The sequence below is a fragment of the Paenibacillus polymyxa genome, assembly GCF_018614975.1.
Taxonomy (GTDB): Bacteria; Bacillota; Bacilli; order Paenibacillales; family Paenibacillaceae; genus Paenibacillus; species Paenibacillus polymyxa_E.
This window is the reverse complement of record NZ_JAGGNR010000057.1, coordinates 1-57,671: the sequence shown is the minus strand read 5'-3', so window position 1 is coordinate 57,671 and position 57,671 is coordinate 1. Positions and strand designations below refer to the sequence as shown.

55 protein-coding genes and 1 pseudogene (1 of these 56 running past the window's edge) are annotated in these 57,671 nt (G+C 47.5%); 45 read left to right on the top strand and 11 right to left on the bottom strand.

Annotated elements, in window-relative coordinates; translation table 11 throughout:
- The 4 genes from J7E78_RS28240 to J7E78_RS28225 all read left to right on the top strand — a co-directional run.
- On the top strand, positions 1–673 hold the 3' end of the coding sequence (locus J7E78_RS28240; RefSeq protein WP_215080051.1) for an arabinan endo-1,5-alpha-L-arabinosidase. It extends 749 nt beyond the left edge of the window; 673 of the gene's 1,422 nt are visible here — the last part of the coding sequence; its start codon lies off the left edge, out of view; its stop codon occupies positions 671–673.
- 618 nt (positions 674–1,291) lie between these two features.
- Positions 1,292–2,272 carry a glycoside hydrolase family 43 protein gene (locus J7E78_RS28235; RefSeq protein ID WP_215080049.1) on the top strand — a complete coding sequence of 327 codons (981 nt, stop codon included), beginning with the start codon at positions 1,292–1,294 and terminating at the stop codon, positions 2,270–2,272.
- A 195-nt stretch (positions 2,273–2,467) separates the two neighbouring features.
- Positions 2,468–3,313, top strand: coding sequence for an EcsC family protein (locus J7E78_RS28230; RefSeq protein ID WP_215080047.1), 846 nt, complete (start codon positions 2,468–2,470; stop codon positions 3,311–3,313).
- 58 nt (positions 3,314–3,371) lie between these two features.
- Positions 3,372–3,860 carry a YbaK/EbsC family protein gene (locus J7E78_RS28225; protein WP_215080044.1) on the top strand — a complete coding sequence of 163 codons (489 nt, stop codon included), beginning with the start codon at positions 3,372–3,374 and terminating at the stop codon, positions 3,858–3,860.
- Between the two features lie 124 nt (positions 3,861–3,984).
- Here the strand turns inward: J7E78_RS28225 and J7E78_RS28220 are convergent, their stop codons facing one another.
- The gene (locus J7E78_RS28220) at positions 3,985–5,259 is read right to left on the bottom strand and encodes an MFS transporter (protein ID WP_215080042.1); all 1,275 of its coding nucleotides are present in this window, start codon (positions 5,257–5,259) and stop codon (positions 3,985–3,987) included.
- A 252-nt stretch (positions 5,260–5,511) separates the two neighbouring features.
- Between J7E78_RS28220 and J7E78_RS28215 the strand changes: the two genes are divergently transcribed.
- Complete coding sequence (locus tag J7E78_RS28215; protein ID WP_215080040.1) at positions 5,512–5,724, top strand: hypothetical protein; 213 nt, start codon at positions 5,512–5,514, stop codon at positions 5,722–5,724.
- Positions 5,725–6,053: 329 nt separating this feature from the next.
- Here J7E78_RS28215 and queF read toward each other — a convergent pair whose 3' ends face one another.
- The 6 genes from queF to J7E78_RS28185 all read right to left on the bottom strand — a co-directional run bounded on the left by queF (position 6,054) and on the right by J7E78_RS28185 (position 10,306).
- Positions 6,054–6,545 (bottom strand): preQ(1) synthase, encoded by a 492-nt coding sequence (gene queF, locus J7E78_RS28210; RefSeq protein ID WP_036668798.1) that lies wholly within the window; start codon positions 6,543–6,545, stop codon positions 6,054–6,056.
- Between the two features lie 148 nt (positions 6,546–6,693).
- A complete protein-coding gene (gene queE, locus J7E78_RS28205) occupies positions 6,694–7,404 on the bottom strand; it encodes a 7-carboxy-7-deazaguanine synthase QueE (RefSeq protein WP_215080083.1) in 711 nt (236 codons plus the stop codon).
- 127 nt (positions 7,405–7,531) lie between these two features.
- Positions 7,532–8,023, bottom strand: a complete 492-nt coding sequence (queD, locus tag J7E78_RS28200) for a 6-carboxytetrahydropterin synthase QueD (RefSeq protein ID WP_215080038.1) — start codon at positions 8,021–8,023, stop codon at positions 7,532–7,534.
- Complete coding sequence (gene queC / locus J7E78_RS28195; RefSeq protein WP_215080081.1) at positions 8,020–8,700, bottom strand: 7-cyano-7-deazaguanine synthase QueC; 681 nt, start codon at positions 8,698–8,700, stop codon at positions 8,020–8,022. Before queC ends, queD begins: the two co-directional genes overlap by 4 nt.
- A gap of 427 nt (positions 8,701–9,127) precedes the next feature.
- On the bottom strand, positions 9,128–9,832 hold the full coding sequence (locus tag J7E78_RS28190; RefSeq protein WP_036668803.1) for an AIM24 family protein: 705 nt from the start codon (positions 9,830–9,832) through the stop codon (positions 9,128–9,130).
- An 18-nt stretch (positions 9,833–9,850) separates the two neighbouring features.
- Positions 9,851–10,306: a hypothetical protein gene (locus J7E78_RS28185; RefSeq protein ID WP_215080036.1), complete on the bottom strand. Its 456-nt coding sequence runs from the start codon at positions 10,304–10,306 to the stop codon at positions 9,851–9,853.
- Between the two features lie 333 nt (positions 10,307–10,639).
- Here J7E78_RS28185 and J7E78_RS28180 point away from each other — a divergent pair, with 333 nt between their 5' ends.
- The 3 genes from J7E78_RS28180 to J7E78_RS28170 all read left to right on the top strand — a co-directional run bounded on the left by J7E78_RS28180 (position 10,640) and on the right by J7E78_RS28170 (position 12,842).
- Positions 10,640–10,807 carry a hypothetical protein gene (locus J7E78_RS28180; RefSeq protein WP_215080034.1) on the top strand — a complete coding sequence of 56 codons (168 nt, stop codon included), beginning with the start codon at positions 10,640–10,642 and terminating at the stop codon, positions 10,805–10,807.
- 207 nt (positions 10,808–11,014) lie between these two features.
- On the top strand, positions 11,015–11,719 hold the full coding sequence (locus J7E78_RS28175; protein ID WP_215080033.1) for a hypothetical protein: 705 nt from the start codon (positions 11,015–11,017) through the stop codon (positions 11,717–11,719).
- 151 nt (positions 11,720–11,870) lie between these two features.
- The gene (locus J7E78_RS28170) at positions 11,871–12,842 is read left to right on the top strand and encodes a helix-turn-helix transcriptional regulator (RefSeq protein WP_215080031.1); all 972 of its coding nucleotides are present in this window, start codon (positions 11,871–11,873) and stop codon (positions 12,840–12,842) included.
- Between the two features lie 67 nt (positions 12,843–12,909).
- Here the strand turns inward: J7E78_RS28170 and J7E78_RS28165 are convergent, their stop codons facing one another.
- Positions 12,910–13,581 (bottom strand): 3'-5' exonuclease, encoded by a 672-nt coding sequence (locus tag J7E78_RS28165; RefSeq protein WP_017690193.1) that lies wholly within the window; start codon positions 13,579–13,581, stop codon positions 12,910–12,912.
- A gap of 485 nt (positions 13,582–14,066) precedes the next feature.
- On the opposite strand from J7E78_RS28165, the gene J7E78_RS28160 reads away from it, so the two are divergent.
- The gene (locus J7E78_RS28160; protein WP_215080029.1) at positions 14,067–15,851 is read left to right on the top strand and encodes a proline--tRNA ligase; all 1,785 of its coding nucleotides are present in this window, start codon (positions 14,067–14,069) and stop codon (positions 15,849–15,851) included.
- A 598-nt stretch (positions 15,852–16,449) separates the two neighbouring features.
- On the opposite strand, the gene J7E78_RS28155 is transcribed toward J7E78_RS28160, so the two are convergent.
- From J7E78_RS28155 to J7E78_RS28145, 3 genes are all read right to left on the bottom strand, one after another.
- Positions 16,450–18,249 carry a 5'-nucleotidase C-terminal domain-containing protein gene (locus tag J7E78_RS28155; protein WP_215080027.1) on the bottom strand — a complete coding sequence of 600 codons (1,800 nt, stop codon included), beginning with the start codon at positions 18,247–18,249 and terminating at the stop codon, positions 16,450–16,452.
- Between the two features lie 172 nt (positions 18,250–18,421).
- Positions 18,422–18,838 (bottom strand): ImmA/IrrE family metallo-endopeptidase, encoded by a 417-nt coding sequence (locus J7E78_RS28150; protein ID WP_215080025.1) that lies wholly within the window; start codon positions 18,836–18,838, stop codon positions 18,422–18,424.
- Between the two features lie 42 nt (positions 18,839–18,880).
- Entirely contained in the window at positions 18,881–19,321 is a 441-nt protein-coding gene (locus J7E78_RS28145; protein WP_311518169.1) for a helix-turn-helix domain-containing protein, read from the bottom strand.
- A gap of 752 nt (positions 19,322–20,073) precedes the next feature.
- Between J7E78_RS28145 and J7E78_RS28140 the strand changes: the two genes are divergently transcribed.
- From J7E78_RS28140 to J7E78_RS27965, 36 genes and pseudogenes are all read left to right on the top strand, one after another.
- The gene (locus J7E78_RS28140) at positions 20,074–20,556 is read left to right on the top strand and encodes an ArpU family phage packaging/lysis transcriptional regulator (protein ID WP_215080023.1); all 483 of its coding nucleotides are present in this window, start codon (positions 20,074–20,076) and stop codon (positions 20,554–20,556) included.
- Between the two features lie 55 nt (positions 20,557–20,611).
- Positions 20,612–22,324, top strand: a complete 1,713-nt coding sequence (locus J7E78_RS28135; RefSeq protein ID WP_251035315.1) for a GAF domain-containing sensor histidine kinase — start codon at positions 20,612–20,614, stop codon at positions 22,322–22,324.
- A gap of 18 nt (positions 22,325–22,342) precedes the next feature.
- The gene (locus J7E78_RS28130; protein ID WP_251035314.1) at positions 22,343–23,077 is read left to right on the top strand and encodes a response regulator; all 735 of its coding nucleotides are present in this window, start codon (positions 22,343–22,345) and stop codon (positions 23,075–23,077) included.
- Between the two features lie 188 nt (positions 23,078–23,265).
- On the top strand, positions 23,266–23,841 hold the full coding sequence (locus J7E78_RS28125) for an NADPH-dependent FMN reductase (protein ID WP_215080022.1): 576 nt from the start codon (positions 23,266–23,268) through the stop codon (positions 23,839–23,841).
- Positions 23,842–23,887: 46 nt separating this feature from the next.
- Positions 23,888–24,346, top strand: a complete 459-nt coding sequence (locus J7E78_RS28120; RefSeq protein ID WP_215080021.1) for a VOC family protein — start codon at positions 23,888–23,890, stop codon at positions 24,344–24,346.
- Positions 24,343–24,978, top strand: a complete 636-nt coding sequence (locus J7E78_RS28115) for a VOC family protein (protein WP_215080020.1) — start codon at positions 24,343–24,345, stop codon at positions 24,976–24,978. Before J7E78_RS28120 ends, J7E78_RS28115 begins: the two co-directional genes overlap by 4 nt.
- Before the next feature lie 121 nt (positions 24,979–25,099).
- A complete protein-coding gene (locus J7E78_RS28110) occupies positions 25,100–26,059 on the top strand; it encodes a hypothetical protein (protein WP_215080019.1) in 960 nt (319 codons plus the stop codon).
- Positions 26,060–26,687: 628 nt separating this feature from the next.
- Positions 26,688–28,538, top strand: a complete 1,851-nt coding sequence (locus J7E78_RS28105) for a DUF4127 family protein (protein ID WP_215080018.1) — start codon at positions 26,688–26,690, stop codon at positions 28,536–28,538.
- A gap of 329 nt (positions 28,539–28,867) precedes the next feature.
- Positions 28,868–29,791, top strand: a complete 924-nt coding sequence (locus J7E78_RS28100) for a hypothetical protein (protein ID WP_215080016.1) — start codon at positions 28,868–28,870, stop codon at positions 29,789–29,791.
- 189 nt (positions 29,792–29,980) lie between these two features.
- On the top strand, positions 29,981–30,181 hold the full coding sequence (locus tag J7E78_RS28095) for a hypothetical protein (RefSeq protein WP_215080014.1): 201 nt from the start codon (positions 29,981–29,983) through the stop codon (positions 30,179–30,181).
- On the top strand, positions 30,181–31,644 hold the full coding sequence (locus J7E78_RS28090; RefSeq protein ID WP_215080013.1) for a phage tail sheath subtilisin-like domain-containing protein: 1,464 nt from the start codon (positions 30,181–30,183) through the stop codon (positions 31,642–31,644). The genes J7E78_RS28095 and J7E78_RS28090 overlap by 1 nt, the downstream gene beginning before the upstream one ends.
- 244 nt (positions 31,645–31,888) lie before the next feature.
- Entirely contained in the window at positions 31,889–32,296 is a 408-nt protein-coding gene (locus tag J7E78_RS28085; protein WP_124117078.1) for a phage tail tube protein, read from the top strand.
- A 256-nt stretch (positions 32,297–32,552) separates the two neighbouring features.
- Positions 32,553–32,987, top strand: coding sequence for a phage tail assembly chaperone (locus tag J7E78_RS28080; protein ID WP_017690174.1), 435 nt, complete (start codon positions 32,553–32,555; stop codon positions 32,985–32,987).
- A 182-nt stretch (positions 32,988–33,169) separates the two neighbouring features.
- Positions 33,170–34,924 carry a hypothetical protein gene (locus J7E78_RS28075; protein ID WP_215080011.1) on the top strand — a complete coding sequence of 585 codons (1,755 nt, stop codon included), beginning with the start codon at positions 33,170–33,172 and terminating at the stop codon, positions 34,922–34,924.
- A gap of 54 nt (positions 34,925–34,978) precedes the next feature.
- A complete protein-coding gene (locus J7E78_RS28070; protein ID WP_215080072.1) occupies positions 34,979–35,611 on the top strand; it encodes a LysM peptidoglycan-binding domain-containing protein in 633 nt (210 codons plus the stop codon).
- Positions 35,608–36,594 (top strand): XkdQ/YqbQ family protein, encoded by a 987-nt coding sequence (locus J7E78_RS28065; protein ID WP_215080009.1) that lies wholly within the window; start codon positions 35,608–35,610, stop codon positions 36,592–36,594. The genes J7E78_RS28070 and J7E78_RS28065 overlap by 4 nt, the downstream gene beginning before the upstream one ends.
- On the top strand, positions 36,587–36,997 hold the full coding sequence (locus tag J7E78_RS28060) for a hypothetical protein (RefSeq protein WP_215080007.1): 411 nt from the start codon (positions 36,587–36,589) through the stop codon (positions 36,995–36,997). The genes J7E78_RS28065 and J7E78_RS28060 overlap by 8 nt, the downstream gene beginning before the upstream one ends.
- Positions 36,990–37,445: a DUF2634 domain-containing protein gene (locus J7E78_RS28055; RefSeq protein WP_215080005.1), complete on the top strand. Its 456-nt coding sequence runs from the start codon at positions 36,990–36,992 to the stop codon at positions 37,443–37,445. The genes J7E78_RS28060 and J7E78_RS28055 overlap by 8 nt, the downstream gene beginning before the upstream one ends.
- A 4-nt stretch (positions 37,446–37,449) precedes the next feature.
- Entirely contained in the window at positions 37,450–38,589 is a 1,140-nt protein-coding gene (locus tag J7E78_RS28050; RefSeq protein WP_215080003.1) for a baseplate J/gp47 family protein, read from the top strand.
- Between the two features lie 137 nt (positions 38,590–38,726).
- The gene (locus tag J7E78_RS28045) at positions 38,727–39,317 is read left to right on the top strand and encodes a YmfQ family protein (RefSeq protein WP_215080001.1); all 591 of its coding nucleotides are present in this window, start codon (positions 38,727–38,729) and stop codon (positions 39,315–39,317) included.
- Positions 39,317–40,162 carry a tail fiber protein gene (locus tag J7E78_RS28040; protein ID WP_215079999.1) on the top strand — a complete coding sequence of 282 codons (846 nt, stop codon included), beginning with the start codon at positions 39,317–39,319 and terminating at the stop codon, positions 40,160–40,162. Before J7E78_RS28045 ends, J7E78_RS28040 begins: the two co-directional genes overlap by 1 nt.
- On the top strand, positions 40,163–40,813 hold the full coding sequence (locus J7E78_RS28035; RefSeq protein WP_215079998.1) for a hypothetical protein: 651 nt from the start codon (positions 40,163–40,165) through the stop codon (positions 40,811–40,813).
- Positions 40,806–41,225 (top strand): hypothetical protein, encoded by a 420-nt coding sequence (locus J7E78_RS28030; RefSeq protein WP_215079996.1) that lies wholly within the window; start codon positions 40,806–40,808, stop codon positions 41,223–41,225. Before J7E78_RS28035 ends, J7E78_RS28030 begins: the two co-directional genes overlap by 8 nt.
- Positions 41,225–41,518: a hypothetical protein gene (locus J7E78_RS28025; RefSeq protein ID WP_215079994.1), complete on the top strand. Its 294-nt coding sequence runs from the start codon at positions 41,225–41,227 to the stop codon at positions 41,516–41,518. The genes J7E78_RS28030 and J7E78_RS28025 overlap by 1 nt, the downstream gene beginning before the upstream one ends.
- A complete protein-coding gene (locus tag J7E78_RS28020; protein ID WP_197521449.1) occupies positions 41,518–41,676 on the top strand; it encodes a hypothetical protein in 159 nt (52 codons plus the stop codon). Before J7E78_RS28025 ends, J7E78_RS28020 begins: the two co-directional genes overlap by 1 nt.
- A gap of 76 nt (positions 41,677–41,752) precedes the next feature.
- Positions 41,753–42,253 carry a phage holin family protein gene (locus tag J7E78_RS28015; RefSeq protein ID WP_215079992.1) on the top strand — a complete coding sequence of 167 codons (501 nt, stop codon included), beginning with the start codon at positions 41,753–41,755 and terminating at the stop codon, positions 42,251–42,253.
- Positions 42,254–42,757: 504 nt separating this feature from the next.
- Positions 42,758–43,705, top strand: a complete 948-nt coding sequence (locus J7E78_RS28010; protein ID WP_215079990.1) for a glycoside hydrolase family 25 protein — start codon at positions 42,758–42,760, stop codon at positions 43,703–43,705.
- A gap of 941 nt (positions 43,706–44,646) precedes the next feature.
- Entirely contained in the window at positions 44,647–46,299 is a 1,653-nt protein-coding gene (locus J7E78_RS28005) for an ABC transporter substrate-binding protein (protein ID WP_215080070.1), read from the top strand.
- Positions 46,300–46,508: 209 nt separating this feature from the next.
- Complete coding sequence (locus J7E78_RS28000) at positions 46,509–47,513, top strand: ABC transporter permease (protein ID WP_076209595.1); 1,005 nt, start codon at positions 46,509–46,511, stop codon at positions 47,511–47,513.
- Between the two features lie 41 nt (positions 47,514–47,554).
- Positions 47,555–48,454, top strand: coding sequence for a nickel transporter permease (nikC, locus tag J7E78_RS27995; RefSeq protein ID WP_215079988.1), 900 nt, complete (start codon positions 47,555–47,557; stop codon positions 48,452–48,454).
- A gap of 622 nt (positions 48,455–49,076) precedes the next feature.
- Entirely contained in the window at positions 49,077–50,957 is a 1,881-nt protein-coding gene (htpG, locus tag J7E78_RS27990; RefSeq protein ID WP_215079986.1) for a molecular chaperone HtpG, read from the top strand.
- 542 nt (positions 50,958–51,499) lie between these two features.
- Entirely contained in the window at positions 51,500–52,915 is a 1,416-nt protein-coding gene (locus J7E78_RS27985; protein ID WP_215079984.1) for a deoxyguanosinetriphosphate triphosphohydrolase family protein, read from the top strand.
- Positions 52,916–52,936: 21 nt separating this feature from the next.
- Entirely contained in the window at positions 52,937–53,971 is a 1,035-nt protein-coding gene (locus J7E78_RS27980; protein WP_251035312.1) for an MsnO8 family LLM class oxidoreductase, read from the top strand.
- Positions 53,972–54,259: 288 nt separating this feature from the next.
- Positions 54,260–55,972, top strand: a complete 1,713-nt coding sequence (locus tag J7E78_RS27975) for a methyl-accepting chemotaxis protein (RefSeq protein WP_215079982.1) — start codon at positions 54,260–54,262, stop codon at positions 55,970–55,972.
- A gap of 271 nt (positions 55,973–56,243) precedes the next feature.
- Positions 56,244–57,221, top strand: coding sequence for a TRM11 family SAM-dependent methyltransferase (locus J7E78_RS27970; RefSeq protein ID WP_215079980.1), 978 nt, complete (start codon positions 56,244–56,246; stop codon positions 57,219–57,221).
- 105 nt (positions 57,222–57,326) lie between these two features.
- Positions 57,327–57,671: pseudogene (locus tag J7E78_RS27965) on the top strand (helix-turn-helix domain-containing protein); the annotation flags it as partial.

Genomic DNA, 57,671 nt, shown 5'->3' with positions numbered 1-57,671 from the left:
CTATGATTCCTTATTCGAAGATTATAACGTGCGGGTTGCGCGTGCTGATTCAATCACAGGACCGTACACGGACATAAACGGCAATAACATGCTGGATACGGAGCATCTGCCGCAATATGAGATTGGCACCAAAATTCTCGGCGGTTATCGCTTCACAGAAGGTGAGGGCTGGGTTGCGCCTGGACATAACTCCGTTTTGAAGGACGGAGACGATTATTACATCGTGCATCATGCACGGGGTGAGACGGATAAAAACTGGCCATATCTGCATGTTCGCAAAATGTTATGGACGAAGGACGGCTGGCCTGTGGTTTCACCTGAACGTTACGCCGGTGAGACTGCCCAGGACATTCCGAAGTCCATGATTGCCGGGGCGTGGGAAGGCATGGCACTTGATCCGTCCGTGGACGGGCAGATTCAAGCCGTGCCTTATACCCTAACGGACAAAGGTAAAATTCAAAGCGAAAAAGGTTCAGGAACCTGGACATTTGATGACAAACAAACACTCACGTTGAAGTGGAAAGAAAGCCCCTGGGGCGGAGCTTCCACAGAAGAGCTGAAGCTGCTCCCGTCCTGGGACTGGGAGCGAAGCCAGCCCGCGCTGGTGGTGACAGGCCTCAATGACCACGGCGTGGCGGTCTGGGGCAAGCAGATCAGCGCTGCGGAGGAGTAAGGGGTCGACCAGCGAGCGCGGTAAAAGCAAGCTGCCGCTCCGAAGGTGCACAAGCAGTGAGGGTGAGGAAGGAGCCGCAGGAGCGAGTTTGTCCTCCGATTTCAACCGCCAGGAGCGGTGGGGAAAGAAATCGGAGACAAGAGAGCACCAAGGCCCTGCCACCCCCGAACGTCCGCTTTGTATGACAAAGCTGGTCTGTTAAGGTGCGCGCTAACACAGATAGACACTCAAGATTTATCTGTGCTGGCCTATGTCTGAGGCCAATCATGCTCTAAATACGGGGAGAGTCGACCCTGCGTAGCGGTCGACCCCATAAAACCGAGCCAACTAAAAGGCTCGAAGTGAGGTTGTAACCCAGCGAGCGCGGTAAGAGCGAGCTGCCGCTCCAAGGGTGCACAAGCAGTGAGGGGGAGGAAGGAGCAGCAGGAGCGAGTTTGGCATCCGATTTCAACCGCAGAGAGCGGTAGGGAAAAGAAATCGGAGGACAAGAGAGCACCAAGGCCCTGCCACCCCCCGAACGTCCGCTGTGCACCACCCCAAAAGGGTTTTCGCTTTTTTCGCAATTGGGTTACATTCCCCAACTTCGAGCCAAACAACATTTGAAAGGGGAGCATTCCCATGACAGATTCTATTACATTTACTAATCCCATTCTGGAGCAGCGAGCTGATCCATGGGTGTACCGTCATACTGACGGTTACTATTATTTCTCCGCTTCCGTGCCCGCCTTTGATCGGATTGAGATCCGGCGAGCAGAGACGTTGGAAGAGTTAAGAGATGCTGAGCCCGTAACGGCTTGGACGAAGCGTGACACGGGGCCGATGAGTGCAAACATCTGGGCACCGGAGATTCATTTTATCGATGGAAAATGGTACATACATTACGCTGCGGCTCACACCAGTGAGACCAACGAAGGCCTGTTCGATCACCGGATGTATGTTCTGGAGAACGATTCCGCGAATCCACTCGAAGGAGAGTGGGTAGAAAAGGGCCAGATACACACACGGTGGGAATCATTCGCGCTGGATGCAACAACCTTTGAACATAAGGGAATCCGCTATCTGGTCTGGGCACAGAAAGATCCCGATATTGTAGGCAACTCGAACCTGTACATTGCCGAGATGGAAAACCCGTGGACGCTACGCGGCGAACAGGTCATGATCTCTACACCAGAGTACGATTGGGAAATCATCGGCTTTAAGGTGAATGAAGGCCCTGCCGTGATGCATCGCAATGGACGGTTATTTATCGGCTACTCGGCAAGCGCGACCGATTACAATTATTGTATGGGTCTGCTCACCGCAGATGAAGATGACAACCTGCTTGATCCGGCGAGTTGGGTGAAGTCACCCAAGCCGGTGTTCCAGACCTGTGAAGCGAACGGACAATACGGTCCAGGCCATAACAGCTTTACGGTATCACCGGATGGCAAGACCGATATTCTGATTTATCATGCGCGTAATTACAAAGACATCGAGGGTGATCCCTTGTATGATCCGAACCGTCACGCCCGTGCTCAAGTGATTCATTGGCGTGAAGATGGCACACCTGATTTCGGTGTTCCGGCACCGGATGGCAGCGCAGTAGCTGAAGCAAAATAAGAGGTCGTGAAACCTTTCATACGAGAGCCCTTAGTTAGCGAGTGATGCTGATTAAGGGCTCTTCTGTATGTGAGCGATAAGATAGAGCGGTCTGAACATATGTGTCCTGGACACAAAACAAAGCAACCACAACGATGATTTCTGCGTATGAGAAAGATACAGATTACGATGCAGAACCTGTTAGGAGGATCACATATGGATTCACGGGAGACGTTGGACAAGGAACTTGAACAGATTTTGAAATGGGAGAAACAACAGAAAGACTTGTTTATTTGGGATAAAATCGGGCGTTTGCCCTTTGCGATGTTGGATAAAGTGATGCCTAAAGCGCTGAAACAGAAGATCGGAGATTCCCTGAACGACGTGGGTCAGTATGTGCAGAATGGAGGCAAGTTCCTCGTACAGAAGAAAAAAGTAGCCAGGCTGCTGCAAGAGGAAGCTGAGAAGTCCGGTTATTCCATGATGGATACGACCGATCGTCTGGAGCAGGATGCTGAAGCGGAGGGGACAGCGAAGGTTCATAGTGTAGAGAATCTGCCACTTCAGGTGCTGGACCAGGTGGCTGATAACATTACTGAGAGTCGAACGAAGTTTGCCGCGGCTCAGGGAGCAGCTACAGGGTTTGGTGGCATTGTAACCATTGCAGCAGATATTCCCATGGTGATGGGGCTTTCTCTGAAAGTACTGCAGGAGATGGCACTATGTTACGGCTATGATCCGGATGAACCGCTGGAGCGCATCTTTATTGTCAAATGTCTGCAATTCTCTTCCGCAGATATTGTAGGTAAGAAAGCGATTATCGAAGAACTGGCCGCATACGATGATCCGGACAAGCCCATTGAAGTGGTATCGCAGATGCAGGGGTGGCGGGAAGTGTTTAACTCCTACAGTGAATCTTTCGGCTGGAAGAAGCTGTTCCAACTCGTGCCGATTGCCGGCATGGTGTTTGGTTCGGTGAGCAACAAAAATACAATTCGAGATGTAGCTGAAGCAGGAAAAATGTTGTACAAAAAACGGCTGATCCTTCAGCGTTTGAAGTAATATTACAGAAGAAGTAATATTAGAGAAGAAAATTTATATTGAAAGAGATGAAGTTGATATGTTAAACAAACAGGGTTTCTATGATCTTTTGGATCGCAATAATATCGTTTACGAGAGTATTGAACATCCCGCAGTATATACGATGGAAGAAATATTCTCTTATCAAATTCCACATACAGAACGTATCGTTAAAAATCTGTTTCTGCGTGATGACAAGAAACGCAACTATTATCTGGTGACGATTGCTGGGACGAAGTCAGTTGATTTGAGAAGTTTAAGCGAAAAGATACCTAGCCGCAAATTAAGTTTTGCCAGTGAAAAGGATTTGTTGGAATTGCTCGGATTGGAAAAGGGCCATGTAAATCCAATGGGGGTTTTCAATAATATACAGAAAAACGTGACCGTAGTTTTTGACAAGGATTTAGTTGGTCAGAAAATCGGAATTCATCCCATGGAAAATACGGCGACGGTATTCCTTGGATTTGAAGATGTGAAGGAACTGATTACAGCTCATGGCAGCAGCGTTATCATGTGTGACGTTGAATAATACGTTTGAAGCTAAATACGAGAAAAACATATATAACAAAAAGGTTCCTGCTGTTCTGTATATACAGAGATGGCTGGAACCTTTTTGTTGTGGTTCAACTTTTTATTCAGGCTGCAAATGTAGGTTACTCTTCACTACCGTTTTCTTTGGCCCAGATATTCAGTAATTTGTCGGATGGAAGCAGGAACGTGAAGATCCCGAGCAATGGCAGGAAGCTGCACATCTGCATCACAGGTGATACTCCGAAAACGTCAATCCAGTTGCCCAGCACGAGTGCGCCCAGGCCTCCCATACCAAATGCCAGACCAGTAATTAGACCGGAAACTGTTCCGATTTTGCCCGGAATCAGCATTTGTGCATATACCACTGTAACTGAGAAGCTGGATAACATGATAAAACCAATAATGGTTAGTAGTACGCCTGTCCAGAACAGGTTCGCATAGGGCAGCAACAGAGCCAGCGGAGCAGCTCCAGCCATGGACAGGAAAATCAGATTACGTTTGCCGAATCGATCCGCAAGAGGTCCTCCGAAGAACGTGCCCAGTGCTCCGGCAGCCAGGAACAAGAAGATATAGATCTGCGCGTCCTCTGTGGACAATCCAAAAGTATCTTTCAGATTAAATGCATAAAAGCTGCCGATGGAAGCGATATACCATGAACGGACAAAGACAAGTAAGATTAATATCGTAATGGCGGCAGTAATCTTTTTACGCAAAGCAGGATTGGGTGCACGACGAGCAGCAGCCTGTCTACGCAGGTATCCTCCCGATTGCAACATGCGTCCATACCAACGGGCAATGTAGATCTGAACTGCAATCCCCATGGCAGCAATGCCTGTAAATCCAATGGCACCGAACAGTCCAAACGGGATGAAGATCCAGCGTGTAAGCAATGGGGCAAGGGATTGCCCAGCGTTACCACCAACCTGGAAGATGGACTGTGCCAGTCCACGGCGTTGACCAGCAGCCATATGGGATACCCGCGAACCTTCCGGATGGAAAGCTGCAGAACCCAGACCGACAAAGATAACCGAGATCAGGACAGCCATATAACTGTCGGCGAAGGCCAACAGCAACATGCCGGTAAATGTAAAACCCATACCGATGGGCAGAATGGACGGCGTCGGTTTTTTATCAGCAAACCAGCCTACGACAGGCTGCATAATGGATGCGGTAAAGTTAATAGCAAATGAGATCCATCCGATCTGAGTATACGTGAGATGCATAGAATCTTTCAAAATCGGAAAAATGGCGGGAATGACCGACTGGATCGAATCATTGAACAGATGAACCAAACTGATGGCAATGAGTATCCGGTAAACGGTGCTTTGGGCATCCAATCCGGGTGGGTTTTTCGAACGCACTGTGGCGTCCTTGGTTAATGAGGTTTGTGTAGACATGTACAATTCTCCTTTGGTCGCGGTCACGAGGGATCAGCGCCTGATGTTGTATTCTATGCGTGTAAGCATATTGTTACATAATAGGATAGATTGATTGGACCGACAAGGGGAACAAGGGAAAACTTGATGAATTGAACTCTATTTCTGAGGTGTTTGTTTCTAACATTACATTTACAAAAGAAACGTATTACTTTAGCATCTACTGTAAGAAGACCCATATTTATGTGTAAGAAGGATAGAGGAGGGATGGATATGAAATCCTTATCACCTTATGAATCCGCCAAACGTGAGTTGGTGATGACTATTTTGTATATGGCTGTAATAACGTTTCAGGCTATCTATGTAGCAACGAAATCTCTATCTGCTGCTATCGTCATATTTGCCATTTTTCAATCGATTGGTGTGCTTATGTTGAGACATTACGTCAAAAAAGTCAAAGAACTAAAGAATGATCAATCTACTTGAATGCACTGCGATCCCACTGCAACGAGACACTGAGTTTCTAAAGGTTTATACTAAAAAGCCGAACTTCTTAAGCTATATAAACTGAATTAATCATTTACACGATAACGGAGAGGACAGAAAAAACCTGAAAAAGCGAAGCGTTCGCCTAAAAGCTTTCTGAAAGAAAGCTGCATCGGAAGCATACGCCATCCCCGGATTTTCCCCTTAAGAAAAGGGAATGGAAAAAAATCTGGGGATAACAGCGATTGAAAGGTTGTTCTGTCATCGTAGTGTCAGTGTAAATAATCTTTAGTTCAACTTATATAGAAGAGTTCGGCTTTTGGCTCAGTTTAACGATTATCAATCGTCTCCGGATACATATCATGATTCATCATACGGTGGTCGGCCATTTGCTCGTACTTTGTTCCCGGCTTACCATAGTTCGTATACGGGTCAATGGAAATGCCGCCGCGCGGTGTGAATTTGCCCCATACTTCGATGTAGCGGGGGTCCATCAGCTTGATCAGGTCGTTCATGATAATATTCACACAATCCTCGTGGAAATCACCGTGGTTGCGGAAGCTGAACAGGTACAGCTTGAGTGATTTACTTTCGACCATTTTCACATCCGGAATATAACTGATATAGATTGTTGCAAAGTCCGGCTGACCCGTAATCGGGCACAGGCTGGTGAACTCCGGGCAGTTGAATTTCACAAAATAATCACGGTATGGATGCTTGTTATCGAAGTTCTCCAAGATCCCAGGATCATATTCAAACGTATATTTTACGTTCTGGTTGCCCAGCAACGTCACATCTTGCATCTCATCAGGTTGTCTCATCGGTTATTAAACGCTCCTTGTTTCCGTCAAAGCCCGAAGCCTCGCGGTATATATGAATAGGCAATTTCGCCTGTTAAATTCTCTTGTTTTCTGAGGACATTTCGTCCTCATCCTTACATTATGCCGCCCATTCCACCCATACTGTCCATCAAACGCCGCGTTTGTTGCCCCATACCAACGTATGAAGCTGTGGAAGCACACGAACATTGTTAAGCTCATCGGAAGCACTGACTTGGTCAATCAGCCACTCATAACGAGCAAGCAGCGAGGACGCTAAATCTGGCGTATCCGCGGAAGTCACATCCGGGTTCCCGGTTTGTAAAAATAAATCCGTGCCCGGATACCGTGCATGCACACGGCGGGCATAGTCCAAGTCTGTCTCATCGAAGATCACGATCTTCAGACTGTGACTTCGTTCTACCGGGCCAGCGGCGAGCCGTTCGATCAGATCATCCAGCACGGCCCAATCCGTGTCCATGCCGGAGCTGGGTGGCTTGGGCGAGACGGTGACTTCGTCAATGTCCGCCAGCCAAGGCTGCCAGCGGGAGCCCTGCGTCTCCACCGCGGTGCGGATGCCATTCTCCCGCAGCAGCGCAACCAACCCGCCCAGCGAAGCGAGCAGGGCGGGATTACCGCCGGAGATCGTGACATGGGAGAAACGCGTGCCGCCCACGCGGCGCAATTCTGCCCATACATCCTCCGGCGTAATCATCCGAATCTGGTCCTTGCCACTGCCGTCCCAGGTAAAGGCCGAGTCGCACCAGGAGCAGCGATAATCGCAGCCCGCGGTACGAACAAACATCGTTTTTTGTCCGATGACCATGCCTTCGCCTTGAACCGTCGGACCAAAAATCTCCATCACAGGGATACGAGCCTCTTTGCGAGATCCCGTCTCATTCACCTGCTGCTTCGCAATTGATGCATCGGATGAAGCTTTGACTTTGCGGCCGTCGTTACTTGACGAGGCAAGCTTCTGGTGTGTCACACTACTCATCAATCATCCACTCCCGTCTCGCTTCCGCGTAACTGGTGGGTGTCTCGAAGAGTCGGACAAACTCCGTCTGCCCACCATCGGTCAGCCCGGCATAGGGTTCCGTCTGGAGCGCATGTTCCATCTGTTCGAACAGCCAAACGACCATATTTTCAGCCGTTGTATTCATTAAAGGCAGTGTTTCGTTGAGGTACTGATGATCCAGATAACCTTCAATCTGAGTTTTCCATATATCCTTGATATGTCCAAAATCAACCGTCAGTCCGGTCTCACCCGGATAACCGCTGATGCCAAAGATCACTTTATACGTGTGACCGTGCAGGTTCTTGCACTTGCCTTCGTAACAATGCAGGTGATGTGCAGCGTCAAAGGTAAATTCTTTGCTTACAAGCACACGCTTGCGGTGATAGCGCAGCTGGGTGGGGAGAATATCTTCTCCGATGCGTTGCAGATGCTCTACAATACGGAATGTTCCCGGCTCTCTCATCGTACATCCACTCCCGCCGATTCAGCAGCAGAACGTTGCTGTACATAACGATCCAGTCCGGCTTTGCGCAGTTTGCAAGCAGGGCATTCTCCGCATCCATCGCCGATCACGCCGTTATAACAGGTCAGGGTACGCTCGCGGATATAATCAAAAGCACCGAGATCATCAGCCATCTTCCACGTTTGGGCTTTGTCCAGCCACATGAGCGGGGTATGAATGACAAATGGATAGTCCATCGACAGGTTAAGCGTCACATTCATCGATTTCACAAATGAATCCCGGCAATCCGGGTATCCGCTGAAATCCGTCTCACATACACCTGTAACCAGGTGACGTGCTCCTTTTTGCTTTGCCATAATGGCCGCAAAACTGAGGAACAGCAGATTCCGTCCATCTACAAATGTACTCGGCAGTTCGCCTTCTTCATGTGTAATCTCCACATCCGTGCGAGTGAGGGCATTGGGTGCAAGCTGATTTAACAGGCTCATATCGAGTACCGTTTGCTGTACGCCCAGATCACGTGCGATCTCCGCTGCACATTCAATCTCCAGCTTGTGGCGCTGACCGTAATCAAATGTAACAACCTCGACTTCGGCAAACTGTTGTTTGGCCCAGAACAGACACGTGGTGCTATCCTGACCGCCGCTGAATACAACGACTGCTTTTTCTTCGTTCAACATAAAAAAACCTCTCCATCTTCTTAAGATCAAACTATGCACATAGGCATAGCGTGTCGGAAGAACAGAGAAGTTCATGAACTGGCATCCATCAAAAAACACACCTTCTCGATAACCGTTTCAAAAAAGCAGGCAAGAGTAAGTGTCCTTAGTTTTTTACGTACATGATTGCATGGTGACCACAACGTGTACGCAAGACTTATACTGACCATTACATGGTCAGTATAAGTCTTATAGAGGGAGTTCGCGAACCTCTCCCATGCCGTAGGGCGTGTCTCAAAACTCGCTGACTTCGGAGTTCTCAGACACGTCCTAGGGCATGGATTTTCTTCTTCAATTGTCTGAACCATTATAACATGAAACCGCGTGGTGACCACCCCACTGGAGCATAGTGGCAACTAATCGGTCGGCTCCATCAACTAACAGCTTATTTGATCAATACATTGCCAAAAGGGATCACTTCTTTCAGAATTCGTTTGAACAGTCCCTCATCGTTAAGATCCTGTTCCAAGCGGTGGTTCTCACGTCCAGCCTGAAAGAGTACCGATCCATGTCCTGTCATCTTCCAATGATAATTCATATGCTGACTGGCAAGGTTGTTACCATATACGGTGAGTTCCAGATGTGCATTTTCGGGATAAGCAATGATGCTGCCGGCATCCACGTACAGCGGTGCTGTTGGGTGTAATTCCTGTTGGCAGACCTGACCTTGAGTGAGCAATCCGATTTTGCCTTTGCCGGAAAATTTCATTTTCACTGCATCACGGGTGATCAGCATGTTTTTGATTTTCTGAATTTTGGTATGCATGGTTACACCATCAGAGTAGAAGAACAGGTGGCGGAAGTCATAGAGCAGATCACTGTCCTCCGTGAGCTCCACTTCCTTCATCGTGAATCCGGGAGGCAGGGCGGCCACAAATTGGCAAGGTCCGGTAATTTCGGATTTAATCAGCTTTTTTTTGCGATATATGCCCGTGATATTCATGAATTTATCATTGCGACTCCCACTTGGACCGCGGAAGGCCACAATTTGCTGCGGATGCAAAATATGAAGGCGGTCATCTTTGATCAGCGAGAATGTGACGACTTGTCCAGCTCCGCCTGCTTCAGCATTGTTCAGGTGTATGTTCATGCAGTTGCTCCTGTTCTTTTATACTCGGCCGGAACGGCGACGCATTCCCCAGCGCATCACACGAATCAGAACAAAGTAACCCAATATGAGAGAAACGACAGTGATGATCATCGTCTGAATTCGTTTGGTGGCAGCTGCTTTGGCATTCTGGTCGTCCTGTAACTTACTTACCATTTCAGTGAGTTTCTGGTTCTGAGCCAGCAGTTGTTCGTTCTGGGTCTTAAATGCTTCGACATTGGCCTGGGCTTGTCCCAACTGAGCGGACGTTTGATTTAATTGCTCCATCGTTTGTTTATAACTTTCCTGCAGAGCGCTCACTTCTCCGGGCAGTTCGGAGACTCGCTCCCATCCGCTGTATATATCCGTAAAAATATTGGCACTGGCTGCACTTACTGTCGAAGCGATCGAAACGGTAAATAGAATGCATGTGGTGAATAACACTCGAATGAAATAACCCTGAATGGATTTTGGCATCGTTAACACCTCTTTTTTTCGGTTAGATAGATCAATCGCCGAATTCGTCGTCTATTGTTGAAATACGGCTCTTACATTATACGTCAAAACCGGGACGATGGGTTCAAGATGATATCGTTTTATTACCCGAAATATTTAAAAATTATTTAAGAACAGAGCTGTTTAGCATATAAATCTGTGGGGTAATAGAACGATAGGCAAGCACACCGGACCGTTTTAACAGATCTTTTACTTCAGCTCCGGGTGCATGCTATTCACAAATACGCAATTTAATGAACGATACCAATATATCCGATTGAATATAAGATCGTGAACATGAAGGAGTAGAAACATATGTACACAACAGATCAGAACACATCAACCAAAACGATCATGATCACTGTTAATGGAGAGCCAGTAGGGCGTAAGCTGGTCATTGACAGTGTCACCTATGCACCGGTAAACGAAGCAGATGGCGCACAACATTTACACAAAATGGGAATCGGTCGTCCTACTGTTTAATTTGGGACTTGTCATAGAGAAGTGATTGAAAAGCTTGGCATAGCGCCAGGCTTTTTCGTCGTTTATTGTCGTATTGAGACGGATTAAGGGATATAAAACTAATATATTGGAAAAATTTAATGAGAACATGTGTTCCGTGACAATATAGTGTCCATTCACCCTGATAACTTAGAAGATAATACATATAAATCGGGGGAGAGACTACCAGTGAACTCAGTCTTTGAAGTATCTTATTCGTGGAATAAAGAGGCCATACCGACAGGGGGAGCCGACCCCGTATATATGATGGTAGAGTGGCGTAACGGTGCCCCTGCCAAAAGACTTAGGAAAATAGCACCCAAAATTGTATCAAGAGATTTGGAACTTTTGCTCAAACCGGAATATGGAGTACAGCTAAAAGGCATCTATGGATGTCGTTCCAAAGAAACGGATATTGGCTGGTTATTGAGGCTTGGGGATATGTACAAGGGAGAGAGTAAACAAATTTTGCTTGAATTCGTCATGGGACCCCGTGCATCAGGAAAAGCTGCCGTATGTTCAGCCTACTGGAGCACAAGGAAGTTGAAGCAAAGTCAACGTGTATTGTTACGAAGAGAACAGTTGTATATTCAGTACACCAGTCATCTGGGCATGTTGCGACAGCCGGAAGATCCCAAGGTGGAGAAGACGATTAAATTAAGTGAAACCGTGCCCCTGATCAAACAAGCCCTGCGCGCCTACGAAAGAGGTCGGGTTCAGGAGGGAAGTAATATGTTGCGTCGCCATGCTGATGCATTGTTAATTGAAGCTGCGCGGAAGCGAGATCTGGACTATTACGCGGAAGCCGAGATCGTTGAAAAGCTGCGTTATCACTACGGGATCACCTTTACAACAGGATATCATGATCGTGAAAAAAAGATATTAGGGGAATAGGGTTGATTTCAGAAAATAACGGTATAGAGAGAGTCTACATATTTGAAGGTGAAGTTTAGGAGAAGGTCGAATGTATGTATCAATATCATATTAAACAATGGATGGAGTTGTATCAAATTTATTGAAACAACATCGTGGAGGGTCCGGCAAAATGACAGACCGACTAATCCGATTAATGCGCATTATCACGCTAGTGCAAGCCAAGCCGGGCATTCTGGCACGTGAGCTTGCCCAGCGATGCGAGACAACGGAAAGGACGATATATCGCGACATGGAGGCCCTCAGTGCAATGCATATCCCGATTGCCAATATGGGACACGGACAAGGGTACATGTTTATCAGCCATTTTGCCATGTATCCGCTAAACTGGTCTGATGAAGAAGCCCAAGCTTTCATGCATCTTGCTGAAGTTATGGAGAATATTCGTCCTTTGCTGAAACCTGCTTTTGAGAGCGCTTATGAGAAAGTGGTTGCTTCGAGTCAGAAAAACAAAACAGAACGAGTGGAATGGTCGGAGCAAATTAGTGGATTATTCAAAGCGGGATTGCCCGCATGGCAAAATGAAAACAACGATTCACAGAATCAATCCCTGATTGCCCTGCTTCAGGCTGGCATTTCACAGAACACCATTGAAGGGGAATATCTGTCTCAAGGTAAAAAAGGGATCGTACGCATAGACCCTTACTGTCTTATCCCTCGTGAATACAGATTTGAGCTGTTAGGGTATTGTCACCTGTCGGAGAAACTTCGAATATTTCAGATGAGCCGGCTGCAAAAGATACGGATATTGCCACGCACGTTTCGCAAAGAGGAATATCTGATACAATCGCACTTCCGCATTCCTTGGGCATACGAGGGAAATACGGAGTGGACTGCGTTCAAAATTCGATTTGCACCCCATGCTGTAGAGCGTGTGACGCAGGAGCAATTCTTTATAAGCCCCATCTTAACCATAGAACCGGAAGGCAGTCTGTTATTTGAAGCCATATTAAGTGATGTTGAGGAGATTCTCATATGGGTGTCTAAATATGGACCTGATGCGGAAATCCTCGAACCGGAGATCTGCCGCATCAAGATGAAAGAACGCCTGAATGATTGGCAACAAATGTACAATAAAAGTTGAGATAAGCATGCAATCTAAATCAAGAACAAAGATGCTCAAACACCCATAAGTACTGTGCTGTGGACGGTTACTCTTTGGTTTTGAAAAGGCTTGCCAGATTGCCAAATGGTGATTCTTTCTCTTCATCTTCTGTGGAGCTGGAATAGACAACCTTGGATGTAATGCCCTCATCATCGGCTGCACAGTTGTTTTCCAGAGTGAATCGGTCAAATTGATGCATAAACACCTTGGCTGTATTGATGGCATCATCCAAGGCACGGTGCTGGGTACCATCGAATTCAATGCCGCAAATTTCAAGAGCCTGAGCGAGTCCGAGTTGACGGAATTTACCTTCTTTGCGAACGGTGCGGGACCATTGTTGCTGGAGATCGTTATGATTGGTGATCCAGGCCACATCAAGTTGATGGGTGCGACAATGAGAGATCAGTTTGCTGCGGTCATCGGGTCCCCAGGAACACATGTAATAGGGGTCACTTCCCATCCAGGCGATGAATTGATTCAGTGCTGCCGGAAAAAGAGGGGCTGCATCAATATCTTTCTGCGTGATACCTGTAAACTGAATCGTGTCAGTGGACAGAACAGACTTATTGGAAGGACGAACATACGTATGGAACGTATCCGTTACGACCAATCCATCCGCACTTTCCGTAACTTTGACGGCACCGATATCAATAATTTCAGAAGAATAGCGAGTATTGCGGCTTACCGTGAATTCAAGATCATATATAATATATGGCATAGGACAAGCTCCTTTATCAATTCATACCAAGGGTATATTCTATTTCTCTATATTACAGGGAACGCGCTGTCGTGTCAGCCATCGTTGTGAAATTCATTGTACTGTATGTAACTCGGTGTGGTTGACAATTTCTTGTAAATGAACTAATGTGATCAAAAATGATAACAGCGTTATAACGAGGACATGATTGTGCAAGCCAGCTTCAACAGAGAGGGAACAGTGTGGTGCAAGGTTCCTGTAGCTGCTTCATAATTCCTACCTCGCGAGCTGCGGAAGAGAATGCCCATCCAGGGTTGCAACCTCCGCCGGCCAGGGCCCGTTATGCCCCGTAGGACTGCATGTCACAGATCGCATAGGTTGCGAACGGATTAATTTGCAGTTAAATAAGGGTGGTACCACGACACATTCGTCCCTTGACGGATGTGTCTTTTTGCTGTTTATACGCCGTATTTTGATAACAAAAAGGAAGATTGGAGTGTGTCCAGATGCGTCAAAGTGAAATGCTTGTTCCAACATTACGTGAAGCGCCAGCGGAGGCAGATGCTGCGGGACATCGCTGGTTATTACGTTCCGGCATGATTCGCCAACTGGCAGCAGGGATCTACAGTTACCTGCCTCTCGGAAGGCGTATCTTGTTAAACGTTGAACGGATCGTTCGAGAAGAGATGGACCGTGCAGGGTGTCAGGAAGTATTGCTGCCAATTATGCAGCCAGCCGAACTGTGGGAAGAGTCCGGAAGGTACACACAATATGGTCCTGAATTAATGCGTCTGAAGGATCGTCATGCACGGGAATTTGCTCTTGGACCAACACATGAAGAAGTTGTAACTGCGTTAGCGCGGGATGAGGTGAACTCGTATCGTAAGCTGCCATTCACTCTGTATCAGATCGGAACCAAGTTCCGGGATGAACGCCGTCCTCGATTTGGATTGCTGCGCGGTCGTGAATTTATCATGAAAGATGCGTACTCCTTTGCTTCGGATTGGGAAGAGCTTGATCGGACCTATCAGGCGATGAATACAGCTTATAGTCGCATTCTGAAGCGTTGTGGTCTGGACTATATCCGTGTTGAGGCTGACGCAGGAACGATTGGTGGTCAAGGAGAAACACACGAGTTCATGGCTCTAGCTGATGTAGGTGAGGACACAATTGTAACCTGCAAACATTGTGGATATGCTGCGAATCTGGAGAAAGCGGGTTATCAGATTTCGGGAGATATTGAGAAAAAAGAAGGAAGCTTGGAAGTTCCAGCCGTCTCCGCGAGTGCAGACTCCGCGCTTCAAACGGATCAACATTCAGGAGCGGAAAACGTAGTACGCATCTCGACACCAGGCGTTCGTACGATTGCAGAGTTAAGCACTTTTGTGGGTAAAGGTGCTGAACATATGATCAAAACACTGCTTTATCTGGCAGACGATCAGCTCGTCGCTGCCCTTGTACGTGGAGATCATGAACTGAATGACATCGCATTTAAGAAGGTGTTGGGTGCAGAGGAACTGACCCTTGCAGACGATGCAGCCATTGCGGCACATCCAAATCTCAAGGTAGGTTTTCTGGGTCCGATTGGACTAAATCTGCCGATGGTGGTGGACGCTGACGTGGCAGTGATGAAGAGTGCAATGACAGGAGCCAATGAAATGGATGTGCATGTTTCCGGCGTACGCCCAGGCATTGATTTTGCATTGGAGCGAGTAGAACGAATCCGCTTTGCTGCGGAAGGGGATGCTTGTCCAACATGTGCATCACCACTTGGTTTTACCAAAGGTATTGAGGTTGGCCATATTTTCAAATTGGGGACGAAATATAGTGATGCCATGGGCGCTTCATTCCTGGATCGTAATGGTCGGCAGTGCGCGCCAGTCATGGGGTGTTACGGTATTGGCGTATCCCGTCTGATGGCCGCTATAGCTGAGCAGTATGCAGGAGATGATGGCATAAGATGGCCTGCTGCTGTGGCGCCATATGATGTGCATCTGATTCCGGTTAGCTGGAAGGATGAGCAGCAGCGTCAGCTCACCCTCGAACTGGAGCAACAATTGATCGATGGCGGTTACACGGTATTGGTTGATGATCGGGATGAACGTCCGGGTGTGAAATTCAAGGATGCGGAGCTGATCGGATTGCCTGTGCAGATCGTTGTTGGCCGAGGAGCTGCAGAAGGGCAGGTCGAACTGGGATCACACGCACTTGCAGCATCAGGTGAATCGAAACGAATTGCTTTGACGGCACAGGAGGCTGTGCTTTATGTGAAGGAACAGCTCACTTCCTAAATTCAGGGATTGGCTGAATATATGAGTTCATATAATAGTACCGAATATGATGCGGTAGATGATTTTGATTGCTGAAATTCCAATGTGAGCATGAAAAAGAGGGCTATAGGCATGCAATTTGGTAGGATTTTATGAGTGATATCATACGAAATAACTATATGTGGACATATGTATTTAGTATACAAATGATTTTATGATTAAGGATTTGAGGATGATCTTACTCAGGCAGATTTATGTGCAAGTATGCAATGTTGAGTAGACAGAAATGTCGATATTAAATGTACAATAACTGCATGAACACGGTAATTCCGGAGACTTTTTATATAGTTCGGTTTCGAAGGCATATGATGAGGTTGGTCCATAAAGGCCTAGACGGGATTTATTTTTGCCTCAGGTGATTGTCAGGATCAGCAGGATATGTCCACAGGGAATGTTCATGCCTGATGTGGATTGAGGTGTAAGAACTGAGATACAAAAGGGTGTCCCCTTAACCAGTGATCTGGCTTGGGGGACACCCTTTATGTTGTGACAAGTTAGATTCGTTATGTTGTTGCGCCTTATAAGCGATCATGCCTATATGAACTTTGCTTTGCGGAGCTTAAGAAGCTGCTGGTAATTTCAATTGTTGACCTGGATAGATCCAGTGTGGATTTTTGATATTGTTCAGCTTTTGCAATGCCTGCCAAGTTGTGCCGTATTGTTTGGAGATGGAATACAGGGAATCTCCGGATTTAACAACGTGCAGTTTGGCTGGAGCTGGTTTGCTTGGCGTCGGCTTAGACGGTTTTTCCGGTTTTGGTGTTTCTGGTTTTGGCTTGGTTGGAGCTGGTGTTTCTGTTGCCGGAGTTTCTGGCTCTACTGCAGGTTTTTTCGCTTCACTGATCCGACCATCTGTTTTGATGTCTACAGCGCCAAGCTTTTGCATGTAGTTAATCAACGCTTCATCCAACGCGCCGTACATACCTGTTGTAGCATATTTGGTGAACATGGTGTACTCGTCACCGCCAACAGCAGTGAAATCATTGGTTGCCAGCGTGTATGTTGCTTCCAAATCAAGAGCTTTATCGCCAACGGTTACGGAATGTACACGGCTACCTTCTGCAGCGGAAGTGTCGATTTTGAACTTGATTCCAGATACTTGCGGGAATCCACCGCTTGGTTCCGGGTAGGAACCTACACCGACTTCAAGGGCTGCCAGAATATCGGCCCCTTTCACTTCAAGGGTTACCACTTGATTACCAAATGGAAGCACAGTGATAACATCACCTTTGGTTACGATACCTTTTTCAATGGAAGCACGGATACCACCACCGTTAGTCAGGGCGATATCGGCGTTGCTGACATCCCGAATCGCATCTGCAAGCAGGTCACCCAGATTGGTTTCACCTGCACGTACCTGTTCACGTTTACCATCCAGCAGAATGGCTGTATTGGCTACTTCTTCTTTCAAAATAGGCTCTTGTTCTTTTTGAATGGAGTTCACGAGAGCCGCGACTTTCTCATTGGGTTTGATGTCTTTTGCTTCAGTTTCATCAATCAATGTTGCTTGTTTCTTCGTTACTTTACCACCGTCTACCCACAGATCGATGACACCTACGTAGTTCGTGTATTCTCCTGCACTTGCGATCAATGTTCCGTTATCGGATACAAGACCGTCCTGCAGTATTGTGTGGCTGTGACCATCAATGAATATATCGATGCCAGGAACTTCTTTAACTACTTTTAAACTAGTATCCGTGCTGGACGCGTCTTGTCCAAGGTGTCCCAATACCACAACAACATCTACTTTGCTGCGGATCTCGTTCACCAGAACTTTAGCTTCCGCAGAGGGGTCTGTAATATCAAGACCTTCTACGTTTTTCGGATTCGTTTTGTACATCGTTTCAGGTGTAGATAGGGCAATGATTCCAACCTTTACACCATCAATTTCTTCAATCAGGTAAGGATCGAAGAGACGAGTTCCGTCTTTTTTCTTCACGTTGGCACTAATCATTGGGAAATTCATCATGTCCGCCAGCTCAAGCAGGCGATCCGAGCCATAGTTGAACTCATGATTACCCGGTACGATCGCTTGGTAGCCCATTTCATTCATGAGTTTCACGATACTCTCACCGTTCACGAGAGTGGCAAACGTTGTACCATGCACAGCATCTCCCGCATCAAGCAAGAGTGTGTTCGGGTTTTCGCTGCGATATTTGTCAGCGATTCCAGCTACTTTGGCAAAACCCATAGCAGGTGAAGATTCAACTGCGCGGGCATGCGTATCATTCGTATGTAGAATGGTAATGTGTTTGCCTGTGCCCGGAGTGGTGTCCGTTGCAGCCGCGGCAATACCTACACTGCCAAACAGCAAACAGACCGTTAGCAGAAGTGAAACGTAATTCTTCCAGATTTTCATATGAATCCGAAACCTCCCCAATTAATAATTTACTTGAGCGCTTACACAGCTCACGTAGTATTTTAACAGACTATTATTAGGAAATCTCGCGAATTAAGTAAAAATAGGTAACCTGAAAGTGACATGTAAATCTGTTGTTGGAAAATATAATCTCAATAAAGAACATATGTTCTTAAGTGGTGTAAAAAAAATGCTGCGCTTCACGCGGCAGTCCGGTTCGCAAACAGAATTTCTCCAGAGATTCATCCGGCTCAGGCATTACTCCGGAGGTTAACAGTTGAATGGCAAACCGGTTGGCCTGTCGTTCCAGCTTGCCTGGAGCAAAATAGGAATGCTCCTCCAAAAAGAATCGATTGATTCCTTTATGAAGTCGATCATGGCCAAGCTCATGGGCACATACGAACCGCTGCCATTCCGGCGGCAAATCATTGTGTATGACGATAAATCTGCGCCGGAGCTTGCGAAAGTACAGTCCCTTGGTGGACTTCCCCAAATTGGTGAAACGAATCTGTATTCCAACCGCGCGGGCAATGCTGAACGGGCAGTTGGTCCGGTGTTTTCGAATCAGCTTTGTTACAATGTCATCCATATGATCTCACCTGCTGCCTCATTAAATTCAGTTGGTCATGCCTCATGGGCGATTTTCCGGTTCGTCTGTCTTTTTGCGTTTGTTCATCTGTTTGGCTTCCCAGAACAGACCTGTCAGCACATCCTTAATTCGTTTCTTGTCTTCTTCATCGAGTGGAATGCCGTCAAACATCAGATCATCATCGTCCTCCAGCATCTTTTTGAAATCACGACGGTCTTTGTATGTCGCCCATTCCGGTACATCCTGAAGTTCAGCAGCACTCCCTGGTTCAATATAACCGGCCTGCTTCATCATCTCTGTATAGGGGACCGAGAGTGCATCTGAAATTTTGCGGATGGTCGCTGGTTTCGGTACACCCCGAACCCCATTCTCAATACGTGAAATCTGTGAGTTGCTTATTCCGGCTGCTTCGGCGAGCTGATTGATGCTGTATCCCTGTTGCTCGCGCAGTTGTTTCATATAAGGACCAAAAGCGTGCTCCACAGTTTATGCCAACTCCTTTGATTCGTACAAGTGCTTGAAATTAATATTAAGAAGAAAGTTGAATGCGTTAACTCCTAAACCTCTGCGGGTGCGCCGTTCCGGATTCGGATCGTTCTTTTGATCGCTGTTATCCCCGGATTTCCTGTTTCCCTTTTCTAAAGGGTGAATTCCGTTGATAAAGGCGAACGCTTTGCTTCTTCAGAATCGATTCCGTCTCCTCCACTACGTTCGCTCTTGGTAAGTACATTAACACATATTTCAAAGATCTCTCCTTAATATTAAAAAACAAATGACTTATACGGAAGTTCATTAATTAAACAGTACTATAACGTATATATACCATTAGGTAAAGAGATATGAAACAATTATGCCAAAAGGCATAGGAAATGAGAGCGAAGGTTTTATTTTATCGTCAAAACGAACGAAAATGAAGGTTTACTCCGATCTCCAGAAAGTGGTATCCTCAAATAGAAATACGAACAATATACGAACATAATGTAAAGTTAAGGCGGAGTGTATATTTTGAAATCAACTTCTGAAAGTGGAATTCCCCGCATTATCGCGGTTTGGAGTGATTCCAAAAGGCAACAGGGGGAAATTGAAGACATGTCGTTATTTATTTAGGAAACTGGACAATTCTATGAATAAGAGCGTTTTTCCATCGTGCAAAAAATGATGGCAAAACAACATGACGTGAACGATAGAGTGAGAGATATGAATGGAGTAAAAAATATTAGAGGAGGAAGATAAATATGGAATTGATGCTGCCCGAATTAGACCGACGCAAAACGCAAACGGCTGTTGAAGCTGCGCTGGAGAAATATCGAATCTATAAAACGATTGCATTTGAAGAACGAGAGGTTATGGTGACGGCAAGTTATGCCGAGCGTTTCCACGGTGCAACCAATGTGACGGGGGATACCACGGCGAGAACGGCGATCTACAATGTGGACGTGCAGCGCGCGCGTCAGGCATATTGCGATACGATTGATTTTGTTGTGTCCCGGCTGAGTGAAAAGGAACGTGTACTCGTATGTGAACGATATCTGAAAGATGATGATGTGTTTGACTATAAAGTGTATAACCATGTGTTTGATCCACCTGTCAGCAAGGATACGTATACGAAGATTCGTACACGTGCTTTCTACAAAATGGCGCTGGCTCTGTCAGATCGAGGTCTGATTAATATGGAGCCTTTGTCTGTGTCCCGCAAAGAGCGCCAGAAGCTGGGCTGAGTGAGCGATTGAAGAAGTTGATCCTTTAATATCCAAGGTGGATTGGTTACAATAGTTGAACAAACCACAGTTGGCATTAGCCAAAGGAGAGAAATCTGCCATGTCGGAAGAAGTCGGAATGCAGGAAATGGTCACGTTGAAGACAATCGCGGAAACGCTCAATACGTCAAATGATCTGAGCCTCATGCTGGATACTGTGGTCGGCAAATTACTGGAGTTGACCGGATTAACGGCAGGCTGGATGTTTCTGATTAATGAACGTGGAGACTATACTTGTGTTTCGGATTACAATCTGCCCCCGGCATTACTACGTAAAGATAAAGAGCCAATGCGAACGGGCACCTGCTGGTGTGTGAACCGTTTCAAGGACGGTCGACTCAATCATGCGGTCAACATCATTAACTGTAAACGCTTGGAGGATGCGGTGGAATTCCAATGGGGAGATACCCATGATATTACCCATCATGCAACCGTCCCGTTAAGGTCAGGGGAGAAGATGCTCGGCCTGCTCAACGTGGCTGCGCCAGCCAAGGAACATTTCAGCGACAGTGAACTGGCACTGTTGCAGGGTGTGGCGTACCAGATTGGTAGTGCGATAGAGCGGATGAGATTGTATCGTGCGGAGCAGCGACGAGCTGATCTGTATGCCAAGCTGGGGGAGTTCAGCACAGCCTTGGGTCTTGCAGTGAACGAATGCAGCAACTCTGATGCATTTTCTTTAAAAGTTGTACAGCTGCTTGGGCAGCATTATGATTGGCCTTTTGTTACAATCATTCATCAGAAAAACGGAATGTTTGTTGTGCAGGCAACCTATGCAGATGATAAGGTTCGAACGTTATCAAGTACTCCGTTATCTTCAGAAGTGACGAGCCATATGAACCTTGTAATCAATAATCATCGTGCTACATCTCTGTCTGGGACAGAGATCGCTGAGATATTTACCCTGTGCAAGCCTGACCAGGCTATGAATTCCGTTGCCTCGGGGATTGCTGCTCCCCTTCCGTACCATACGCCAGGGGAAACGGGAATTCTGGTGATCGGAATAGGAACATCAGGTCCTGCGCAGGCGGACCGTGAAGTGTTGGAGGCATTGGCCGAACATATTGCTGCCTCATGGGAGAGTCTGAAGCTGGCGGAGAATCGCCGCGAACTTGCACGACTGGAAGAGAGAAACCGGTTGGCACGTGATCTGCATGATTCGGTTAATCAGATTTTATTTTCACTATCGTTAACTGCTAAAGGCGCGGAAAGTATGTTATCCGGCTCCGAGCAGTTGCACCCGGCAGCGGAAGCGATGAAGGATATTCGGGCTTTGTCTCAGGAGGCGCTCAAGGAAATGCGTGTATTGATTATGCAGCTCCGTCCCGCGGGACTGGAAGCAGGGCTGCTCCATGCACTACAGGAATACGGCACCAGCCAGGGTCTTCAAGTGGTGTTGAATCGGACGGGAATGCGGTCTTTACCGCGTAATATAGAAGAAGCATTGTGGCGAATCGGTCAGGAAGCGCTGAATAATGTACGGAAACACGCTGATGTTCCTTCTGCTGAGGTCATCCTCAAGTTAAGTGATCATGAAGTGGTGTTCACCGTCACAGATCAGGGGAAAGGTGGTGCGGAAAGGCCAAAAGCATCGTCTGGAAGCTCCCTTGGCCTGTCCATTATGAAGGAACGGGCTCAATCGCTCGGGGGCAGCTTAGAAATAGTGAGTTCTTCCCGCAAGGGGACAACAGTAACGGCAGTCATTCCACTTCCGTTCGATTCTGTATAAAGTCAGGGGGAAGAAGAGATGCCGATTACGATTTTGCTCGCAGATGATCATGCGATGGTGAGACGAGGGTTGCACGTTTTTTTGAGCACACAGCAAGACATGGAGGTTGTTGGTGAAGCATCGAACGGGCAGGAAGCACTGGCACAGGCGGAAGCGTTAAAACCTGACGTGGTATTAATGGATCTGCATATGCCGGTCATGGATGGAATTGAAACAGCCAGACGGTTGCGTGCATTAATGCCAGCAACGCGAATTATTGTACTCACATCGTTTTCGGATCAGGATCATGTCGTTCCTGCTGTACGAGCGGGGGTGAAGGGGTATCTGCTCAAAGATATTGAACCGGAGGATCTGGCTGTGGCCATTCGCAATGTGTATGCAGGTCAGGTAGAATTGCATCCCGCCGCAGCGGGTCAATTGATGCATGTGATGGCTTCATCCGATTGGTCCATCAATGAACAGCAACCACAGCATATAACGGCAGATCAGTCAGCAGACAGTCAACTTCAAGAGCTGAAGCAGACGAGGAAATCCACTGAAGCGTCCCTAGGTGGTCTGGATATGCTCACTCGCCGTGAACAAGAGGTTTTGGGGCTGATTGCTCAAGGATTGAGCAACAAGGAGATTGCAGTCCAATTGGTCATCACCGAAAAAACGGTCAAAACCCATGTCAGTCATCTGCTCGACAAACTGGGGCTGGCGGATCGGACACAAGCGGCTCTTCATGCCGTAAGAAATGGCTGGGTCGTCTGACCAATTCCGACATATGTTCAACCTTAAGTCGTATAAACTCAACCTAAAGGTTGAGTTTTTTGGTATTTCAAGTTAAGTCTATCTGCTGACGATTTGGATGCAAAAAAAAGGTAAGATAAGAGTAGAAATAACAGATCGGTTGAAACATGAGAGTTTGAATTATAAAAAATCCAAGGAGAGTGACTTTGATGAATATCGTTATTTTGGCTGGCAGTAATCGGAACAATGCAACCAGTACACGTTTGGGAGAGTATGCGGTGGAGATTATTCGGGGTCAGGGACATCAGGCCAGCCTGTTTGATCTGTACCAGACACCACTTCCATTCTACGCACCAGATGAAAAGCAGGCGGATCATGAACATCTGGCAGACCTGAATACACGTATGCTCGCGGCTGATGCCATCATCTTGTCTACACCAGAGTATCACGGCAGTATTAGCGGTGTGCTCAAAAATGCACTGGATCACCTGAGTCAGGCTCATTTCAGTGGCAAGCCCGTCCTGTCCATCAGCTCCTCTGGCGGAGCGGTGGGAGTAAGTTCTCTTTTACAACTGCAAGCGATTGTTCGCAATCTGCATGGTATCAATGCCCAAGAGTGGATATCCATTGGGGGTGCACAACGCAGACGATTCGAAGCGACGTTTGACGGATACGAGGAGTACGAAGGCAGTCAGGATATAGAGGACCGGGTGCAGCGGGTTATTGGATCGTTTTTGAATCTGGCCCAGACGTTAACGAATGCGCGGAATTCATCCATGAGTTGAGAACAAACGAAGATGAAAATGGGAAAAGGAAAAGAGGTTGAGCATTATGATTACAGGCATATTTGAAACACATCTAAACGTGACAGATCTGGAGAGATCCCATCATTTCTATGAAACGGTCCTGGGTTTACCCCATGCCTATCGGCAGAAAGAACGCGGGAACTCCTTCTACTGGATCGGTGGGAAAGGCAATGCCATGCTGGGATTGTGGCAAAAGGAACCTTCTAAGGTGCAGCGTCAGCACTTTGCTTTTCATGTATCTCTGGAGGATATGAAACATGCGGTGGCTCACTTGGAGAACAAAGGGATCAAGACAAGCAACTTCCTGGATGATGATATTGGTGAACTGTACGTCTTCGGCTGGATGCCTGCGGTATCTGTATATTTTACCGATCCGGATGGTCATTCGCTTGAATTCATCGCCATGCTCCCGGATGAAGCGAAGCCTGAGCTAGGCATGGTGCCATGGAGTCAGTGGGAGGAGATGCGAGGGAGAAGCGTATGATGATCGAAGAATTACAGTTATATACAGCACGGCTGGAGGACCTCAAGCATTTTTATCGCGATACGTTGGGAATGGAGGTATCCAGTGAGACGGATCAGGCCTTCAACCTGCAGGTTGGAAGGACGAATATTATTTTCAAGCAGTGCGAAACAGATCAAGAGCCCTTCTATCATGTTGCCTGGTTGATTCCAACGAATCGGTTCAAGCAAGCGAAGAAGTGGGCTGCATCACGTGTTGTTTTGAGTAGAGAAGGCGATCGGGATGAGACGTACTTTGCTAATTGGAACTCTCATTCTCTCTATTTCGAAGATCCGGCAGGCAATATTATCGAGCTGATTGCTCATCATCGTATTCAGAACGAGAATGACCATAACTTCTCTGCTAACGACATATTACAGGTGTGCGAGATTGGACTGGTGACGGATGATGTTCTGTCTACGGTGAATGAACTTCAGCGGATTGGACTCGCGCGCTGGGGTGAGATTAGTGATACTTTTGCCCCTGTAGGGGATGTGCACGGTCTGTTTATTTTGGTGAAAAAGGATCGGACGTGGTATTTCTCCAAGCAAAAAGCACAGATCTATCCGCTGGAAGTATCTATCCGTGGTGTGGGCAAGCTTCGAATTGGCTAAACTTTGCATTCCAGGGCAAAACGGGCATATGTGGATCAATTCCATCATGTTATAGAAGTAAACGCTCTATTTATTAATTACAGGGTAGTTCCTGTGATGGGCTTACAGATGATGAAGGGTGGTGGCAGGCTTGGATCGACGTTTGTTGGAAGAAGGACTAGCGATTATCGTTTCCAGTCGGGAGCGTACAGGAGATCTGTGGCACGCCCATTATGGGGCGGGTGCGATTGCGGCATATTTTTGGGTGCGGGAAAATCGTCTCACTGCCCTTGCCGCCGGCAGTGTTACCGCCGAAGCAAAAGCCATGCTTCGCCAGCATGGGATCAGCCCTGGTCAGACCTATCCGATTGGTGAAATGATGCCCAGGGAAGATGCCGAAGCGCGTATTACGGACGCATTGGATCGAACGATTGGAGAGCTGCACTGGGTTGGACACCAGGCCATCTACGGGGCCATCAGTCTGAAAGCCATTCGCGAACTGGATGGATGGGGTACTGCGGAGGATATTCGTCGGCTGGTTGAACTGATCGATTCATTCGATCGAACCATCCCGGGAAGATCCTGGATGAATACAACGATGAAAGAAATTCGCAGTCTGAAGCCGAAAAAAAGCGATGGTTTCCCCGAGATCGAAGATCCAGTTCAATTGTCACGCCTGATTCTGGATGAGCTTGGTGCGTTCCAGACCATATATCACGCGGAAGCGCATCATGATCTAATCGGCCATATGCTGACATACGGACATGCGCTTAACATATTATATGAATTGGGTTATCCGGCATTATTCCACAAAGGCATCCCGCCTTTCCTTACCATGGTGAAGGCACTACGCTTAAGCCGAGATGTGGATATTGAACAGGAGATGCCGTCATTGCAATCACCTGTAGACCTGCTGCCACTAGAACGGGCGGAACGATCGGTTGCGCTCCCCCATGAGCTGGAATACTGGCTCACCGACAGACGTTCTCGTGACTGGAACGGAGGTCATGTATTCAAATTCCCGTTTAGCTTCTATCACCATGCCAAGAGCGGGGAGCCCGTACCGGAAACATGGGAGAATTTTCGTTATATCATCGCGTGAGATAAAACATACATTTCAGAAGGGGTGTCCGTCATAACGGACACCCCTTCTAGGCATTATTCTGGTCTACCGAATTGTGGGCCCTGCACCTTTTTAACGGGGCCAAATTTCAAGGATAAACAGGATACCAACGGATAAGAATGTTGCCGTGGTCCATCCAATGAGAGATGTCGTTATAACATCTGTTTCCTGATATAAGATATACATCGCCAACGCATACATAGCGGGGCCCGCCATATAACTGGTGACAGCAACCCAAAGATAGAAGAAATACCTCTTTTTCATGGTCATATCCATCCTTTATTGTTCGTAGGATTTGAAAGCTACTTATGTCATATAAACATCATCAGGATGGGTTTGGTTGGACTATCGATAGGAGTTTCTCGCGAGAAATCGGCATTTAACCGCCATAGAGACGACCACATTCATGCATAATTCATCCCGTTTACCGTCAGCGCGAGTGGGAAAAGGCGGTAAGATGGTATTATCGGATCAGCAGCAAGGAAGATACACCGACAGCTCATACGCTAAAGTACAGCCGGCCAGGGGGCCGGTTTTTTAATTCGGTGATTGCATCCTTGCCCTGATCGGGTAATAAGACTAATTAGATAACAGGAGGCTACGTGACATGAAAACAGTATTGTATGTTCCACTGGATGATCGTCCAGCGAATCTGGATGATGTGATTGTGCAAGGGAAAGCAGCCGGTATCCATATCGTTACACCAAACCTGAGTGATATTAAGAATCGTCTGGATTCGGAGAAAACCGTAGATGGCACAACGCTGCTGGGCACCTCCACGCCGGTTTATGGCAAACCGTCCAAGATTCACGGCTTTATTCTGAAACATGCTGCCAAGGTCGACGGATTCATTATCTCATCCGATATGCTCGCCTATGGCGGTCTGATTGGCAGTCGTCAGCTCCGCGAAGATGGAGGAGGCGCCTATCCTGAGTACGATGAGGAAACCACTCGTTTGCTGGATGTGATTCACGTGATTAAGCAGAAATACCCACGTAAACCCGTATTTGTAATGGACACCATCATGCGTTTGGCTACGACCTCGTTTGCAGATGGCTTGGCGCTTGATGCATATAATGAGTCTCGTGCGTTGATGCAACAGCCACGTCAGACATACACTGAGTTTGAGGATATTATCGAGGGTTATAACCTGTCCCCGGATGGAGTGGAATATGGGACAACGACCTATTTTGATAAAGAACAGTATTACAATACAAGACAGCATAAATTCAAAACAAATCTGTACATTTTGGATCAGCTGGTTCGAACAGGTTATATCGATTTCCTCGCAGTTGGAGTCGACGATGCCAACACGCAGGGTGTTCAGATCAATGAAATCAAATATGTAGAAGCGCGGATCAATGAATGGCTGGGTGGAACCAATGGGCAAAATCCGGATCGTGCTATCGTCTTGCCGGATGCAGATGGTTTGGGGCACGCTTTGGTCGCTCGCATGGCTAACCAGTTGTTCCGAGGCGGGGCGAGGACACGTTACGCAGTGAAATATTTTGGTCCTCACGGCAATTCCATCATTAACACGTATGAATACATGGATGTACACGAGAATGTGGTTCGTCATGTGGATATTGTAGGTGGTGTGCTTGTAGCGGATTCGGCATATCCTGAACCGGATGTGGTGACGGATGTGGGTGCTGGCTTGGAAAATGAACAGCTAGTGGCTGTAGCAGCCGATCAAGTTGTCCCGTTTGACATGACCTCCGAACTGGATCGTATGACGAAGGGTCACCCGGGAAATTCCGGGGAGAACACAAGTATCGATATCGAGATTATTGCCATTACGGCTCTGGATCAGGTGCAGGCTGCGTTGGAGCAGTTGACGCTGAATAGTGAGCAAGGTCTGCCTTCGGTTGTGATTGATTTTGTGGGTAAAGGACCAGCCAATGTAAATGTTGCTGAAGCGTTGCTCAACAGTCCGTATACCGGACGGGTTCTGGGTTATAGTGCATGGAATACACCAGGTAACAAGATCGGTATTGCCGTAGGTATGGGACAGTCGAGGTACGCGTTAATTACAACAGAGAAGCATGAGCATAAATTGCGGGATGCAATGAACGCGCACGGCTCGTTGTTATTTAAGCGTTTCCTGAAGGATTATTACTACAAAGCGGTAGCGATTGCTGAGATCCGCACATATTCCCGAGCCCATGCGCTGTATACCAACGTGGCTACCCTTTCGGATCAAAATATGTTGCTGTTCAACTCAGAGGAAGACTATGCCCATTTGCAAACATTGCTCCGTGATCTGATGCAGACTTATACCACGGCGCTTGCGAATAAAACAGCCTTCCAGACAGGCAATGTGGCGATTAAGCAGATCTGCGATGACGAATTGTCTTATGCGACGTATAGCGGTGCGCTGCTGGAATATGCGAATCCCGATTTCATCTGGGGCCGTGCATTTGAGATTACGTTGAACCCGCAAGTTACGCTGAACTAAGGCTTGGAGTAGCAAGACTCGGAGTCGTCTTTTTTCCACCCTAGATACTCCCTTAATCGCACCGAAGTCGTACGGAACACCATCCGCGCTAGGAATGAAAGGGTGTAAGATTGTATTATCGGATCAATAACAAGGGACGCACCGAAAGCACATACGCTAATGTACAGACCGGCCAGGTGGCCGGTCTTTTTGATGCGGTGAATGTAGTCCCGGTATTGGTTCGATAGCAATACAAACTCTGAGTTAAAAGGGGGAGTCCACTGCTGCTGCACTGTCGCTGCACCGTGTGGGCAGATCTCAAACATGCAGCCAAAGGGGGCGAAATGAATGTGTCTATGAGAAATGAGAGTAGCACTGCCATGAGCACCAGTAAATTGAGTACACTCATTAAAAAAACGTTGAAACAGAAACTCGCGGTACTTGTTCCAGATTGGGACGGTCGTGTACTGGATGTACCTACGTCAGGCGAAGTGTTGGCTGGGCCTTGTGCAGTCGTTGCGTTTGCCGAAGAAGTGCCGAAGTCTGCTTGGGCGGGATACCGACGGATTATTAAAATCTCACCGTATGCTCGTCTGGAAGATAGCGGGGCTGAAAAGGTAGAAGCTTGGTCAACTGATCTAATCGAAGGATTGCACCAGGCAAGATTGATTGACGAAGAAGGTGGAGCCTTCACCTGCATCTATCTGGGTTCTTCAGATAGTGACCGGTTGGATGGAGGGTCTGGTATGCTTACGCGCAGTCTACGATTTGGGGTGTATGTTCCCGAAGACTCGCGAGCTGCTCTCGCTGAAACGGGAGATGGATGGTTAGCTGCGCTTCAAGACTGGACACAGCACGAGCTTGGCTCGGACTGGTCGGTATATGGGGATGTCTGGCCCGGGGGATACGATACGCCGTCTGTGTTATGGCGATTGTCCGGATGCAGCACGTCTGTGGCGGGGACATCAGCATTAGAAGTTCGACAGCAGTGGATTGGGCATGTGCTCACCGATCATCCAGTGTTAACACGGCAGACCGTTACTCGGTTGGTCCGGCAACTTGCAGTGCAATCTCGTCTTGCCGTCACTGAAACGGGTGGCGAAGAGCGCGAAAGTAACACAAGGTATGTGACGGTAGATGAGGTCACGGCAGATCTGCAGACCGATGCGTATCTGAACGGCCAGATTCGCCTGACGTTGCAACAGCGGATTCGTCGTCCGGGTACGAATGTACCTTTCATTCGTGAGATTCACCATAGCAAAGGCATGGAATAAACGTTAGTCGAGAGGAACCTCTATTAAAAGTGGTTCCAGATTATAGCTTTAGAATGAGGATGTAGCTTTGAGAAGATTGATTTAGCTTCAAATTAGGTTCATAGGATCGAAAATTCATAGGTCATCAATGATAGCGATAAGATCAACGTTTCACGAAATTAGTAGTCCAACAAATGAGGTGAGATGGCAATGGCAAGCTCAGTGAAAAAAAGCAAACAGACAGCCCCGCGGTATACACGGGCAGAACTGATGAATCATGCAGAAGCCCTCTTTGCCATCAAGGCAGAGGTGCTGTATGGTGCGCTGTACGAAGCGGCGCAAGAGACGTTTTCCATTGAAGAAACGCAAGAACGAATTAACCAATTTATGAAAGCGAAGGTGAAGGGATAATGGCAGGCGGAACTTGGGAGCAAACGAATCGTCCGGTCCTTCCGGGCTTATATATGAATTTTCAGGCGGCAGCATCCTCGGCCATTCAAGCAGGTACACGGGGAACCGTCGTTGTGCCGATCAAGGCCAACTGGGGTCCGGTAGGGACTTTTGTTGAGGTAGGGAGCGAAGCGGCGATTGAACGGATCTATGCGGCGAATGTGCTGGATAACGGAACGGCCTATACGTCCTTGAAGCTGGCCCTGCTGGGTGGGCCGAAGAAGTTGCTCGCTTATCGGGTAGCAAGTGCTGCGGCCAAAGCAGCCACGCTTACTTTGAAGGACAGCAGTGATGCCAATGTGCTGGAACTGGATGCGAAGTATCCTGGGGATCGCGCAAACGGGTTCTATGTCACCATCCAGCCAGGTGTGATTGATAATACGAAACATGAAGTGCGCCTTTTTGAAGGCAACCGGATGTTGTATGCGCTCCTGACAGCGGATATTACAGCAGCGTCTCTGGCAAAAGAGATTAACGCGGATGAACAAAATGTCTGGGTAACGGCGCAGGTGATTGGCGATGGTACTGGCGTGATTGCTACCGTTGCAGGTGCGGCATTCAAAGGTGGCGTAAGTGGCAATGATGACCTGACCAATGCAGAGTACATCGCTGTACAGGGTGCGCTGGAAGGGGAGCAATTCGACGTCTTGGCTTTGGATCAGGCGGCAGATGCACCTCTGCTTGCGAGTTTTGCGGCATGGGTGAAACGTGTACGTAGTGAAGGTAAACCGGTGGTGGCTGTATTTGGCGGTTCCGCAGCAGACGACACCTCTGCTACAGCAGCCCAAAAAGCAGCAGCACGTTCGCTTGCGCTCAACCATGAAGGTGTGATTAATGTCGGTACAGGCGTTCGCCTTGGAGATGCATTCTACAGCTCGGCAGAAACGTCCGCTTATGTTGCAGGTCTGATCGCCGGACAACGTCTGAACCAATCCACAACCTATGCAGCTACTCCGTTTGATGATGTGACACGTCGCTGGACGCGTGCAGAACAGGAGCAGGCCGTACAGAATGGCGTATTTATTTTCTTCCATGATGGTCGTCAGGTGAAAGCACTTCGCGGTGTAAACACACTGGTAACGCCAACCGCTGGACAGAATAATGCGTGGAAAAAAATCCGTTCCATTCGTGTGTTGGACGCGATCAACACGGATCTGCAACGCTCCGCAGAAGATACGTACATCGGTAAAGTAAACAATACCGAAGAGGGTCGTCAAGCACTGATTAGTGCCATGAAGGCCTATTTGGCGTTGCTCGCACAGAGCAATGTGATTGAAGCTGACGGTTATGATGTCATTCTTGACCCGGCGTATTACGGCGCTGCACCAGTTCTCAAACCGGAAGCGGATCAGGTATTCCTGCAATGGAATGTGAAGCTGACGGATGTGATGGAGCAGTTGTTTGGTACATTTTACGTGCAATAAGGTTGTGTGAAAGGAAAGAACCGTTTTCTAGAATAATTACTATACGTTGAACTGATGCTTTACACGATAACGAAGAGGGCAGAAAAAATCTGAAGAAGCAAAGAGCTCGCCTTTATCCACGGATTTTCCCTTTATGATAAGGAAACAAAAAAATCTGGGGATAACAGCGATCGGAAGATTGTTCTGACTGCGGAGTTATACCGTGTAATATTTATTAGTTCAACCAACCCAAGGAGGAAAATATATGTTGGATGCTTCAAGAGTAATTCTCGGTACCCATGGTCAACTGCATATCGATGGTGTGTGGCAGACGAACATTAACAAGCTGGAAGCGAGTGTGGAGATTGAAAAGCGTGAGCTGAATCTAGTTGGTAACGACTGGAAGGTGCACAAAAATGGCGCAAAAAAAGGAACAGGCACGATGACCGGCTACAAAGTCACATCGGATATGATCCAGCGCGGCTTCACCAAATTCGAGATTATTTCCAAGCTGAACGACCCTGAATCATATGGACACGAGAGTGTCTTGCTGAAAGGTTGCATGGTGGACAAAATCCAGCTTGCCAACTGGACAGCTGGTGAGGAAGTACCGGAGGAAACGGGCTTTACGTTTGAAGGATTTGAGTTGCTGAATCCGATTGTGGCGAACTAAAAAGGACTTTAATGGAGGCCGAGATGATCTCGGTCTCTTTGTTGTCTACTTAAAGCAAATTTAGTATCTGCACGATAACGGAGAGGACAGAAATAACGTGAAGAAGCGGAGCGTTCGCCTTTATCCCCGGATTTTCCCTTGAAGAGGGGGAATCAAAAAATCTGGGGATAACAGCGATCGGAAGCTTATTCTGTCATCGGAGTGGCTAGTGTAACATTATGATTGCCAAATGTGAACAAGAAGGAGATAACGTCCAATGAGTATGAATGAAAATATGTCCGAAGAACAGATTTTGGATCAGTTGTTTGAAGCAGCAGAACGTTTGCCAGAGGAGAATGTGCGCATTCAGCGTCTGGATCTGTTGTTGACCTTGCGTGGACTGACGTCCTCCAAAGTGGATCACATTCGCGAACGCTGTACGATTCGAAAAACGACCAAAGGCCGCACCGAGGAAAAGGTGGATACCGAAACGTTTAACGCGTTGCTCATCTCTGAAGCAACCGTGAAATTGAAAGTCCGCAGCCTGGAATTGTCCGGCTGGGGTGACACACGTATTACCGGCCGTATGAAGCTGTCTGGTGGCGAACAGGCGGTACGTCGTATGCTGCTCGCTGGTGAATTGGATGCCGTAGGTGATAAAGTGCTGGAGCTGTCCGGCTTCGGTGTGGAGATTGAAGACCTAAAAAACTGATTCACTCCGGCGGGATGACCACGTTCCTGTATCACATGTGGGTGCGTCATCATCTCCGGCCCGGAGAGTTCTGGTCTTTGCCACGCGGGGAGCGTTCGCTGTTGATTGCGTTCTCGGAAGAGGAAATGTCAGCGATCACCTCGCAAATGAATCGATAACGATATAAGGCAGGAGGTGAAAAAATGGCAGAAATGATTGTAGGTCTATCCAAATCGAATGCAGAAATGCGGACAACCCTTCGATACCTGGATCAGATTCAACGCTCAACGGAACGATTGGGCAGAGTTCGTTATCAGAGTCTGATCAAGGTGAATAATGAGCTGAGAACGACCGGACGAAGGCTGGAGCATATTTATAGTATGGCTGTGCGAATCAGCAGGCTACGAATTACACCGACGATTGGGTTGATTGATAAGCTGAGTCCGGCACTGGATCGCGCTTGGGCGAAACTGAACAGTTTCAGGGACCAGATGGTTACGGCTTCGGGCACAGTATCGCTTGAGGTTCGGCAGAAGATCGAAGTGGCGATGGGTAAAGGAGGAGCTTCGGGTCCAACTATGGCTGTCGTGATTCAAAATAACAAAAATATCACTAATGCGACGAAGGAAGAAGAAACAAAAGGCTTTTGGGAAAAAGTTTCTGGTGTAGCTGAAATCATTAACAATATTAACGATGCAATTGATAACATCATTGATAAAGTTGGTAAATTTATCAATTTGTTCAAAAAGAAAAAAGAAGAGAGTCCTGCATCAGATCCAACCAGAAGTCCAGCATCCAAATGCTGCTGTTGCACAGGTGGAAAGATGGGCAAAAACCGTAGAGTTCGTTCACCGAATGCGGATGGTGGTGGATCAGATCGTGGAAGACGAAATTACCGAAGTGGTAGAAGGTCTAGTAATCGTTCGAACCGGGGCCCATCACCAGTACCCAATCCTGTACCTGATACTCCAAATCCTTCGGCCGATCGCAACCGTAATAGGGGAGGGGGTAGAAGAATACGAGGAGGCGGTAGATTAGGATTTGCGGATGGTGGATTGGGATCTTTAACCGACATGCTGGCTGGTAATGGATTGATGGATAATTTAAGTGGTGGCTTTGCCAAAGGTGCCAAAAGGCTTCTCGGACCCATCAGCATGCTTGCTGACGTGGCGAATGTAGCGACGGCACCACCTGAAGAACGTGGCCGAGCAGTGGGTTCCATGATTGGCGGCACAGCAGGTACTGCGATTGGTAGCGCCATCGGTAGCGTTCTTTTGCCTGGCATCGGGACATGGGTTGGTGGTGCAGTAGGTGGTTGGGCCGGAAGTGCAGCAGGCGGTTGGATTGGAGACAAAGCGAAGGATATTGGAAACTTTATGTCTAGCGCTACCGAGGGTGTAGGGGATGCATTGTCGGGTGCAGCGGATTACGTCTCTGAGAAAACAAAAAATATCACTGATGGCATATCCAGCTTCTTTGGCTTTGGTTCCAAAAAAGAAGAAAAGACGGTCTCGGCAGCAACAGTAGCTGCACCATCGCAAGTACCAACAGGGCCGCAGATGGCACCTGCCTATATTCCACCGGCACTGACCATGACAGGCCCAACTGCATATATGAACAGCAAGGTCGGTCAACCTACATCTGCTGGCTTCATGGGTACAAGCATGATGCAGAACCAAGCCATGGCGCTTGGTAACGGTGCCGCGCAGACGAATGGAAAATCGTCCACGATGACGGTACAAATATCCGAAGACCAGATGAGCAGTCTGTCCGGTTACTTGAAGGATTTCAAAACTGAAACTACCAATCAGATTGCGATCAATATTCCACCAGGCGCGGTGCAGGTGACCGTGCGCGAAAATGCGATTGATTACGATGCTGTCACCCAGCAGGTCGGACAACGGATTACGAGCGAGTTCCGCCGTGCGATGGAAAACCGAAAAACGATTATGGCCTAAGCAGAAAGGAGGCCGTGTATGTCTGTATTTGAAGATAACGTGGAAGGGATCAGAATGGAATTTACCCTGATCGATGGGAAAACGAAGTTTCAATTTCCGGTGAATCCAGAAGAGTTTACGATCTCACGTTCCAAAGGGTATGAAACGATTCATATGCTGGAGCATGGCGAGTTTGATTTTGCGCAGGGGGAGAAGGTGAAGGAGATCACCTTCTCTTCTTTTTTTCCCAAAGAGTATGATGCGTCCTATTGCATGTACGAAAAAGATTTTCCAGATCCCCGGGTAGCGATGAATATGCTGAATACGTTTCTGGTATCAAAAAAACCACTGCGCTTCATCATCACCAACACGGGGGTGAATGTACCGGTATATCTGATCTCGCACAATACGACCTTCCGGGGCGGCGAGAGCGGAGATATTTACTTCGACCTGACCCTGCGCACATGGCGGGATTCCAAGGTGGAGAAGGTGGGCTCTGCGGCATCCGCGAGCAAGTCAGGTTCGCGTACCGATCTGAAAAAGAGCAGCAAGACATATACCGTCAAATCTGGCGATTCTCTGTCCAAAATAGCAAAGCTTGAGCTGGGCAGCAGTTCCAAATGGAACGAGATCTACAAGCTCAACGCAAAGATCATCGGGAGTGATCCAAACCGGATCAAACCCGGGCAAAAGCTGGTGATGCCATGACCTACAAGGTCATTGTCGACGACAAATATGACATCACCAAGCTGGTGGAGACGATTACGCTGAAGGATTCGCTCGACCAGATTGCCTATCAGGCCAACATCCGGCTGGCAGTGTCTGCATCTTCCGGTCTGCCTTCGATCTCACCAGGCATGGCGGTGCGGATTAGCGGGGTTCCTTTTGGCGAAAAATCGATGGTTCACTTGCTGCATCCTGCGGTCATCTGGGAGGTGGAAAGCTCGAACAGCGGCACCAAGCGGCTGTCCCTCACGGTGTACGACCGGATGATTTATCTGGAAAAATCGGAGGACGAGTTCCTGCTGCCGAAGGATCAGACTGCCACACAGCGACTTAAAACCTACGCCAAAGAGTGGAAGATTCCATACGCTACATTGCCGGAAACCAAGACAAAGCTGGGAAAAGCCGTGTATCGGTCACAGACGATCTTTTCGATGATGTTTGCCGATCTGAAGGAAACGGCCAAGTCTGGCGGGGAAATGTACCATCCACGGATGACACCCGGCGGGTTGCAGCTCTTCCAGGTCGGAAGTAATGCAAAGGTGTATGAGCTGGATCGACTAATTGATCTGACCCAGATGCGTACGCTCGAAGGGGCGGTTACCAAAGTTAAAGTGATGGCAGCGTCTGAGTCTGGCAGTGGTAAAGAAGTTCCTTCCAAAGTGCTCGCGATGGAGCAGAATGGTGTGAAAGAACTGGGCACATTGCAAAAGCTGATCGAGGACGATCAGGTGAAAACGGCAACCGCCGCGAAGAAGCTGGCGAAAAGCCGTCTGACGGGTATTCAGGAGACCTTTACGATCTCTGCACCGGATGTGAATACGATTCGCGCCGGGGACGCAGTGTTGTTAAAAGGGTTGAAACTAATCGTCATGTCGGTCAGCCGTGATCTGTCTGCTGGCCCAGGAACGATGACGCTGGAGCTGGGCACGGCGGAGCTGGTAAAAAGGAGGTATTACCTTGAATAAAGATGATCCGTATGGGCATTTTGCCGACGTCATGCGGGGCGCGATGAGTACACAGACCCGTCAGGCCGTAAGCGGCATGGGCGCAGTGCTGGGTACGATGACCTCTTCCGGCGTGAAGCTAGATGATTTTAAGCACGAAGTGCAGGATTATCTCGTGGCCGAATTGCCGGGCACGCTTAGACTGCCGGAGCGCGAGGCTGCTGGCGCGATTTCCGGTATACCTGACGTGGCAAACGGCGCAGCGACGGGCACGGGACGGTTTCTTTTGCAAGAAGAGGAAGTGGAAGAAGCGGTGTGGTCTCTTGGTAAGGGATTGAAGGCGGGAGATCGCGTACTGGCGATGCGGGTGAATGGCGGTAACGACATTGTGGTGCTGTGTAAGGTGGTGAGTGCGCATGCCTAGTTTGTTCCCGGAAACGGGTGTGGTATGGGGAGATGAGGAGGATCTGTCGGGGGTGGCTTCGGAAGAGGTACGCTTTGGACGGAGCTGGCGATTCGATTACGATGCAGGGGATTTTGTGCTGACCCCAAGTGGCAAAGTCGCTGCGGCTGGTGGACATGAAGCTTGGGTGCAGTGGTGCATTAAGGCCGTCAAAACACCGCGGTATAGACATGTGATCTATTCTCGAAACTACGGGTCGGAGCTGGAGGAGCTGGTGGGGCAGGGTGACAGCCGGGGAGTGATCGAAAGTGAGATTGCCCGGATGGTGACAGAGACGTTGCTGGCTGATCCACGCACGGATTCGGTAGACCAGTTTACGTTTGATTGGAATCGGGAGCAGTGTATGTTCTCGTGCCGGGTGGCGAGTGTGCAGGAAGAGATGTTTATTCTGGAAAGTGAGGTGATCTGACGGGATGGCTGAGATTCCGCGTTATTTGGAGGACCAGACGGAGGAACAGATTATGCAGCGCATGCTGGATCGTCTGCCCGCGGATCTGGATAAGTCAGAGGGTTCGTTCTTGTGGGATGCGGAGGCTCCGGTTGCATTTATGCTGTCTGAGGCTGCATTGTGGGCGCAGGAATTACTTCGGCGGGGATTTGCAAGTACGGCTGCGAGTAGTGATCCGAATTTTCGTTCGGAAGAGCTGGATCTGCGAGCAGGAGAGCATGGGCTTACGCGGCGAGCTGCGGTGGCGGCACAGGGTTCGGTGAGGTTCATGGGTACGCCGGGGAAAGTGGTGCCTGCGGGAACGGTCGTGGCTACTTTGGCAGATGAGGTGTCCAGTGAAGCTTCGCTCGAATATGAGACGGTGGGACTTTTGGAACTGGATGCAGAGGGCTCCGGGATGGTAGGCGTGCGTGCGCTTGTTGCCGGAAAAGAGAGCAATGTGCCTGCGGGAACGGTAACTGTGCTGTCTACACCTGTGAGTGGCATAACTTCTGTCACGAATGTTGATGTGATCAAAGGCGGCGCAGATATTGAGGCCGATACGGCGCTGCTGGAACGTTTTTATGCCAAAGTCCGCAACCAAGGGACAAGCGGTAACAAATCGCAATATATGCAATGGGCCAGTGAGGTACCAGGTGTAGGTGCAACGCGAGTTATTCCATTGTGGCAGGGTCCGGGCACAGTGGGATTGTATCTGCTCGACACGGACAAGCGTGCTGCGGGCAGCGATTTGGTAGCGGCAGTTCAGAAGTACGTTGATCCAACGCAGGATGGACAGGGTGAAGGTGTTGCGCCGGCGGGGCCAGTGGTGTCCGTGATGCCAGCTGAGGAAGTTCCAATGAATATTCAGGTAAAGCTGACGCTGGCAAGTGATGCGACACTCGCTGATGTACGGGCATTGATCGAACGCGGGGTGACCGCCTATCTGAAACAGTTGGCTTTTGCAGATCCGCTCGTTCGTTACACCCGTATTGCCGCAATCCTGCTGGACATCCCGCCCATCATCGACTATTCGGAGCTTACCGTGAACGGTGTGAGTGACCAGAATATCGAGATGACCGCGAGTCAGGTCGCCGTGCTGGGGGCGGTGGATGTGCATGAGTAGTGTTGGGCAGATGGTGGATGAGGAAGTAGTTTTGGAGTGCGGAGACCAAGAAAGATTGGGAGAAGTACGCCGATCTGAGTTGAAGCTGGTGAGCGAGACGCTCCATATTGATGTGCAAGGAAGGGAGGGGACAGGGCATGAGTGCTCCTTCTACTGTAAATGTTGGACTGACGAGTGAGAAAGGGCGGGAGCTGTTCTCGTATTTGCCCAGGTATTATGAGACTTCTCGTGTAATGCAAGCCGATATGCAGGCCAAAGGCACAGAAATGGATCTGCTGTACCAGGCGCTGGATGAGACGCTGGAGCAGTTTTTTGTTCGTACAGCGACGTGGGGGCTGAACTTCTGGGAGCAGGAGCTTGGCATTGAGACGGATCGTCTCAAACCTGTGGAACAAAGGCGTGCCGTGGTGGAGTCGAAGCTGCGTGGTGCCGGAAAGTTTTCGGGGAGACAGGTTGCGAATGTGGCTGAGGCGTATGCCGGGGGCAAAGTGGATGTAAAGTTTCAGCCGGAAGCGTGGAGTTTTACGGTGAGCTTTGTGGATACGATGGGCATCCCGCCCAATATCGATGATCTGAAACGGGCGATTGAAGAACTGAAACCGGCCCATATGGCCGTGGAATATGAGTATCGCTATCTGGTCTGGAATGATCTGGACGACAAACAGATGACATGGGACGAACTCGATGCCGCGTCCTTGACGTGGAATGAACTGGAGGTGTGGGCGTAATGCCAAAAGAAACGGATCGACTGAAATTACCTCTTCCCTTGGGGAACGAGACCGTGACCCGGGAGAGTATTAACAGGATTTTTGAAAAGATTGACGCAGGAGTTGCAACACGTGAATCCATACTTATACCTGCGGAATCTGATCTTAATAGCTATATTACAGAAGGGGAATATTATTGCCCAACGAATGCGACAGTAGGAACTTTAGCTAATTCCCCAGTAGGAGTAGCCTTTCATTTGACGATAGAAAAACATGCTGGTGTTGTCCAGACTCTAACAACCTTTGAACCGAGTAACCTACAAGTTTTTCAAAGGAACTACTATGTCGGATGGGGGCCATGGATAAAAGTACCTACAAGGGACGAAATTCAACAGCTGCAGGAGGATCTCCAAAATGCAGACATCTCACCTGCATCATTGACTGAACCGGGGATAGTACAGCTTTCCAATACAGCGGACGGCACGTCCGAGACGCTGGCGGCAACGGAGAAGGCGGTTAACGATGCAAGACTGACCGCTCAACAATACGTGGATGATAAAGCGTGGCAAAAGTACCCGCTAACGCAAGATAATGGGTATTCAAGATTAAGTAGAGTGGATTTAAATACTTTGACTGATCCGGGAATGTATTACGCTGACGGTTCACAATCTCCGAATTTACCCACTATAAACGGAGCTGATTTTTACGTCGAAGTAATTAAAATTAGTGCAAACAATTTAATTCAACGAGTCACTCTTGCAAGCACAAGTACTGCGAAAGTGTACGTAAGGCAAAGATGGTCAACAACGACATGGACACCTTGGGTATTGCAAACACCACAAAGAAGAGTATGGGGGGCGTTATAGATGGCAGAAACGCCTATTAAAATATACGGGGACGCACTATCCACAACATCTGGGACAACTATTTACACTGGAAAAACGGGTAAGACATGCATTATAAAATCCATTATTATTTGTAATGTTAGCGGAGTAGACACGACAGTAAATATGAGGCTTAACACTGGGCCTTTGTATTTTTTATTGAACAACAAGTCTATTAAAGCAAATCAAACCTTGGTTATCCCGATCAGTGATATTGTTATCAGTCCAGGGGAAACCCTTCACATGTGGTGCGCAAATTCAATTGTTAACGCTAGAATAACAGGTGTTGAAAAAGATGGAATCCCCAGTTCATTAGGGCTTGCGCAGTACCGTGTGGGGTTAGGAACGGGAACGACGACCATTGTTCCAGCCGCCGGAAACGGTGTTAATAGATTGGTCAAGTCTATCGTTATTTGTAACGTAAGCAGCGGACCACAAACAGTAACTATTCGTTTCGGTTGGAGTGGTGATAACTGTAATTTGATAAACAAGTACACTATAGCTGGATATGATACAGTTTTGATTCCGTTCGCTGATATGTTTATTTCGCCAAGCGAATATATCGAAGGCTGGACTTCAACCGTCGGGAATGCTCAGGTCCATGTAGTCATGCAGGAGGCGACCAATGCCTAAAATCGATAATTTCTTATTGGATAACTACGGGTTGGATGGGCCAGATAAGGGGAGGAAGTTTGCTTCAGGGTTTGGATATAACTTAGGTGATAAAAGGTTTCTTTATTCAGATGGAACTGCATTTACCTGCGGATATATAAGTGTTACCAATCTGAATTTTTTACCATCGCAAATCATTATCACTTTTCATGATGATGAGGATTTTATATTGGGTTATAATTCCAAAAGAATAGATAACGGCTATCCTGTGTACAACGGGTATAGATGGACAAGCACAGGAACAATGTGGGTTGATTTCCGAGTAGAGGACAAAAGCGCTGGCAGAACTTATATCACAAACGGTGGATTTCAGGTACCGTTGCCATATTTTGAATTGACATCAAGTCCATTTTATTGGAGGGCATACGAATAATGAATATTGGGATTAGAATTATATACGATCAAGACGGTGAGATCATCTATCGAGCTGGTGAAATACAAGGTGATGTACTTCCGAGGAAGGAAATCACTGAACTACATTACATCGATTTGGAGTATGGGGCAATCGATTATCACACTCATCGAATTGTCAGTATCGATCCTGCTACGAAACAACCAGTTTTAGAGGAGCTTCCCATTGTCGAAACACCAGAACAGCAAAAAATAAAGGAATTGGAAGACCAAATTTTATTATTAGCCAATGAAAATACAGGAGGGATTTTGTGATGGTGAACGAAGTCGTGGTACGTATTGCAGCAGCAAGAATATTGAATAAAGGACTCAACCCAAAGACAAGTCAAGTGTACTTGCTTGATGACATTACCAATACTGATTATCGCCAGGCTATTGAGGATTACATTTTAGAAAAAACTGAAGGAATTTAACGAGCGTACCCAAGTGGTGCGCTTTTATTATGCCCTCTGGAGCAGCAGGTATTTAAAAACCAAAGGAGGTGAAACCATGGAACGATGGGACACCTTATGGAAATGGGGAATTGCACTCATGAGTAGTTCAGTAACCTACTTCTTCGGAGGTTGGTCAGGTGTACTCGGCGTACTACTCGTGTTCGTCATCCTCGACTATTTAACTGGTATCGTGGCGGCGGGTATGAGTGGCAAGTTAGCGAGTAATGTTGGCATGTTCGGCATCGCACGAAAGGTATTTATATTTGCAATGGTATCGGTGGCTCATCTGGTGGACGGTGTTCTGGGAGACGGACATTTGTTCAGGGATGCGGTCGCCTTTTTTTATATCGCAAATGAGCTATTGTCCATTATTGAAAACGGGGGCAAGTTGGGCGCTCCCATTCCGCCAGTGATTCGGCAGGCCATTGAAGTGCTCAAGGGCAAAGGGGGAACCGGGGAACTCCCCGGTAACTTCTCCCCGAGTACCAACGACTCTTTTTCACAGGCAGATCCGGACGACACAGAATCACCGACAACCAAAGATAACGTTAAGTAGCGATTAATATTGCGAGTGTATAGTTATATTAAACGTTTGTTGATTAGTACGAATGTCAGATTAAACAGAACTAATCTAAATAAGCAAAGCTATATTAGGCGGCTATACAGATTGAACGTAACATTTTCACACAATAACGGAGAGGACAGAAAAAACCTGAAAAAGCGAAGCGGTCGCCTTTATCCCCCGGATTTTCCCCTTTATAAAGAGAATCAAAAAAATCCGGGGATAACAGCGATTGGGTGGTTATTCTGTCATCGGAGTGTCCGTGTGAACGAGGCTCAGTTCATTTCCAACACATCAGGGACACGCACACAAGCAACCCCTGATCCAACCGCATTAACTATAGGAGCATTTTGCATCAATCCAGAGAGTGACATCCAATCAGCAATGTATAAATCAGAATGCTTTAGTCTGTCTATACTTGTACCCGGGAACGCTTGAATCGAATGATGTAAAATGCTGATACAAACGGCAATTTGCCGCATAAAGGGTGTGAGAAACATGCAAACAAGAAGTTCGGGCAACACACAGGGCATTGACGTCTCTCGATACCAGGGCAATATTGACTGGGCCAAAGTGAAGGCAACTGGCATGACATTTGTATTCATCAAGGCGACTGAGGGACAGACATATACCGATCCAAATTATCAGAAAAATGTAACAGGTGCACTTGCTGCGGGCATGCTGGTCGGAACATATCACTTCTTCCGCGCGACATCTACCGATGGTGCCAAAGCAGAAGCGGCACATTACGCCAATACGCTTAACAAAGTTGGAGGAGCCAAGGCGTTACAACTGCCACCCGTCATGGACTACGAGAACAACCCCGGCAACCTGAGCAAAGCGCAGATGAATACAGTTGCCAAAGCTTTTTTGACCGAATTACAACGTCTCACAGGTGTAAAACCGATCATATACACGGGCAATTCATTTGCCGGGAATTTTGACACATCACTCAGCTCATACGATCTGTGGATCGCACGTTACAGCAACACCCGTGTACCGGATGACCAGTCGGCATGGAAGCGTTGGACGTTCTGGCAGTATACGGATTCAGGCAAGGTGAATGGCATTAGTGGCAACGTGGATATGAATGAATTCGAGGGAACAGCGGCACAGCTTAGAGCAAGATACGCAGCAGCAACTCCGAAACCACCGGAGCCATCCAATCCAACGAATCCAAGTCATCCGAATCCACCAACTGAACCACCGAAAGGGGGCGAACCGATGACAGCCGAAGAGAAAGCAGCGTTTGATGCGCTCAAATCCCAGGTCGATAAACTGCAGGCGCGTCAGCAAATGGAAGTTCCAGTATGGGCGAAGGCAGCTGTGGATGCAGCACTGGCATATGACACCAACAATCCATTGTTCAGCATTGATCATGGGGCGAGTTATGATTTTTACCGTTTTATTACCGTGATGCATCGCAGAGGTTTGTTTAAAAAGTGAGCTGATTCTTAGCAAATTAAAATGTGGATTTTATCTGAATGTGGATGGAGTGGAGAAGGAACACGAGACGCTTTTTGTCGAACTGTGTTCCTTTTTTGTGTTTTGTGTAAGTAATATTAACGCATATAATAAAGTTGAAGACTTATGTCTGTAAATCTCTTGTCTAATTGATTAATGTGATGTAAAGTAAGTTACACGAAATTGTTTTTCACCACAGTTTATTTACACAATCCTCCTCATCATGACAAAACCATAACATACGAAGTTATTGTAATGTCTCCCTGTTATACAATCCAACATCTCAAGATGACTCGTTCATATATTTTACACATCAAATCTGCAAGAGAAAACCACCCTAATAAACAACTCACACATCTAGACAACCTAGCCTATGTTGAGTTTCTTTCATCCGTAATGCAAACAAACGATGCCTAGTCTGGCTCCACACTCCACACTCTATGCTCAAGACGACACGCTCAAGGAACAGACTTTATTGCGTAGCCAGCAGCGTAGTATCCATATGCCCATCTGTATTTTTAATCTACTGACTTGAACATGCTCTTACCGGTCTGTAACCGTTTGCTGTTGCTTATTGACCTAAGTTCAAATAAAACGCAACCATCATAAGCAGCGATCTCATTCAATTTCATAGATTCATCTCAGATGATGCTTTGTTGAACCTTTTTTAACCTGTTCTTGTCCTATAAAAGTAATCAATCGACGTATTCAATCCTGTGCACGATCTGATATTTACCTGCGTCCCATGCTGTTTTTACATTTCATATACATGCCGTACTTTTCTCAGAACTTTAATTCAGGTATCGCAGGCATCTTAAGCCTTTTATATGATACATAGCACCAAACCGATTGCCAACATTGGAGATCTTTCATGCCAGCATCACACACATTATGAGACAGGGAAGGATGTTGTACGTATGCGAATGAGAAAAAAATGGTTATCTGGTGTCATGGTAATGGCGATGAGTACAGTGCTGATTCTATCGGGCTGCTCCAGCGCAAGTAACGAGGGTACGGGTAACTCCCCTGCTCCGGCGGAAGGAAACGATCCTCCAACCGAAACGGTAGCACAGGATACGATGATTATGGGGCGTGGTGGGGATTCCGTAGCACTCGACCCGGCGATTGTAACCGATGGGGAGTCGCTGAAGATTGGACATCAGGTGTTTGATTCGTTGCTGGACTACAAGGAAGGTGGAACAGAGGTCGTTCCTGGACTAGCAGAGAGCTGGGAAATTTCGGCGGATGGACTCAAGTATATATTCAAGCTGAAGTCCGGTGTGAAATTCCATGATGGGACTGACTTCAACGCGGAAGCTGTTGTGTTTAACTTCAACCGCTGGGGTGATCCAGCGAGTGAATATAAATTCGAGGGAGATTCGTTCGATTATTACGATTCCATGTTTGGTCCAGAGGACGGACGTGTGATCAAGGAAGTGAAGGCGACGGACGAGACTACGGTGGAGTTCACACTGAACCAGCCACAAGCACCTTTCCTGCAAAATATTGCGATGACGCCATTTGGCATTGCCAGCCCAACCGCGATTCAGGAGAAAAAAGAAAACTTCAAGAGCGAGCCTGTGGGCACGGGCCCATTTGTATTCAAAGAGTGGAAGCGTAACGACTCCATCACCCTGGAGAAAAACGCGGATTATTGGAAAGAAGGACTACCGAAGCTGAACAAAGTAATCGTGCGTTCCATTCCGGATAATACCGCTCGCTTCAATGCACTGCAAAACGGCGAGATTGATGTCATGGAAGACCTGAACCCGGACGATCTGTCCATCCTTGAAGGCAACAGCGAGTTGCAGAAGATCGAGCGTCCACCGTTCAACGTGGCGTATATCGGCTTTAACTTCAAGAAGAAACCATTTGATAATGTCAAAGTCAGACAAGCTCTCAATCATGCGGTGAACAAGCAGGCCCTTATTGATGCGTTCTTTGCTGGACAAGCCGAGCCTGCTGTTAACCCGATGCCGCCAACGCTGTGGGGGTACAACGATACCATTGAGGATTACCCGTATGATCTGGAAAAGGCAAAAGCTTTGCTGGCCGAAGCTGGCTTCCCTGACGGGTTGCCTGATCCGATAACCTTCTATGCGATGCCGGTATCCCGTCCGTATATGCCTGATGGCAAGAAGGTTGCGGAAGCGATCCAGGCCGATTTTGAGAAAATCGGAGTGACCGTCACCATCGAATCACCGGAGTGGGCAACGTATCTCGAAGATACAAAGGCCGGGGAGAAGGACGACATTTACATGCTCGGCTGGACAGGTGACAATGGTGACCCGGATAACTTCCTGTATACACTGCTGGATAAAGATGCCATTCCAAGCAACAACCGCAGTTATTATGTAAACGAAGAATTACACACATTGCTGACGGGTGCACAGAAAGAAACCGATCAGGACAAGCGTGCTGAACTGTACAAACAAGCGCAGGAGATGATCAAGGAAGACGCACCATGGATTCCTCTGGTACACACGACGCCAATTCTGGCAGGTAAAGCCAACCTGAAAGGTTTCGTCCCTTCTCCACTGGGCACCGAATCCTATGCCGGTGCTTATTTTGAGTAAGCTGTAAGCTGAACTTATCCATTTCAGGATAACTGCGATCTGAAGATGGCACTACAGTTCGGAGTGATTACGTTTTAATTCTTTTTATCAAAGCGCTGGTGAGATGCAATGCTTGGCAGAACCCACATCCGGACGTAACTATCCAAAGCATTACGTGTCTGCCAGCGCTTTTTATTTTTGCACGATATGTCGAAGGCAGGTGAACAGGATTGAACAGCTATATTGTCAAACGTGTGCTTGTGTTGCTGCCCGTGCTGCTGGGCATGACTCTGATTGTCTTTTCCATCATCCACGCGATTCCGGGTGACCCGGCCGAGACCATACTTGGGCAAAAGGCAACCGAACAATCCAAGCAGGCCCTTCGTGACCAGCTCGGTCTGGATAAACCCTGGTTCCAGCAGTATTTCGCCTACTTGGGCGATTTGCTCAAAGGAGATCTGGGAACGTCCATCCGCACCAAAGTGCCTATTGCCCAGGAAATTGTGCCTTATCTGACAGCAACCCTTGAATTAACGATGGCAAGCATGTTGTTTGCTGTCATTATTGGGGTGAATGCCGGGATTGTCAGTGCATGGAAGCACAACTCCTGGTTTGATTATTGCTGTATGGTCATTGCTTTGGTGGGTGTATCCATGCCGATCTTCTGGCTCGGTCTCATGGAACAATGGTTGTTTGCGAACAAGTTGCAGTGGTTGCCATCCATTGGACGCATGAATGCGCGTGATCCGGTGGAAGCCATTACGGGCTTGTACGTGCTGGATACGATGATCGCTGGGCAATGGAATCAGTTGTGGACCGTAACCAAACATTTGTTGCTCCCGAGTATTGCGCTTGGTACGATCCCGATGGCCGTTATTGCCCGGATGACCCGTTCCAGCATGCTGGAAGTGATGAGTTCTGATTACATTCGTACAGCGAAGGCGAAGGGACTGGGTCCGTTTTTTGTCGTATATGGGCATGCACTTAAAAATGCGTTTATACCCGTGCTTACGGTTATCGGCATCCAGACCGGGTCGTTGCTCGGGGGTGCGGTGTTGACCGAAACGATCTTTGCTTGGCCTGGCGTGGGACGTTATATATATGAAGCGATTAGTTCGCGGGATTATCCGGTGATCCAGAGTGGCATTCTGATCGTGGCATTCTTTTTCGTGGTGATCAACCTTATTGTGGATCTGCTCTACGCCGTGTTCGATCCTCGTATTAGTTATAAGTAGGGAATTCATCATTCATTCATATCCAAGAAGGGAGACGCCGTATGGCCAAATTATCGACCAATACCGGACCATCCATTAATGCCGCGTCGGCGAGCACATCCGGTCCATGGCGGGAAGCGTGGAGAACGTTTCGGAGGAATCGGCTTGCGCTTGCGGGCTTGATCATAATCGTATTTTTCATTCTCTTGGCCTTCCTCGCTCCATACATTGCTCCTTATGACTACAAGGAACAAGTGTTAGCAGATCGGCTTCAGGCCCCTTCGGCAGAGCATTGGTTTGGTACCGATGATCTGGGGCGTGACGTGTTTTCCAGAGTGCTGCATGGGGCGCGTATTTCCTTGTGGGTGGGCTTCTTCTCCGTCATTGGTTCCATTATCGCGGGTACATTGTTGGGTCTGATTGCCGGATTTTATGGAAAATGGGCGGACATGCTTATATCGCGTTTATTTGATATCTTGCTCGCATTTCCCGGGATTTTGCTGGCTATCGCCATTGTGGCGATATTGGGCCCGTCTTTGCAAAATGCACTGCTCGCCATCGCCATCGTAAATATCCCGACCTACGGAAGATTGGTGCGCTCACGGGTACTCAGCTTGAGACAGGAGGAATTCATTACGTCGGCACGGACACTCGGAGCGGGCAATGGGCGAATCTTGTTTCGTCACATCTTGCCCAACAGCCTTACTCCACTGATCGTGCAAGGTACACTCGGAATTGGAACGGCAATCATCGAGGCTGCTGCGCTCGGATTTCTAGGCATGGGCGCGCAACCACCCGACCCGGAGTGGGGTAAAATGCTGTCAGACTCCCGTCAATTTATACAAAAAGCACCGTGGACACTGATCTTCCCCGGCGTTTCCATTATGTTGACCGTGCTCGGCTTCAACCTCATGGGCGATGGCCTGCGCGACACCCTTGATCCAAAAATGGCAAAAAAGTAAAATTTTCAAACTCTAGCCACTATACCAACGGACACATTACTATATTTCCCCATGCCGTTTCGAACTTTGGTTCGAGGCGGCTTTTGTTTTACCTGCGGGATTACGTTAAAATGATTGGTGATGTGTTAAAATAGAAGGGTTATTCGATCTTTTTGTTAAAATAACCGCCTGCGTATTGACACCCAATTTTCCCATATGTTATATAAAAGGAAGGGTTTAGCACTCCGATCATTAGAGTGCTAACAAATGATGTTTTTACGATACGACTACATATGGAATGATTCTGTTTTTGAAAATAGGTAAAGTTCACCTTGGGTTTACATGCGAGTGAAGTTGCTAGAAAAGATTTGCTGAAATCGAAATATACCTCATACCCATGGATTTTCCCATTTTATAATGTCTCAGCGCTATCAAGTTGTTTGTCAGAACACCTCGGTAGTGCAGGGTACGGAATCGATTCTGTAGAAGCGTTAGCGTTGTTTGAAAAGGGAATCATAATTAGAGGAACAAGCGATTTGAATGTTTTCTAACAGCGTAGCATTTTGCATGAAATACTCAAGGATTTACTTCTATTTTCGATCAAATCATTCGATATCCAAATTTGAAAGGAGTCCAACCACTCATGGCTAAAAAAGAATTCCAGGCAGAATCCAAACGTTTGCTGGATATGATGATCAACTCCATTTACACCCAAAGAGAAATCTTTTTGAGAGAATTGATCTCCAACTCCAGTGACGCCATTGACAAGATATATTACAGAGCACTGACGGACGATTCGCTCGTTTTCAACAAAGAGGACTACTTCATCAAGCTCACGATTGACAAAGAAAACCGCACGCTCACACTGACAGATACCGGAATCGGGATGACGCAGGAAGAGCTGGAGAATAATCTGGGGGTTATCGCGAAGAGTGGTTCCCTGGCGTTCAAGAAGGAAAATGAGGCCAAAGACGGCCATAACATCATCGGACAATTCGGGGTTGGTTTCTACTCGGCATTTATGGTGGCGGACAAGCTGACCGTAACAAGTAAAACGCTGGGCAGCGACGAGGCCTGGAAGTGGGAGTCCGAAGGCGCGGATGGTTACACGATTACGCCAGCTGAGAAAGATTCCGTAGGTACAGAGATCGTCCTGACAATCAAAGAAAATACCGAAGAAGATTCGTATGACGAATTTTTGGAAGAGTACCGCCTGAGATCCATCATCAAGAAATACTCCGACTTCATTCGCTACCCGATCAAGATGGATGTAACGGGTCAACGTCCGAAAGAGGGCACGGAGAATGAGTTCGAGGAATACCAAGAAGAACAAACCGTGAACAGCATGGTGCCGATCTGGCGTAAAAATAAAAGCGAATTGACCGAAGAAGACTACAATAACTTCTATATGGAAAAACGCTACGGTTTTGACAAACCGCTCAAACATGTACACATTAGCGCGGATGGCGCTGTGGTATACAATGCAATCCTGTTTATCCCGGAGAATACGCCGTTTGACTACTATACGAAAGAGTATGAAAAAGGCCTTGAGCTCTACTCCAACGGTGTATTGATCATGGATAAATGTGGAGATCTGTTGCCGGATTACTTCGGATTTGTCAAAGGTATGGTGGATTCCGAAGACCTGTCCCTGAACATCTCCCGTGAGATGTTGCAACATGACCGTCAGCTTAGCCTGATCGCGAAGAACATTAAGAACAAAATCAAGAGCCAACTGCAAAGCCTGTTGAAGGACGAGCGTGAGAACTACGAGAAGTTCTACCAAGCGTTTGGTCGTCAATTGAAATATGGTGTATACAGCGACTATGGTGTGAATAAGGATACATTGCAGGATCTGCTGTTGTTCACGTCTTCCAAAGAGAGCAAACTCGTGAGTCTGGACGAGTACGTCTCCAGAATGCCGGAAGATCAGAAGTATATCTACTATGCATCTGGTGAATCGATTAGCCGTATTGAGAAGCTGCCACAGATCGAGGGTGTTCTTGAGAAAGGGTACGAAGTATTGTACTTTACCGATGACATCGACGAGTTTGCAATCAAAATGATCACGAACTATAAGGAGAAAGAATTCAAATCCATCTCCAGTGGTGACCTGGGTATCGAAGATAGCGCGGACAAAGAAGAAACGGACGCTCAGGACAACGACAACAAAGAGCTGTTTGAAGCGATGCAAGCTCAATTGGCGGGTAAAGTCAAAGCCGTTAAAGCTTCCAAACGTCTCAGAAGCCACCCGGTATGTTTGTCCACCGAAGGTGAATTGACGATTGAAATGGAGAAAATCCTGAAAGCTATGCCGAACAGCGAAAACGTACAAGCCGACAAAGTGCTGGAAATCAACGTGAATCACGATGTCTTTAAATCGTTGAAAGACGCTTTCGCGCAGGATCAGGAAAAACTGAACCTTTACACAAGCCTGCTGTACCATCAGGCATTGTTAATCGAAGGACTGCCAATTCAAGATCCAGTAGAGTTCACCAACGATATCTGTAAGGTTATGGTGTAAACTTCCGGCGTACAAGGGTGCGATAATACATCCTTGATGCAAAAATTCACGTAGCTTCAAGAGTATACTGTGTGAATATTAAGTTTAGTAGCTAAATCGCAACGCTGCATCCACCATATTCATCCGACAGGGCATTTCCGTCCTGTCGGTTTTTGTTTTTTTTTACCCACAACGGGGAGGGGACGGAATCAATTCTGAAGAAGCGAAGCGTTCGCCTTTATTCCCGAATTTCTCCCTTTTTAATGGGAATCAAAGAAATTTGGGAATAACAGCGATCATAAGAACGATCCGTAACCGGAACGGCCACGCAAACTGTATTAGGCACTTTTTTGGTCATAAGTCACGATAGTGTGAGTTCAATATGAATCATTGTCATTTAGATGCACGGATGATAGTCTGGCAGGGTATAATAAGAGAAGATGACTGTTCATCACAAGTTGATGTAAGAAGAGATGACAATCGCAGACAGGTTTTACTTTTCGAAACCACAGATGTTGTGTATAATCACTCAAAATAGAGACAGTCGGCTAGGAGTGATCCCCATGCAATGGAACGATCTGAGAGAACATAGACAATATCCTGAATTAACCAAATTGGATGGATCTCGTGCAGCGTATGAACGGGACTATTCGAGACTCATTCATTCACCGACCTTCCGTCGGTTACAGGGCAAATCGCAGGTGTTTGGCGCAGGAACGGGGGATTATTATCGTACTCGCTTGACCCATTCCCTGGAGGTGGCACAGATTGCACGAGAGGCTGCCCGAAGTTTGATTCGCCGTTTTCCTGAGGTAGACTGGGACCGCGCGGACAACCCCGGCCTGATCATTGATTCAGAAGTGGTGGAGTGCGCTGCGATCGCACATGATTTTGGTCATCCGCCGTTTGGACATAAAGGTGAAGAAGTATTAGATGGTATTCTGGATGACCTCATTAACACCGAGGCTAAGAAAATCATGAAGAAAAGCCGCAGCGCCAAAGTTCCCAAGGTCGAGTCTGAAGTCCGTGCCGAGCTAAAACGGAAATACGAGCATTTTGAAGGCAATGCGCACAACTTCCGTCTCATTATGCACTTGGAGAAGCGTGAAGATATCGACGGATTGAACCTGTCTGATGCGGTATTACTAGGAATCAACAAGTATCCGTACCCTGGGACAGAGAGCAAAAAAGGCATGTATCATCATGAGTGGCAATATATTCGGGAGATCCGTGATCGCTGGAACGTGCCGGCAGGCAAGAAGACACTGGAAGCACAGTTGATGGACCTCTGCGACGATATTGCGTACTCCTCGCATGACCTGGAGGATGGCATCAAAGCAGGAAAAATTGAAGTACATGAGCATTTCCTGCAAGATCCGCATGTGAATCGACTGATTGTGGATAAGATTACAACGCTGGAGGATCTGTTCTGGAACGGATGGACCCGAGAAGCGATTGGGCAAAAGGTAGAAGAGGTCCTCACTTCGTTCCTGCGCATCTGGAATGAGAAGATGCCGTTCTGCGAGCATGATTACTCGCGTACTCGCCGTGAAGTGAAGGCCTACTGGGTGAGCTTTTTTGTAGGCAGCCTGGGCGTTATTAACGACGGCGACTGGAAGAAGGTAACTTTTGTCCGTGAAGGGGCTGAAGACCTCGATATGCTGCGTACGGTGAGTGTGCTCAAGAGTTTTGCCTGGGTGACCATGATTCGTGACCTGCGTGTACAGCGGCTACAGAAACGCAGTGAGTGGATGATTAAGCGATTATGGGATGCATTTCTCGATCCGGAAACGTCCAAATCCATTATTCCATCCGACTGGCTGCAGCGGTATGAGAAAGATCAAGCCAAAGCCCAGCCGATCTGGACTTGGGAACACATGGTGATCGATTATATCGCAGGAATGACGGATGCATTTGCCGAGAAAATATACAATGAACTCTACGGTCTGAAGGTGGGTTCGATCTACGATCTGGATTAAAATTAACCGATATAAAGGGAGATGAGACGCGTGGCTAAGCGAATGAGTGAGACGTTGAGTCTGGGCGTACTTGACCTTGTGCCAAGGTTAAACGATGCCACGGCGGAACAGGCACTTCAACAATCGGTGACACTTGCGCAACATGCCGAGGCTTGGGGATACGCCCGATACTGGACATCAGAGCATCATGATATGGCTGAACTGGCATCGGCCTCTCCCGAAGTACTGTTATCGCACATCGGAGCAAGGACAACAACGATCCAACTTGGCTCTGGTGCGGTCTTGTTGCCGCATTATAGCCCGCTCAAGGTTGCGGAGTCGTTCCGCCTGCTGGCTGCGCTCTATCCGGGGCGCATTGAGCTTGGGCTCGGACGTGCTCCTGGCGGTGGACCTCATGCCACGATGGCACTCAGTGGAAATTATTTGCAGCATGTGTCCAAGCTGTCTGAATCACTCGCAGCACTCACAGAACTGCTCGAAGACCGCTACATGTACGAGGATCATCCCGTGACAGCTCGTCCGATTCCCAAGCTTCCGTTATCACTCTGGATGTTGGGAACTAACGTGAAGAGTGCCGAATTTGCGGCACGGTTTGGCATGGGTTATGTCTTTGGTCAATTCATGAGTGATGCCGATGGTACAGAGGCTGTAAGGCGATACCGAGAAGGATTTATTCCCAGTGCAACTATGAAGGAGCCTGAAGTTATGGTGGCAGTCAGCGTATTGTGTGCCGAGTCAGAGACAGATGCTATGGCCTGGAGTCGTGACATGGCGGAGAGACGCAAGGCAGATGGAAAAGAACATTCAACCGAGCCGAATCCCGGCACGGACTCGGTCTCGGTCTCACGCACAAATGATTCTGCTATTACTGATGATCATAACGAAGCGGCGCGGCACTATGCAGGTACACCTGAGCAGGTATGGAGTCAATTGCAACAAGTGAGTCTAAGACTGGATGCGGAGCGGTTGCTTCTCGTTACGGCGGGACCAGATTATGAGCGCAGGCTGGATTCTTATCGATTGCTGGCTGAGCATGAGACAGCGATTGTGCAGTAGCTTATTACGTTAGGATGCCAATGCCTGCCTGCTGAAACCTAAACAAACCGAAGAGCTGTAAAACGGGATTTTGCCGTATGCTGCAGCTCTTTTTGTACTTTGTTAAAATTCAACAATCTTTTACAAAATCAAGCATCTTAATAACAAAATAATGTTATAATACTTTACGTCTATTTTCCTATCGATATAATATAGATAAGTTCTTTTGGCAAGAGTTCAAAAGAAGGGTAAAACAATGACAAAAGCACCTGAATTCGGGATGACCGAAGAGGTCAAGGGGGAAATCATATGTTCAGCAGATTTAAGATCAAAAGTATCGGTCTGCGTATCAGCATCGCGTTCTACTTGTTAATCCTCTGTTTAATTGTTTTGAGTGTCACGATTGTCACCCGGATGAATTCAATTGAATCCAGCACCAATGAAATCACGAACAATTGGATGCCATCAATCCAGCAAATTAACCGGTTAAACTATACCACAGAGCATGTCCTGTCACTAAGTTATCGACACTTTGATGCGGATGAAACAGACAAGGCATTTTTGTCAGAAGAGCGTACCAAGTATATTCGTGAAACGACGCAGGCGATTAAAATCTATGATCAGCAGGAGAAGTCTGCGGATGAGCTCGAACACTGGACTGCGTTCAAGAACAAATGGGAAGCGTACCTCAAGATTAATATGCAATCGATCAAGCTGAGTGATGAGGGTCAGACACAACTGGCGAAGGAAGTATCTGATAAAGGTGCTGATTCCTTTGACAACATGCAAATTGATCTCGATTATCTCGTGGAATACAATCAGGAACAGTCCAATCTTGCGGCGGCTCAAACAATCAGATCGGTGCAGGATGGTAGATTAATCATCATTATCGGTGTTCTTGTCATGATTGTTATTACAGCGATCAGCATTCCGATTATTCGTTCACAGGTCGTAAAACCACTGCTACGTGTCATTAGTGCGGTGAAACTGATTGCAGAAGGCCAATTGAATGTTCAGGACATACATACCAAACATGAGGATGAAGTCGGTGTTCTGGCCAAAGCGGTGAATGACATGAAAGGTAACCTGACTTCCATGGTGCTGAGCGTCAGACGAATTGCGGAAGCTGTCAATCTGCAAAGTGGGGAACTGGCAATATCCTCAGAAGAGGTTAAGATTGGTAGTCGCCAAATTGCTGTGACCATGGAAGAGTCAGCCAAGGCCGCAGAGAGCCAGGCAGAGACAGCAGTGGAATCAGCTCGAACGGTCGAAGCTTTGAATGATCACATTCAGAATCATACGGAACAAGGCAGCCAGTTGCGCGTCATGTCCGATCTTGTACTGGAGCAAGGGTTGAATGGTCGCAAGGCGATGGAACAATCAGTACAGCAGATGCAACAGATTTCCGGTTCGGTCTCTGCTTCCATGAACAAGATGGAACGATTGAATCGTAAAAATGAAGATATATCCAAGCTGGTTCAGGTCATTCATGACATCGCACGTCAAACCAATCTGCTGGCATTGAATGCCTCCATTGAGGCAGCGCGTGCGGGAGAGAGTGGACGCGGGTTCGCTGTAGTTGCATCAGAAGTGAGGAAGTTATCTGAGGCTGTGCAGACGTCGGTTGAAGAGATCACGGCGATTACTGAGGATATTCAGCAGGAGTCACAAGGGGTGGTTGCGGAATTACGTACGGGCGTTCAGGAGACCGAGCTGGGTCAGGAACATGTGCTTGCTTCAGGTCAACTCTTCCGTACGATTAATGAATCGGTGGAAGGTATGGTTGGTGTCATCAGCACTATGACTGATGGACTGGCAGGCATGCAGGAAGTAAGCGGACGAATGAATGATTTCAGTCAGCAGATTTCCGCTGTTTCGGAACAATCGGCAGCGAGTGTGGAAGAAGTCTCTGCATCGGCGGAAGAGCAGGTAAGTTCCATGGAGACAATTAGCGGCAATATTCAAAGTCTGAAAGAATTATCGGAAGATTTGCTTACATCCATTGAAAAATTAAAAATATAACCTTCTTCTTATAATAGAAGAAGCTGGAATCACGCAGGCGGCGATTGGTGAGAGTCTCAAAAAAAAGTAAGGTGTTCCTCAACAATGGGAACACCTTACTTTATTTGCTTTCCAAATAGATACGTGCAAGGAAATGGAGAGTTGTCTAGGAGCCTAACATTGTATACAATGACTACCTGAAGCTAACGTATTAGTTGTATTTGATATGTCTTCAATGAGCTTACTATTTATATAGAAGAAACATGATTAATGAAGGAAGGGGAGGAGGATTTTGCCTGATGAAACACTGGGTACACACGCTACTTCCGGGAAACACCTCTACACCTTTGCTTGCCACGAGAACGAGCGCGAATTATGCATGCTGGAGCTGAATACACTGCTTGAACCGAGTTCAGAGATCCGTATGGAAATGGGGTCGTATGTGTGGTCCGAACGATGTATTCCACCTGGACGTAGCCCTTTTATCCATGGCAGACTGGACGTGATCGGCGAAGGGGGCAGCGTGACTGATCTGCTTCCTCTTGCCAGAGATATTCATCTGTTGCCAGAAGAGACATTTAAGGTAGTTTGTCTGAAAGAAGGGGATCATGCCCCTGATTATGCAAAGTCTCGTCAACTGGAAAAAGAAGTCGGCATGTGCATTAAAGGTAAGGCACAGATGAAGCAACCTAAGGTGACTTTCGGCCTAATCCGAACAGGAGAAAAATGGATCTTGGGTCAGTGGACAGAAGCGGATCGATCATGGCAATTTCATCGGCAGAAGCCGCAAAATTACTCAACTGGATTTGGCATCACGCTCGCCAGAGCACTGGTGAATATTGCTGTTCCGAGAGTGGAAAACCATCGGTTGCTTGATCCATGCTGCGGTATGGGAACGGTTGTCATTGAAGCTTTATCCATGGGAATTGATGCAAAAGGTAACGATCTGAATCCTCTGGCTGTCCGAGGTGCACGTATCAATCTGCCGCATTATGGATATGATTCAGATCGAATCACACTGGGGAATATGAATGAACTGCAAGATTTGTATGATGCAGCAATTCTGGATATGCCCTATAACCTCTGCTCTGTACTTACAGATGCTGAGCAACGAGCCATGCTGGAGAGTTTGCGCAGATTGGCAAAACGGGCGGTGATTGTTTCCACAGAGTGGGTAGAAGAGCACTTGTTGGAAGCAGGATGGACGGTAAAAGAGTACCGAACAGTACAAAAAGGAACGTTTATACGTCATATTTGGCTGTGTGTGTAAGCTCAAAAACAAAAAGCTCTACCTCTGACGAAATGATATGCTCCCCCCATAGTAGACAGTAGAAAAAAACAAAACTTCTACGTCTATTATGAGGGGAGTTTTCTCATGTCTAAAAGAAGTCCCATTTCTTTAGAAATCAAATTACACACCGTACAGCGCTGCCTTGAACTCCAATCCAATCCGAATTCGGAAGCTAAACACATTGGGGTGAGCAAGAATTCAGTCAAAGATTGGGTCAGAAAATATAGAGCACATGGGTCGGATGGGTTAAAGGAATCGAAAACGTGGAAAACATACGCCGAGGAAATAAGGCTGGGTGCGGTCAGAGATGTCTTGTCTGGTCAGCTATCTTTATCTGCTGCAACAGAAAAATATGATATTTCAAGCAAAAGTGTGTTGTCGAAATGGATAACCAAGTATACTCAGGAGATCGAAGGGAAACCGGCTCGA

Bases quoted from the DNA above. Each gene is read 5' to 3' on its own strand.
- J7E78_RS28235 (WP_215080049.1), top strand. From the start codon at position 1,292: ATGACAGATTCTATTACATTTACTAATCCCATTCTGGAGCAGCGAGCT.
- J7E78_RS28230 (WP_215080047.1), top strand. From the start codon at position 2,468: ATGGATTCACGGGAGACGTTGGACAAGGAACTTGAACAGATTTTGAAA.
- J7E78_RS28225 (WP_215080044.1), top strand. From the start codon at position 3,372: ATGTTAAACAAACAGGGTTTCTATGATCTTTTGGATCGCAATAATATC.
- J7E78_RS28220 (WP_215080042.1), bottom strand. From the start codon at position 5,259: ATGTCTACACAAACCTCATTAACCAAGGACGCCACAGTGCGTTCGAAA.
- J7E78_RS28215 (WP_215080040.1), top strand. From the start codon at position 5,512: ATGAAATCCTTATCACCTTATGAATCCGCCAAACGTGAGTTGGTGATG.
- queF (WP_036668798.1), bottom strand. From the start codon at position 6,545: ATGAGACAACCTGATGAGATGCAAGATGTGACGTTGCTGGGCAACCAG.
- queE (WP_215080083.1), bottom strand. From the start codon at position 7,404: ATGGAGATTTTTGGTCCGACGGTTCAAGGCGAAGGCATGGTCATCGGA.
- queD (WP_215080038.1), bottom strand. From the start codon at position 8,023: ATGAGAGAGCCGGGAACATTCCGTATTGTAGAGCATCTGCAACGCATC.
- J7E78_RS28190 (WP_036668803.1), bottom strand. From the start codon at position 9,832: ATGAACATACACCTGAACAATGCTGAAGCAGGCGGAGCTGGACAAGTC.
- J7E78_RS28185 (WP_215080036.1), bottom strand. From the start codon at position 10,306: ATGCCAAAATCCATTCAGGGTTATTTCATTCGAGTGTTATTCACCACA.
- J7E78_RS28180 (WP_215080034.1), top strand. From the start codon at position 10,640: ATGTACACAACAGATCAGAACACATCAACCAAAACGATCATGATCACT.
- J7E78_RS28170 (WP_215080031.1), top strand. From the start codon at position 11,871: ATGACAGACCGACTAATCCGATTAATGCGCATTATCACGCTAGTGCAA.
- J7E78_RS28165 (WP_017690193.1), bottom strand. From the start codon at position 13,581: ATGCCATATATTATATATGATCTTGAATTCACGGTAAGCCGCAATACT.
- J7E78_RS28160 (WP_215080029.1), top strand. From the start codon at position 14,067: ATGCGTCAAAGTGAAATGCTTGTTCCAACATTACGTGAAGCGCCAGCG.
- J7E78_RS28155 (WP_215080027.1), bottom strand. From the start codon at position 18,249: ATGAAAATCTGGAAGAATTACGTTTCACTTCTGCTAACGGTCTGTTTG.
- J7E78_RS28150 (WP_215080025.1), bottom strand. From the start codon at position 18,838: ATGGATGACATTGTAACAAAGCTGATTCGAAAACACCGGACCAACTGC.
- J7E78_RS28140 (WP_215080023.1), top strand. From the start codon at position 20,074: ATGGAATTGATGCTGCCCGAATTAGACCGACGCAAAACGCAAACGGCT.
- J7E78_RS28130 (WP_251035314.1), top strand. From the start codon at position 22,343: ATGCCGATTACGATTTTGCTCGCAGATGATCATGCGATGGTGAGACGA.
- J7E78_RS28125 (WP_215080022.1), top strand. From the start codon at position 23,266: ATGAATATCGTTATTTTGGCTGGCAGTAATCGGAACAATGCAACCAGT.
- J7E78_RS28120 (WP_215080021.1), top strand. From the start codon at position 23,888: ATGATTACAGGCATATTTGAAACACATCTAAACGTGACAGATCTGGAG.
- J7E78_RS28115 (WP_215080020.1), top strand. From the start codon at position 24,343: ATGATGATCGAAGAATTACAGTTATATACAGCACGGCTGGAGGACCTC.
- J7E78_RS28105 (WP_215080018.1), top strand. From the start codon at position 26,688: ATGAAAACAGTATTGTATGTTCCACTGGATGATCGTCCAGCGAATCTG.
- J7E78_RS28095 (WP_215080014.1), top strand. From the start codon at position 29,981: ATGGCAAGCTCAGTGAAAAAAAGCAAACAGACAGCCCCGCGGTATACA.
- J7E78_RS28090 (WP_215080013.1), top strand. From the start codon at position 30,181: ATGGCAGGCGGAACTTGGGAGCAAACGAATCGTCCGGTCCTTCCGGGC.
- J7E78_RS28085 (WP_124117078.1), top strand. From the start codon at position 31,889: ATGTTGGATGCTTCAAGAGTAATTCTCGGTACCCATGGTCAACTGCAT.
- J7E78_RS28080 (WP_017690174.1), top strand. From the start codon at position 32,553: ATGAGTATGAATGAAAATATGTCCGAAGAACAGATTTTGGATCAGTTG.
- J7E78_RS28075 (WP_215080011.1), top strand. From the start codon at position 33,170: ATGGCAGAAATGATTGTAGGTCTATCCAAATCGAATGCAGAAATGCGG.
- J7E78_RS28070 (WP_215080072.1), top strand. From the start codon at position 34,979: ATGGAATTTACCCTGATCGATGGGAAAACGAAGTTTCAATTTCCGGTG.
- J7E78_RS28065 (WP_215080009.1), top strand. From the start codon at position 35,608: ATGACCTACAAGGTCATTGTCGACGACAAATATGACATCACCAAGCTG.
- J7E78_RS28055 (WP_215080005.1), top strand. From the start codon at position 36,990: ATGCCTAGTTTGTTCCCGGAAACGGGTGTGGTATGGGGAGATGAGGAG.
- J7E78_RS28050 (WP_215080003.1), top strand. From the start codon at position 37,450: ATGGCTGAGATTCCGCGTTATTTGGAGGACCAGACGGAGGAACAGATT.
- J7E78_RS28045 (WP_215080001.1), top strand. From the start codon at position 38,727: ATGAGTGCTCCTTCTACTGTAAATGTTGGACTGACGAGTGAGAAAGGG.
- J7E78_RS28040 (WP_215079999.1), top strand. From the start codon at position 39,317: ATGCCAAAAGAAACGGATCGACTGAAATTACCTCTTCCCTTGGGGAAC.
- J7E78_RS28035 (WP_215079998.1), top strand. From the start codon at position 40,163: ATGGCAGAAACGCCTATTAAAATATACGGGGACGCACTATCCACAACA.
- J7E78_RS28030 (WP_215079996.1), top strand. From the start codon at position 40,806: ATGCCTAAAATCGATAATTTCTTATTGGATAACTACGGGTTGGATGGG.
- J7E78_RS28025 (WP_215079994.1), top strand. From the start codon at position 41,225: ATGAATATTGGGATTAGAATTATATACGATCAAGACGGTGAGATCATC.
- J7E78_RS28020 (WP_197521449.1), top strand. From the start codon at position 41,518: ATGGTGAACGAAGTCGTGGTACGTATTGCAGCAGCAAGAATATTGAAT.
- J7E78_RS28015 (WP_215079992.1), top strand. From the start codon at position 41,753: ATGGAACGATGGGACACCTTATGGAAATGGGGAATTGCACTCATGAGT.
- J7E78_RS28010 (WP_215079990.1), top strand. From the start codon at position 42,758: ATGCAAACAAGAAGTTCGGGCAACACACAGGGCATTGACGTCTCTCGA.
- J7E78_RS28005 (WP_215080070.1), top strand. From the start codon at position 44,647: ATGAGAAAAAAATGGTTATCTGGTGTCATGGTAATGGCGATGAGTACA.
- nikC (WP_215079988.1), top strand. From the start codon at position 47,555: ATGGCCAAATTATCGACCAATACCGGACCATCCATTAATGCCGCGTCG.
- htpG (WP_215079986.1), top strand. From the start codon at position 49,077: ATGGCTAAAAAAGAATTCCAGGCAGAATCCAAACGTTTGCTGGATATG.
- J7E78_RS27985 (WP_215079984.1), top strand. From the start codon at position 51,500: ATGCAATGGAACGATCTGAGAGAACATAGACAATATCCTGAATTAACC.
- J7E78_RS27980 (WP_251035312.1), top strand. From the start codon at position 52,937: ATGAGACGCGTGGCTAAGCGAATGAGTGAGACGTTGAGTCTGGGCGTA.
- J7E78_RS27975 (WP_215079982.1), top strand. From the start codon at position 54,260: ATGTTCAGCAGATTTAAGATCAAAAGTATCGGTCTGCGTATCAGCATC.